Annotated in this window: 61 protein-coding genes and 1 pseudogene (1 of these 62 running past the window's edge); 32 read left to right on the top strand and 30 right to left on the bottom strand. The window is 60.9% G+C overall.

What is annotated here, in order from left to right:
• The 13 genes from recO to FHS94_RS13230 all read right to left on the bottom strand — a co-directional run.
• A protein-coding gene (gene recO / locus FHS94_RS13290; protein ID WP_184058662.1) for a DNA repair protein RecO crosses the window boundary here: on the bottom strand, positions 1-272 show its start. Its footprint begins 460 nt before the window's first position; only the first 272 of its 732 coding nucleotides appear in the window; its start codon is at positions 270-272; its stop codon lies beyond the left edge, outside the window.
• A 22-nt stretch (positions 273-294) separates the two neighbouring features.
• Positions 295-1,194, bottom strand: coding sequence for a GNAT family N-acetyltransferase (locus FHS94_RS13285; RefSeq protein WP_343055287.1), 900 nt, complete (start codon positions 1,192-1,194; stop codon positions 295-297).
• Positions 1,191-2,144 carry a polysaccharide deacetylase family protein gene (locus FHS94_RS13280; RefSeq protein WP_184058659.1) on the bottom strand — a complete coding sequence of 318 codons (954 nt, stop codon included), beginning with the start codon at positions 2,142-2,144 and terminating at the stop codon, positions 1,191-1,193. The genes FHS94_RS13285 and FHS94_RS13280 overlap by 4 nt, the downstream gene beginning before the upstream one ends.
• Before the next feature lie 84 nt (positions 2,145-2,228).
• Positions 2,229-4,151, bottom strand: a complete 1,923-nt coding sequence (gene uvrC / locus FHS94_RS13275; RefSeq protein ID WP_184058657.1) for an excinuclease ABC subunit UvrC — start codon at positions 4,149-4,151, stop codon at positions 2,229-2,231.
• A gap of 40 nt (positions 4,152-4,191) precedes the next feature.
• Entirely contained in the window at positions 4,192-4,683 is a 492-nt protein-coding gene (locus FHS94_RS13270; protein ID WP_246348615.1) for a hypothetical protein, read from the bottom strand.
• Between the two features lie 136 nt (positions 4,684-4,819).
• A complete protein-coding gene (locus tag FHS94_RS13265) occupies positions 4,820-5,473 on the bottom strand; it encodes a F0F1 ATP synthase subunit B family protein (RefSeq protein ID WP_184058655.1) in 654 nt (217 codons plus the stop codon).
• A complete protein-coding gene (locus tag FHS94_RS13260) occupies positions 5,466-5,960 on the bottom strand; it encodes a F0F1 ATP synthase subunit B family protein (RefSeq protein ID WP_184058653.1) in 495 nt (164 codons plus the stop codon). Before FHS94_RS13260 ends, FHS94_RS13265 begins: the two co-directional genes overlap by 8 nt.
• Positions 5,961-6,027: 67 nt before the next feature.
• A complete protein-coding gene (locus FHS94_RS13255) occupies positions 6,028-6,255 on the bottom strand; it encodes a F0F1 ATP synthase subunit C (protein ID WP_184058651.1) in 228 nt (75 codons plus the stop codon).
• Positions 6,256-6,294: 39 nt separating this feature from the next.
• Positions 6,295-7,086 (bottom strand): F0F1 ATP synthase subunit A, encoded by a 792-nt coding sequence (locus FHS94_RS13250; protein WP_184058648.1) that lies wholly within the window; start codon positions 7,084-7,086, stop codon positions 6,295-6,297.
• A gap of 32 nt (positions 7,087-7,118) precedes the next feature.
• Positions 7,119-7,436: an AtpZ/AtpI family protein gene (locus FHS94_RS13245; RefSeq protein WP_184058646.1), complete on the bottom strand. Its 318-nt coding sequence runs from the start codon at positions 7,434-7,436 to the stop codon at positions 7,119-7,121.
• Between the two features lie 163 nt (positions 7,437-7,599).
• Positions 7,600-7,974, bottom strand: coding sequence for a YdbL family probable chaperone protein (locus FHS94_RS13240; RefSeq protein WP_184058644.1), 375 nt, complete (start codon positions 7,972-7,974; stop codon positions 7,600-7,602).
• 2 nt (positions 7,975-7,976) lie between these two features.
• A complete protein-coding gene (locus FHS94_RS13235; protein ID WP_425506186.1) occupies positions 7,977-8,150 on the bottom strand; it encodes a YnbE family lipoprotein in 174 nt (57 codons plus the stop codon).
• Between the two features lie 14 nt (positions 8,151-8,164).
• Positions 8,165-11,311, bottom strand: coding sequence for an intermembrane phospholipid transport YdbH family protein (locus tag FHS94_RS13230; RefSeq protein WP_184058642.1), 3,147 nt, complete (start codon positions 11,309-11,311; stop codon positions 8,165-8,167).
• Between the two features lie 67 nt (positions 11,312-11,378).
• Here FHS94_RS13230 and radC point away from each other — a divergent pair, with 67 nt between their 5' ends.
• Positions 11,379-12,107: a RadC family protein gene (gene radC / locus FHS94_RS13225; RefSeq protein ID WP_184058640.1), complete on the top strand. Its 729-nt coding sequence runs from the start codon at positions 11,379-11,381 to the stop codon at positions 12,105-12,107.
• 61 nt (positions 12,108-12,168) lie between these two features.
• Here radC and FHS94_RS13220 read toward each other — a convergent pair whose 3' ends face one another.
• Entirely contained in the window at positions 12,169-12,633 is a 465-nt protein-coding gene (locus FHS94_RS13220) for an EF-hand domain-containing protein (RefSeq protein ID WP_184058638.1), read from the bottom strand.
• Positions 12,634-12,831: 198 nt separating this feature from the next.
• On the opposite strand from FHS94_RS13220, the gene purB reads away from it, so the two are divergent.
• Entirely contained in the window at positions 12,832-14,148 is a 1,317-nt protein-coding gene (gene purB / locus FHS94_RS13215; protein WP_184058636.1) for an adenylosuccinate lyase, read from the top strand.
• 247 nt (positions 14,149-14,395) lie between these two features.
• Here purB and FHS94_RS13210 read toward each other — a convergent pair whose 3' ends face one another.
• From FHS94_RS13210 to dnaK, 5 genes are all read right to left on the bottom strand, one after another.
• Positions 14,396-15,592: a dicarboxylate/amino acid:cation symporter gene (locus FHS94_RS13210; protein WP_221234775.1), complete on the bottom strand. Its 1,197-nt coding sequence runs from the start codon at positions 15,590-15,592 to the stop codon at positions 14,396-14,398.
• A 98-nt stretch (positions 15,593-15,690) separates the two neighbouring features.
• Positions 15,691-16,002, bottom strand: coding sequence for a transcriptional regulator (locus FHS94_RS19690; protein ID WP_184058632.1), 312 nt, complete (start codon positions 16,000-16,002; stop codon positions 15,691-15,693).
• On the bottom strand, positions 15,999-16,451 hold the full coding sequence (locus tag FHS94_RS13200) for a hypothetical protein (protein ID WP_184058630.1): 453 nt from the start codon (positions 16,449-16,451) through the stop codon (positions 15,999-16,001). The genes FHS94_RS19690 and FHS94_RS13200 overlap by 4 nt, the downstream gene beginning before the upstream one ends.
• A gap of 87 nt (positions 16,452-16,538) precedes the next feature.
• A complete protein-coding gene (dnaJ, locus tag FHS94_RS13195; RefSeq protein WP_184058629.1) occupies positions 16,539-17,657 on the bottom strand; it encodes a molecular chaperone DnaJ in 1,119 nt (372 codons plus the stop codon).
• A 151-nt stretch (positions 17,658-17,808) separates the two neighbouring features.
• On the bottom strand, positions 17,809-19,713 hold the full coding sequence (gene dnaK, locus FHS94_RS13190) for a molecular chaperone DnaK (protein WP_184058627.1): 1,905 nt from the start codon (positions 19,711-19,713) through the stop codon (positions 17,809-17,811).
• A 167-nt stretch (positions 19,714-19,880) separates the two neighbouring features.
• Here dnaK and FHS94_RS13185 point away from each other — a divergent pair, with 167 nt between their 5' ends.
• The 3 genes from FHS94_RS13185 to FHS94_RS13175 are packed head-to-tail and all read left to right on the top strand — an operon-like array spanning position 19,881 to position 22,340.
• Positions 19,881-20,318, top strand: a complete 438-nt coding sequence (locus FHS94_RS13185; RefSeq protein WP_184058625.1) for a copper chaperone PCu(A)C — start codon at positions 19,881-19,883, stop codon at positions 20,316-20,318.
• Positions 20,315-20,623, top strand: a complete 309-nt coding sequence (locus FHS94_RS13180) for a hypothetical protein (protein ID WP_184058623.1) — start codon at positions 20,315-20,317, stop codon at positions 20,621-20,623. Before FHS94_RS13185 ends, FHS94_RS13180 begins: the two co-directional genes overlap by 4 nt.
• Positions 20,598-22,340 (top strand): recombinase family protein, encoded by a 1,743-nt coding sequence (locus FHS94_RS13175; protein ID WP_184058621.1) that lies wholly within the window; start codon positions 20,598-20,600, stop codon positions 22,338-22,340. Before FHS94_RS13180 ends, FHS94_RS13175 begins: the two co-directional genes overlap by 26 nt.
• A 63-nt stretch (positions 22,341-22,403) precedes the next feature.
• Here the strand turns inward: FHS94_RS13175 and FHS94_RS13170 are convergent, their stop codons facing one another.
• Positions 22,404-22,592, bottom strand: a complete 189-nt coding sequence (locus FHS94_RS13170; RefSeq protein WP_184058619.1) for a hypothetical protein — start codon at positions 22,590-22,592, stop codon at positions 22,404-22,406.
• Positions 22,593-22,771: 179 nt separating this feature from the next.
• Here FHS94_RS13170 and FHS94_RS13165 point away from each other — a divergent pair, with 179 nt between their 5' ends.
• On the top strand, positions 22,772-23,128 hold the full coding sequence (locus FHS94_RS13165) for a DUF2958 domain-containing protein (protein WP_184058617.1): 357 nt from the start codon (positions 22,772-22,774) through the stop codon (positions 23,126-23,128).
• 133 nt (positions 23,129-23,261) lie between these two features.
• Here FHS94_RS13165 and FHS94_RS13160 read toward each other — a convergent pair whose 3' ends face one another.
• Positions 23,262-23,651 carry a hypothetical protein gene (locus FHS94_RS13160; RefSeq protein WP_221234773.1) on the bottom strand — a complete coding sequence of 130 codons (390 nt, stop codon included), beginning with the start codon at positions 23,649-23,651 and terminating at the stop codon, positions 23,262-23,264.
• A 322-nt stretch (positions 23,652-23,973) separates the two neighbouring features.
• Between FHS94_RS13160 and FHS94_RS19180 the strand changes: the two genes are divergently transcribed.
• The gene (locus FHS94_RS19180) at positions 23,974-25,218 is read left to right on the top strand and encodes a PEP-CTERM sorting domain-containing protein (protein WP_221234772.1); all 1,245 of its coding nucleotides are present in this window, start codon (positions 23,974-23,976) and stop codon (positions 25,216-25,218) included.
• A 36-nt stretch (positions 25,219-25,254) separates the two neighbouring features.
• Here the strand turns inward: FHS94_RS19180 and FHS94_RS19435 are convergent, their stop codons facing one another.
• Complete coding sequence (locus FHS94_RS19435) at positions 25,255-26,019, bottom strand: PEPxxWA-CTERM sorting domain-containing protein (protein WP_184058928.1); 765 nt, start codon at positions 26,017-26,019, stop codon at positions 25,255-25,257.
• A 155-nt stretch (positions 26,020-26,174) separates the two neighbouring features.
• On the opposite strand from FHS94_RS19435, the gene FHS94_RS19925 reads away from it, so the two are divergent.
• Complete coding sequence (locus FHS94_RS19925) at positions 26,175-26,471, top strand: HNH endonuclease (RefSeq protein WP_184058613.1); 297 nt, start codon at positions 26,175-26,177, stop codon at positions 26,469-26,471.
• Between the two features lie 82 nt (positions 26,472-26,553).
• On the top strand, positions 26,554-27,069 hold the full coding sequence (locus FHS94_RS13140) for a Ros/MucR family transcriptional regulator (protein ID WP_184058611.1): 516 nt from the start codon (positions 26,554-26,556) through the stop codon (positions 27,067-27,069).
• Positions 27,070-27,138: 69 nt separating this feature from the next.
• Here the strand turns inward: FHS94_RS13140 and FHS94_RS13135 are convergent, their stop codons facing one another.
• A complete protein-coding gene (locus tag FHS94_RS13135) occupies positions 27,139-27,828 on the bottom strand; it encodes a DUF4230 domain-containing protein (RefSeq protein WP_184058609.1) in 690 nt (229 codons plus the stop codon).
• 417 nt (positions 27,829-28,245) lie between these two features.
• On the opposite strand from FHS94_RS13135, the gene FHS94_RS13130 reads away from it, so the two are divergent.
• From FHS94_RS13130 to FHS94_RS13065, 14 genes are all read left to right on the top strand, one after another.
• Positions 28,246-28,818, top strand: coding sequence for a hypothetical protein (locus tag FHS94_RS13130; RefSeq protein ID WP_184058607.1), 573 nt, complete (start codon positions 28,246-28,248; stop codon positions 28,816-28,818).
• A gap of 280 nt (positions 28,819-29,098) precedes the next feature.
• On the top strand, positions 29,099-29,398 hold the full coding sequence (locus tag FHS94_RS13125; protein WP_184058605.1) for a hypothetical protein: 300 nt from the start codon (positions 29,099-29,101) through the stop codon (positions 29,396-29,398).
• A gap of 2 nt (positions 29,399-29,400) precedes the next feature.
• On the top strand, positions 29,401-31,074 hold the full coding sequence (locus FHS94_RS13120) for a terminase large subunit (protein ID WP_184058603.1): 1,674 nt from the start codon (positions 29,401-29,403) through the stop codon (positions 31,072-31,074).
• A 30-nt stretch (positions 31,075-31,104) separates the two neighbouring features.
• Positions 31,105-32,403 carry a phage portal protein gene (locus tag FHS94_RS13115; RefSeq protein WP_184058601.1) on the top strand — a complete coding sequence of 433 codons (1,299 nt, stop codon included), beginning with the start codon at positions 31,105-31,107 and terminating at the stop codon, positions 32,401-32,403.
• The gene (locus tag FHS94_RS13110) at positions 32,400-33,068 is read left to right on the top strand and encodes an HK97 family phage prohead protease (protein ID WP_221234771.1); all 669 of its coding nucleotides are present in this window, start codon (positions 32,400-32,402) and stop codon (positions 33,066-33,068) included. The genes FHS94_RS13115 and FHS94_RS13110 overlap by 4 nt, the downstream gene beginning before the upstream one ends.
• A gap of 88 nt (positions 33,069-33,156) precedes the next feature.
• Positions 33,157-34,350: a phage major capsid protein gene (locus tag FHS94_RS13105; RefSeq protein WP_184058599.1), complete on the top strand. Its 1,194-nt coding sequence runs from the start codon at positions 33,157-33,159 to the stop codon at positions 34,348-34,350.
• A 65-nt stretch (positions 34,351-34,415) separates the two neighbouring features.
• A complete protein-coding gene (locus FHS94_RS13100) occupies positions 34,416-34,691 on the top strand; it encodes a head-tail connector protein (protein WP_184058597.1) in 276 nt (91 codons plus the stop codon).
• Positions 34,692-34,705: 14 nt separating this feature from the next.
• A complete protein-coding gene (locus FHS94_RS13095) occupies positions 34,706-35,002 on the top strand; it encodes a phage head closure protein (protein WP_221234770.1) in 297 nt (98 codons plus the stop codon).
• Positions 35,002-35,463, top strand: a complete 462-nt coding sequence (locus tag FHS94_RS13090; RefSeq protein ID WP_184058593.1) for an HK97-gp10 family putative phage morphogenesis protein — start codon at positions 35,002-35,004, stop codon at positions 35,461-35,463. The genes FHS94_RS13095 and FHS94_RS13090 overlap by 1 nt, the downstream gene beginning before the upstream one ends.
• Positions 35,460-35,819 carry a tail completion protein gp17 gene (gene gp17 / locus FHS94_RS13085; protein ID WP_184058592.1) on the top strand — a complete coding sequence of 120 codons (360 nt, stop codon included), beginning with the start codon at positions 35,460-35,462 and terminating at the stop codon, positions 35,817-35,819. The genes FHS94_RS13090 and gp17 overlap by 4 nt, the downstream gene beginning before the upstream one ends.
• Before the next feature lie 67 nt (positions 35,820-35,886).
• Positions 35,887-36,309 carry a phage tail tube protein gene (locus FHS94_RS13080; protein WP_184058590.1) on the top strand — a complete coding sequence of 141 codons (423 nt, stop codon included), beginning with the start codon at positions 35,887-35,889 and terminating at the stop codon, positions 36,307-36,309.
• Positions 36,310-36,313: 4 nt separating this feature from the next.
• Positions 36,314-36,739 carry a hypothetical protein gene (locus FHS94_RS13075; RefSeq protein WP_184058588.1) on the top strand — a complete coding sequence of 142 codons (426 nt, stop codon included), beginning with the start codon at positions 36,314-36,316 and terminating at the stop codon, positions 36,737-36,739.
• A 26-nt stretch (positions 36,740-36,765) separates the two neighbouring features.
• Positions 36,766-37,173: a phage tail assembly protein T gene (locus tag FHS94_RS13070; protein WP_184058586.1), complete on the top strand. Its 408-nt coding sequence runs from the start codon at positions 36,766-36,768 to the stop codon at positions 37,171-37,173.
• A 23-nt stretch (positions 37,174-37,196) separates the two neighbouring features.
• On the top strand, positions 37,197-39,896 hold the full coding sequence (locus FHS94_RS13065) for a tape measure protein (RefSeq protein ID WP_184058584.1): 2,700 nt from the start codon (positions 37,197-37,199) through the stop codon (positions 39,894-39,896).
• Here FHS94_RS13065 and FHS94_RS13060 read toward each other — a convergent pair whose 3' ends face one another.
• Positions 39,897-40,130 (bottom strand): hypothetical protein, encoded by a 234-nt coding sequence (locus FHS94_RS13060; RefSeq protein WP_184058582.1) that lies wholly within the window; start codon positions 40,128-40,130, stop codon positions 39,897-39,899.
• Between the two features lie 47 nt (positions 40,131-40,177).
• On the opposite strand from FHS94_RS13060, the gene FHS94_RS13055 reads away from it, so the two are divergent.
• Together FHS94_RS13055 and FHS94_RS13050 are read left to right on the top strand one after the other, a co-directional pair.
• Positions 40,178-40,780, top strand: coding sequence for a hypothetical protein (locus tag FHS94_RS13055; protein WP_184058580.1), 603 nt, complete (start codon positions 40,178-40,180; stop codon positions 40,778-40,780).
• Positions 40,780-41,454, top strand: coding sequence for a hypothetical protein (locus FHS94_RS13050; protein WP_221234769.1), 675 nt, complete (start codon positions 40,780-40,782; stop codon positions 41,452-41,454). Before FHS94_RS13055 ends, FHS94_RS13050 begins: the two co-directional genes overlap by 1 nt.
• A gap of 12 nt (positions 41,455-41,466) precedes the next feature.
• Here FHS94_RS13050 and FHS94_RS13045 read toward each other — a convergent pair whose 3' ends face one another.
• Positions 41,467-42,324: a DUF4145 domain-containing protein gene (locus FHS94_RS13045; RefSeq protein WP_221234768.1), complete on the bottom strand. Its 858-nt coding sequence runs from the start codon at positions 42,322-42,324 to the stop codon at positions 41,467-41,469.
• Between the two features lie 39 nt (positions 42,325-42,363).
• Here FHS94_RS13045 and FHS94_RS13040 point away from each other — a divergent pair, with 39 nt between their 5' ends.
• The 7 genes from FHS94_RS13040 to FHS94_RS13010 all read left to right on the top strand — a co-directional run bounded on the left by FHS94_RS13040 (position 42,364) and on the right by FHS94_RS13010 (position 49,765).
• Positions 42,364-42,828 (top strand): DUF6950 family protein, encoded by a 465-nt coding sequence (locus FHS94_RS13040; protein ID WP_184058577.1) that lies wholly within the window; start codon positions 42,364-42,366, stop codon positions 42,826-42,828.
• On the top strand, positions 42,828-46,385 hold the full coding sequence (locus tag FHS94_RS13035; protein WP_184058575.1) for a phage tail protein: 3,558 nt from the start codon (positions 42,828-42,830) through the stop codon (positions 46,383-46,385). Before FHS94_RS13040 ends, FHS94_RS13035 begins: the two co-directional genes overlap by 1 nt.
• A gap of 92 nt (positions 46,386-46,477) precedes the next feature.
• The gene (locus FHS94_RS13030) at positions 46,478-47,365 is read left to right on the top strand and encodes a hypothetical protein (protein WP_184058574.1); all 888 of its coding nucleotides are present in this window, start codon (positions 46,478-46,480) and stop codon (positions 47,363-47,365) included.
• A gap of 72 nt (positions 47,366-47,437) precedes the next feature.
• Positions 47,438-47,656 carry a hypothetical protein gene (locus FHS94_RS13025; protein WP_184058572.1) on the top strand — a complete coding sequence of 73 codons (219 nt, stop codon included), beginning with the start codon at positions 47,438-47,440 and terminating at the stop codon, positions 47,654-47,656.
• A 20-nt stretch (positions 47,657-47,676) separates the two neighbouring features.
• Positions 47,677-48,090 (top strand): hypothetical protein, encoded by a 414-nt coding sequence (locus tag FHS94_RS13020; RefSeq protein ID WP_184058570.1) that lies wholly within the window; start codon positions 47,677-47,679, stop codon positions 48,088-48,090.
• A gap of 95 nt (positions 48,091-48,185) precedes the next feature.
• Positions 48,186-48,950, top strand: coding sequence for an SHOCT domain-containing protein (locus tag FHS94_RS13015; RefSeq protein ID WP_184058569.1), 765 nt, complete (start codon positions 48,186-48,188; stop codon positions 48,948-48,950).
• Between the two features lie 32 nt (positions 48,951-48,982).
• The gene (locus FHS94_RS13010) at positions 48,983-49,765 is read left to right on the top strand and encodes a hypothetical protein (protein WP_184058567.1); all 783 of its coding nucleotides are present in this window, start codon (positions 48,983-48,985) and stop codon (positions 49,763-49,765) included.
• A 40-nt stretch (positions 49,766-49,805) separates the two neighbouring features.
• Here FHS94_RS13010 and FHS94_RS13005 read toward each other — a convergent pair whose 3' ends face one another.
• The 5 genes and pseudogenes from FHS94_RS13005 to FHS94_RS12985 form a co-directional block, all read right to left on the bottom strand.
• Positions 49,806-52,121 (bottom strand): DEAD/DEAH box helicase family protein, encoded by a 2,316-nt coding sequence (locus tag FHS94_RS13005; RefSeq protein WP_184058565.1) that lies wholly within the window; start codon positions 52,119-52,121, stop codon positions 49,806-49,808.
• Positions 52,122-52,680: 559 nt separating this feature from the next.
• On the bottom strand, positions 52,681-53,052 hold the full coding sequence (locus FHS94_RS13000) for a hypothetical protein (protein WP_184058563.1): 372 nt from the start codon (positions 53,050-53,052) through the stop codon (positions 52,681-52,683).
• Positions 53,049-53,294: a hypothetical protein gene (locus FHS94_RS12995; RefSeq protein ID WP_184058561.1), complete on the bottom strand. Its 246-nt coding sequence runs from the start codon at positions 53,292-53,294 to the stop codon at positions 53,049-53,051. Before FHS94_RS12995 ends, FHS94_RS13000 begins: the two co-directional genes overlap by 4 nt.
• A gap of 119 nt (positions 53,295-53,413) precedes the next feature.
• Positions 53,414-54,151 (bottom strand): hypothetical protein, encoded by a 738-nt coding sequence (locus FHS94_RS12990; RefSeq protein ID WP_184058559.1) that lies wholly within the window; start codon positions 54,149-54,151, stop codon positions 53,414-53,416.
• A 942-nt stretch (positions 54,152-55,093) separates the two neighbouring features.
• A pseudogene (locus tag FHS94_RS12985) lies at positions 55,094-55,610 on the bottom strand (IS5 family transposase); the annotation flags it as partial.

Genomic DNA, 55,610 nt, shown 5'->3' with positions numbered 1-55,610 from the left:
TCCAGTGCCGCTGCGGCCAGCGGTTCGACGTGAAGCGCCGCGCGGCTCTCGACCAACTCCACCGTCAGCGCCGCCAGCTGTTCGCCCGTTCGTGCTCGCCATTCGCCCATCATCTCGTTCGCTGGCTGCAGCACCGGGCGCAGCCGGCGAGAGCGCCCGCCCCGAACATAGCCGGGCTGCACGCCGTGATTGCGCGTCAGGGCACGCACCACCGCACCATGCTCGCCATGGGCTCGTACGGACAGGATCAGGGCAGGCGCGACGATGTGCACGCACCCATGTAGGCACCCTTCGCTAGCGGCGCACCTGTCGCGAAAGGCGGGCGAGAGTCGGATGCGCCGCGGCGCGCTTCGCTACGGCCACCGCGCTGTCGAAGCCGCCGAGCGCACGGAGCGCGACCCGATTGACGAGCGTTGCACGCAGCAACAACACGTCCATGCACGCCACCCCGCCGGTCGCCAGGCTCCGCTTGTGCTGCCCCTCGCCTTCGGTGAAGTCGAACCAGCGGAAACGTCCTTCCTTCATCAGGTCGCGCAGCGCTTCCGCCTGCAGCACGACTCCGGGCGACAGCGACGCGATGGCAGGATCGTGACCGACGTAATCATAGCGGATCGTGTCACCGTCCGCCGTGCAGCAGAGATAGGCGACGGGGCGCTCCTCCAGGAACAACAGCCACGCCCGCACCCGATCTGCCGCAGCGAGGCGAAGCAGTTCACCGGCATCGCTCGGCAGTCCGGCATCCAGCAACCGCTCCTGATAGGTCAGCGCCGATACGGCGCGTGCGAGCGGGTGAAAGGTCGCGATCTCGTCGGCGGAGACGTAGCGGCGCACGTCGAGCGTTCCACCTGAAGCCGCCACCAGCTTCTTGGCCTTGCGCTTCAACCCCGACCTGGTCGCGCCAGAAAGCGCGGCCTCCCAGCCCGCCATACCTGTCGACAGGTCTACATAGTAGCGCATGTAGCGCTGCCGCACATGCCGCAACAGCCCGGCAGTTCCGACGCGTTCCAGCTGGCTCTCGGGCATCGACGTCACCAAGAAGCCGTCACTGCTTGGGGTCGGTTGGCCGATCGCCGTTACGTGTCCGGCAAGTACTGTTTGCAAGGAGTACGACACACGCACCAGCCGCCGGGGGATCGACGCGAGCGTACGCGCGCCGACCTGAAAGCGCAGCGGCAGGACGGCCACGTCATTCACGCCGCGCGCTCCTCGACCCAATTCGACCAGAGCTGCTCCGCTTGCCTCCAGCGTGTCCGCAGCAAGTCGGGGGCGAGCGGCCGATCGTCCTGCCCCAATGCCAGCGCAGGCCTGTCGGCGAAGTGCGTCGTGGGCAACAGGTCGCGCCGTTCCGCCAGCATCGTGCACAGCGCTTCAAAGCGGCGCACATGTACTGCGTTGGGCCGGTTGCGTCTCCGGTTCGCCAGTTCAAAGCTATGGCTGACGATCGTCACGGCGGCATGTTTTTCGACCACTGCATGGTCCAGCGCTCCGCGTGCTTCTGCTACCGAGAGGGCACAAACCTGAAAGGGCCGCAGATGTCCCGGCCGATCCTCGATCAAGGTCACGGGAACTTCGACCACGCCGCGGCGGATCGGCGCGATTTGCCGGGCGGATAACGTGATTCCGACGTCGTCGAGCGGCTCGGCGCCGTTATGGCTGCTGTCATAAATGAAGCCGAGCGCCTCGAGTGCAGCAAGCGTCGCATCGTCGGCAGCATAGCCCCCCGCCCGAAAGGCGATCGGACGCGGTGCACCGGCTGCAATCAGCAATTCGGTTGCCGCAATCAGAAGGTCCTGCTGTTTGGCCGCATCATATTGGTTCAGGTAGAATCGCGCATGCGCCATGCCGCGGTCCCCGGACTTGGCTCCGGCCCAATTAGGGTGGCAGTGCAGTTGCACCTCCTGTCCCGCCGCCAGGATCGCGTCGACCATCCGCTGGACCGGCGACAGGCCATACGGCACCGCCGGCATCGGATCGACGAAGAAGCACGCCTTCAGATCATGCGCCGCGAGCCGGTCGAGGTGGAAGGACAGGCCGACCCCCGCCGACTCGATCGATCGACTATAAATCGCAGCGAGGGGCAACCCCACGCGGTGATCGCCCCAGGCGAACTCTGTGTCGACGGTCAGGAAAACGGGCGTTGGCATCGGGCCGACTTATCGCCCGCAGGTGAAGAAACATTGACCCTGGCCCAGAAGCGCGCGCCGCCCGCCGCCCGGCTATGCCACCGCTCACCGTGCGTGGTAGAAGTCGTAAACCTGCTGGGCGACCCCGGCCGATACGCCCGGCGCCCTTTTCAGGTCCTCCAGGCTCGCGTTTCGCACTGCGCGCCCGGTGCCGAAGTGCATCAAAAGTGCTTTCTTCCGCGCCGGACCGATACCGGGCACCTCGTCCAACGGTGACGCCCCGATCGCCTTCGCCCGCTTCTCCCGATGCGCGCCGATTGCGAAGCGGTGCACCTCATCGCGAAGTCGCTGCAGGTAAAACAGCACGGGCGAGTTCACCGGCAGCGTCAGTTCGCGCCCGTCCATCAGGTGGAACACCTCACGCCCCTCCCGGCCATGATGAGGTCCCTTGGCAACGCCGACCAGCGGCACGTCCTCGATGCCCAGATCCTCAAGCACCGCCTTGGCGGCATTGAGCTGCCCCCGTCCTCCGTCGAGCAGCACCAGGTCCGGCCAGGTATCTCCGTCACGATCCGGGTCTTCCGCCTGTGCGCGGGAAAAACGGCGCTGCAGCACCTCGCGCATCATCGCTAAATCGTCGCCGGGCACCGTATCCTTGTTGCGGAAGTTGAACTTGCGATACTGGCCCTTGCGGAAACCTTCCGGTCCCGCGACCACCATCGCGCCCAGCGCATTGGTGCCCTGTATGTGGCTGTTGTCATAGACCTCGATGCGGTTGGGGGGTTCGGCCAGCTCGAACAGGTCGGCAACCTCGCGCAGCAGCCTTGCCTGGGTAGTCGACTCCGCCAGCCGACGCTCCAGCGCTTCCACCGCGTTGCGCTTCGCCTGATCCATCAGCCGCCGGCGATCACCCCGCTGCGGGACCGACAGCGCAACCTTGTACCCGGCCCGCTCACCCAAGGCATCTGCCAGCAGCTCGCTATCCTCGAACCCGCGATCGACCAGGATCGTGCGCGGGGGCGGCACCTCCTCATAGAATTGCGACAGGAAACTCAGCAGCACCTCGTCCTCGGGCACGTCAGCGACATGCGATGGGAAGAAGCTACGGTGACCCCAGTTCTGCCCGCCGCGGATGAAGAAGGCCTGGATGCCAATCACACCCTCCAGGCACGCTAGGGCAAACACGTCGGCGTCTCCGACGCCCTCTGCGTTGATCGCCTGCGTCCCCTGGATGAACGTCAGCGCCTTCAGCCGGTCGCGCAGCACGGCCGCGAGTTCGAAGTCCATGCCTTCAGCCGCGGCCTGCATCTGAGCCGCCAGCTTCGCCTGCACATCGGTCGCCTTGCCCGCCAGGAAGCGCTTGGCGTCATCGACCATCTCGGCATAGCTGTCCTTGTCGATCCGGCCGACACACGGGGCCGAACAGCGCTTTATCTGGTACAGCAGGCACGGCCGGTCGCGAGTCTTGAAGAAGCCGTCGGTACAGCTCCGGAGCAAGAACAGCTTCTGCAACGCGTTCAGGGTGTTGTTGACCGACCCGGCGCTCGCGAACGGTCCATAATAGTTGCCGACCGCCCGTCGCGCGCCCCGGTGCTTCTGCACCCTCGGAAAATCGGTATCCGCGCGCAGGAGAATGAACGGGAAGCTCTTATCGTCGCGTAGCAACACATTGTACGCCGGGCGGAAGCTCTTGATCAGCTGCGCTTCGAGCAGCAGCGCCTCGGCCTCGTTGTTGGTCGTGACGATCGTCATGGACCGGGTCTGCGACACCATGCGCCGCAGCCGTTGCGTCAGCTGCTTGACCTGCGTGTAGTTCGCCACGCGCTGCTTAAGCGAACGCGCCTTGCCTACGTACAGCACGTCGCCTTTCGCGTCCTGCATCCGATAAACGCCAGATCGATTCGGTAGCGTTTGCAGAACGTTGCGGATCGCCGCTACGCCGGCGTCCAGGTCCGGCGTGTCGCTCCCCCGGACGGTAAAGGCGGCTTTTTCCTCGTTGAAACGGTCGGGTGGGCCATAGCTTGCCATCACCCGGCATGTAGGAGTCGGCGACTTGCTCGGCTAGCCCTTAGCGGCTGGCATTGCGGCCTTTTCCAGGCGCCGACGGCTCGATCGCGGCCAGGTCTGCGGCCGTCCGTGACAGCAGGTCGTCCGACAGTTGCCCGCCTGTCAGCGGCTGGAAGCGGCGCAGGCTGAGAGCCTGGAACTTGGGCAGGCTCTCGTCTGTGCTGAGGCCGGGCAGGTCCTTGTCGAGCACTGCACGCGCTTGAGGACTGGCGATCAACTGCGCAATCGGCGTGTCGAGATCGAACAGCGCTGGCGGCGTAAGAGGCACCGACGCACCGGCCGTCGTGGGTGCCCCAACCGGCTCTGAAGGCTGCAGAGCCGTCGCGGCCGGATCGACAGTCGGGACGTTCGCCGGAGCCGTCACGCGGTCGTCCTGCGGCACGCCGCCAAGGTCCAGCGAGAATTGCTTGGAGGATTCGGCAGCAGAGCTACCGGCGGGCATCTGTGCCTGGCTGACGCCAACGATGGCGAGCATCACGGCGACCGCAATCATCGCAGTGCACCTGCCACGGCAGCGTTCTTACAGAACATGGACCCGCGGCTCCTACCCGTCCGCCGACGCAGCGGACCGCGCGATCCTTGTTAGCGGAACAGGCAGCGGGCGGGAAGGTCGCGCCCGCTGCTGCCAATCAGCTCGGGCGACCGATCCGCCCGATCGCATGGTCGATCATGTTGCGATCAGCGTCGGCACCGTGCTGCTCGGCGATCAGCAGTGCCGCGGCGCGCGCAGCAGCATCGGCCGCTCGTGCCCGTACCTCAGCGATCGCACTATGTTCGGCGGCTGCGATGCGGTCTTCCGCCATCCGGACACGCCGCTCCATCAGTTCGGCGGCATCCGTCTTCGCCTTGGCGATGATCGCATTGGCTTCCTGCCCGGCATGCTGCCGCATGGAAGCAGCGTCCGCCTCGGCAGAACGGGCGCGCGCCTCATACTCGGCGCGCAGAGCCTCAGCCTCGGAACGGAGCCGCTTGGCTTCGTCCAGTTCGCTACGAACGGCGGCTATGCGCTTGTCGAGCATGGCACCCACGGTCCGCGGCACCTTCCACACGATCATGAGCAGAATCACGACCAGCGCCGCGATCCCGACCCAACCCGTCGAATTGAGGCCCAGCGCGGTTGGATCCGCCACGTGTTCGGGCCCGCCCTCGGCAGTGGTGCCGCTCTGGGTTCCCTCCAGGCCACTGCCGTTGCGGATGTCGGCAGGCTTCAACGCCTGCGATGATGCCGCATCGGCCAGGTTCTCGGCCACGGCCGTGTTGGGATGAGTGGCAGGATTAGCCATGAACGCTGGTCCTTCTCACCGCCTCGGAAGCGGCCTCTTCACTGACGTTCAGGCCGGCGACCTTGGCCACCAGGCTCTGGGTCGCGTCGGCTGCGATGTCCTGGACATTGGCCATCGCGTCGGCCTTGGCGTTGGCGATCGCTACCTCATGATGCGCCAGTCGTTCGGACAGGTCAGCATCAGCATGGGCAAGCTGGGTCTCGGTGGTGCGAGCCGCTTGTGCCTTGGCCGCGGCAATCTCAGCCTGCGCTGCGGCACGGGCCGCGTCGGCAGCCTGTCGCCAGGCTTCTTCGGTCTTGTCGGCCTGTGCACGGGCAGCTTCTGCCGCGGACAGGTCCGCCGCAATCTGAGCTTCACGCGCGTCCACCGTCGCGACGATGCGCGGCACCATTCCCCGGCCTACCACGAAGTAGAGCAGGCCGAATGTCACCAGCAGCCAGAAGATCTGGGACGCGTAGGTGGCAGCGATTTGGGAAATCTGGGGCATCGTTACCCTTTGAAACAAGCCGTTCGCAGGCGACCAGGATCACGCCCGGCCGCCTGCAAAAGGATCATCAGGCGACGAACACCAGGATGATCATCGTCACGAATGCGAGCAGACCGAGAAGCTCGGCGGCCGCGAAGCCGATGAACAGACGGCCCTGCTGGCTGTCCGCCGCACCGGGATTGCGCAGCGCGCCTTCAAGGAACTTGGCAAAAACATTGCCCACGCCCAGCGCGGCGAGGCCCATGCCAATCGCGGCCAGACCGGCACCGATCATCTTGGCGGCTTCTGCGTCCATGTCGTAAACTCCAGTGGTAAGTGGTTCAGGTTGAAAGGATCAATGCAGGTTGACGGCGTCGTTCAGGTACACGCTCGTCAGCAGCGCAAAAACATAGGCCTGGATTGCGGCGACCAGCAGCTCAAGCAGCGTGATGCCGATCATCAACGCGAAGCTCGGCAGCGTCACGATAGCGGCATAACCGACGCCGAGGTTCAAACCATTGATGACGAACCCGGCCAGCACCTTCAGCAGGATGTGCCCCGCGGTCATCGCCACGAATAGTCGCAGCCCCAGGCTGAACGGCCGCACCAGGAAGCTCATCAGCTCCACGACGAAAATCAGCGGAATCATCAACACGGGCGTGCCATGTGGCACGAACAGGCTGAAGAAGTGGAAGCCATGCCGGCCGAAGCCGACGATCAGCACGATCGCGAAGGAAATGATGGCCAGCACACCGGTAACGGTGATGTGGCTCGTGACGGTGAAGGGGTGCCAGCCCGGCACGACGCCGAACGGCAGCAATCCCAGCACGTTGGCGAACAGGATGAACATGAATAGGGAGAAGACATAGGGCACAAAGCGCTTGCCCTCTGGCCCTATGTTCGAGGTCAGCATATTCTGGACGAAACCAGTGAAGCCCTCGGCCGCCGCCTGCCAGCGACCGGGCACCAGCTCACGCCTCATGCCGCCCGCCATGAATACGGCAAGGCTCAGCACCGTGATAACCATCCACAGCGCCGAATTGGTAAAGGACAGGTCGTACCCGTTCACGATCCAGTGCCGACCGAACAAAGGTTCGATCAGGAACTGGTGCATGGGATCGATCTTGCCGCCCGATTCTGCCGCCACGTGCCTATTCCCAAATGCGACAAACGCCCGGTTTAGCCCGGGCGTCCGCCTGCGATCCGAAGTATCTGTCTGAACGCCACCGCAATTCCGAGGAACAGCGACACGATCAGGCCCCAGGGGCTGACGCCAAACCAGCGGTCGATACACCAGCCGATCAGCGCGCTGCCAACAAGGCTTCCGATCAGCGCGGCGAGAACCCGGTTCCCGAGCGAGTAGCCCGCGTCTTCCGCCGGCTTCACATGCCCGGACCGTAGTGCCTCATGGTGCCGGGCCTCCTTCAACCGCTCATCGAGCGAGGAAAGCCGCGGATCCTCCGCACCCCGAAAATCCTGCCCGGAACCATCCGCCACGCGCTTGCCCTCGCCTGAAACTGATCCCGGACGAAGAAAGCGCGCAAGTCGGCGAGCGATCCCGCCAAGGCAGGCCGGCGTTTAGGTGTGGTGTCCGGGCGTGTCAACCGTGGGTCGGCCTGCCGGCTTCCTCCTGGGAACGCGGCGGACCGGCCCGATCAGGTCAGACGCAACGGCTGTCGCGGACGGGCGCTGCGGCCGTGCGGGTATGCCATACGCCGTCGGGGCCCTTGTACTTCTCCCCACCAGACGTCTGGCCGATCAGATTACAGCCGCTGGTAAAGGCCATTTGCTCCACGGTGGCGCCGGACGCCTGCGCCTTCGCCGTATAGGCGGCCTTGCGCTGGATGTTGATATTGCTGACCAGCGCGCGAAGATTCGCATCGGCGGCGCCGACGATGCCGAGATAGCCGTCGGGCTGTTCCCCGACCTGCCCCGCGGCGCGCGCGGCAGCATAGGCCGGGTCACGCTGCGCCACCGCCGGCGCGGACAGGACGAGAGCGGCGGACAGAAGCGACAGGGTCAGGGCCTTGGTCATGGTCAAAAAATTCCCGGGTTCTGCTGGATCAGCGACTTTGCCTCGTTGTCGAGGCGGTACACCACTTCCTGCGTCACACTGATGTTGAGGTTGATCTCGATCGGCTTGTCGGGTGCGGAGATGTTGACGCACCCCCCGCTTCCCAATGCCAGCCCGACCGTGATCATCCCCGTCATCCATTTCCTGTATATCATCGCTTAGGCTCGCTTGCAGGGGGCTGAACGGGACGACCCGGCGCATTCTGCTGCTGCAGCAGGGCGGGCAGGTTTCGGTCGATCAGCCGCTTTGGGTCGTAGAAGCTTTGTGCCGAATCGATCAGCCCCCGGAAAGGCGCCCTGATCCGTACGTTAAAGACGAAGGGCAGCCGCTGGAGGCGTCGGATCAGGATGTTGCTGGTCGCCCCCTGCCCCTGCGTGACGCCGCTGAATCGCACATCGGTCACCATCTCGCCCGCCAAGGGCCCGTTCATGCTGATGCCCAGGTCCCGATAGCGCAGCGACCGCAATGCGCCGAAAGCAAGGTTTCCCCAGAACCCCAGGTTCTTGCGGCTGATATCGCCCAAATAGGCAAGCGTTCCGCCGCCGGGCCGTACCGTCAGCCGCCCGCCCTCGATCCGCCCACCGGCCGCATCGAACACCATCGGCAACGCGCCGTCGAACGTGCCCGTCGCCTGAAGATTGTCGAAGTCGAACTGCCGAAGAAAGCGATCGGCCGCGACGCCGTCGACGGTGAAGGTCATCAGCCGCTCACCCGCCCCGCCGAAGTCGAGCAGCGTCGGCGCGAGGCTCAGCTTGCCGCCCGCGAACGGCCAGCGCGCTCCCTCTACCTGCACCCGCGAATCAGGGAGCGTCTGGTATCGCACAACGCCGTCGGTGACAGGGATGCCCGGGTTGATGGATGCCACGGTCGCCACCTGCCCCGGCGCGCTTTGAAGGGCGAGCAGGTCGGTGAACCGGATCTCCGTTGCCAGCCCGCTTACTGGGCCGAACGCTGCCGCCAGATCGGTACCCGCCGTCCGAAACACGCCGGTGCTCGAAACGCCTTCGGGCCCCCAGACAATCCGCCCATCTCCGCTGACCGTCCCGCGAACGTCGGCGATGACGCCAAAGGTCAGCCGGGTCAGCCGGTCGGGCTGGAAGTCGCGGGTGAAGGACAGGCTGGGCACCCCCACGGTCGCGACACCGCGCCCGCTCGCAAGCTCATGATCGACCATGACGGTACCGACACGGGTGCCCGTTTCCGGCTCAATTAACGTGCCCGTCGCACCAATGGCGCTGTTCACCAGCCGCAGTTGCACGTCCTTGGCGGCAAGAGGACGAAAGCGTGGGGTCGCAACCTGCGTGTCCGCAACCTTAAGATTACCTGCGAGCACCAAATTGCCACCGGCCAGCCGCCACGTGCCCACGGCATCGGACAGCAGCAGCGGCACCGCCCCGATCTGACCACTTGCTCCCAGGAAACGGCCACCGACGCCGCCCGCATCTGCCCGCGCGTCGAGCCGGGCCGCATCGATCCGAACCGGGCGCGCGGGATCGCCGATCCGCACGCCGACGTCGCTCGCCACCAGCGTGCGGGCCCCAAGCGCAAAGGTTGCCCCGCCGAGCCGCAGGTCCAATGCGCTGCTCCCCAGCCTTCCAGTCAGGCGGATCGCCGCAATGCGCGCCCCGCCCCGGACTTGCCCGCCATCGAAGCTGACCAGCGCGCCCTCAGTGGCGCACAGCGGCACCGTTGCGGGGTCAAGCACAAGCCCGCCTGCCGCGACCCGCCGCCACCCGAGCCGCGTGCAACCGCTGTCCAGCCGCCAGGCGCCGCTTCTCGACCGCTGAACGGACAGGGGCACCCTGACATCGTCCACGCGACCGTCGGCTAGCGGTCCGGACAAGGTTGCCACCGTTTGCACCCGCGCGCTGCCGTCGTTTGCGATCCCGAAGCTCACAGGCGCCAGCGCCAGCCGCGCCCCGCCGGCAGCATAGGGCATCAGCGTCGCGGTTCCGCTGATCGCGCCGGCACGGGTGCGGGTAATCGCAGCCCGCACCGTCGGCGCGCCGCCGCCGCCAAGATCGAGCTGTCCATCGGCTGTCCAGCCGCCACCCTGCCCCTGCCAAGCAAGCCCGCGCCCACCGCCAAAGCTCGCCCGGAATCCGCTTGCTGCCGACAACGCCACGCGGTCGATAACCACAGTGCCAACATCGCCCGCGCGCTGGACCAAAAGGTCGACACCCCCGTCGAACCGCCGCCCCGCGTTCCTTACCGCCTCGGAAGCACGGGTGGCGAGCGGGCCGAGCGGCGTTGCTGAGCCAGCATACGCCCACCGCGTTGCAGCCGCCAATTGCGACGGCTCGATCCTTGCGCCCGCCACGGTCACCCTCCCCTGGAAGGCATTGACGGAGCCGATCTGGAAACGCCCGGCAATACGTGCCGCCTCAGTGACGCCATGGGCCTGCCAGGCGGCAGGACCCGCCACGGAGATGTTGCCGGTGGTCTCATCAGGCGCGCCGCGAAAATCGACCCTTGCGGCCAGCCGCGCCTGGGCACCTGCCCCCAACACGCCGCTGGACAGCTTGGCCGTGCCGGACCAGCCGTCGAGCGCCGCGGCCAGCGTCACGTTCACATCGGCGCGCGGTGACAGGAGCCGGGCAGTACCGCAATCGGCTCTGGCCGAGCTTATCGGCCCGGTCAGCCTCGGCCGCCCCCCGCTCAGCACGGCAACCGCCAGATCAGCGTGCAGGGTATTTGCCCGGCACGGCCCCGCATTAACTCTGTCGCCGGCCACGGCCCGCACGCGGCCATGAAACCCGCCGTCGAGCCTTCCCTTGCCATTCAGGCCGATCATCACCGGTGCAGCCGGGGTGACGAGCGCCAGCCGGGCATCGGCCACCTCCAGGTCGAGCGCAGGCAAGGCAAACGGCTTCCCGCTCGGCGCAGGCAGTAAACGGTCCAGGGTGCCAAGCGACACGCGGCCACCAGCCCATCGTCCCCGCACCAACACGTTCCCGGCGCGCACTCGCTTGAGGTGCGCTCCAGACAGGCCGACCGCCGTATCGGTCTCGATCCAGTCAGCGGTCAGGTCAGGCCGCGCCGGGTCACCAATCTCCACGTTGGTCAGCCGCTGCCTGCCGAATCCCAGGTCAACCACCGTGTAACGAGCCGGCACGCCGCGCCGCGCGAGTTCCCTGTCGATGAAGTGTTCTGCCAGCGGCCGTCGCGCCACCCAGACCCCGCTCAGGGCTGCTACCAAGGTCAGCGCGGAGGCCGCGGCATAGCGCTGACGCCGCCGCCAGCCCATGTGGGCAGTGGCGGGCGTGGCTGTCGCATCGTCGGCCCCATCCCCGGTCATTGCCGACCGCTGTAGTCGCGGGGCTGCTTGCGATGCAAACCGGTCACGTTACTCTTGGCGGCCTATCATGGCCGACATCGACTCCACTCCCAGCCTCTTCAGCCCCGACAACGCCGGCACGGCCCCGGCGGCGTCGGACAACCAGGGCCACCGCGCCCGCCTGCGCGAACGACTGCTGACCGGTGGCGGATTGCTGGACCACGAACTGATCGAATACCTGCTCGCGCTCGCGATACCCCGGCGCGACACAAAGCCGCTCGCCAAGGCCTTGCTGCGAGAGTTCGGCGGGATCGGCGGGGTTCTCACCGCCGATGCTGAGGCGCTCGGTCGGGTCGCAGGCATGGGCGAAACGGCCACCGCCGCCGTCAAGATCGCCCATGCCGCAGCGATCCGCCTGCTTCAGGCCGGGGTGGCGGAACGCCCGGTACTGGCGAACTGGCAGGCGCTGCTCGACTATCTTCGTGCTGACATGGCTCACCATGCGATTGAGCGCTTTCGTGTGCTTCACCTCAACAGCAAGAACATGCTCATCCGCGACGAGGTTATGAGTGAAGGCTCGATCGACCAGGCGGCGGTGCACGTGCGTGAGGTCATCCGCCGCGCGATCGACCTGGGATCGGCGGCGATCATCCTGGTGCACAATCATCCCTCTGGCGACCCTTCTCCCAGCCGCGCCGACATCGACGTTACCCGCGCCATAGCGGACGTTGGCAAGCGGCTGGGCATCATAGTCCACGATCACATCATCATGGGCACGGGCGGCCATGTGTCGCTGCGCGCGCAAGGGCTGATCTAGCGCGTACGCAACAAGGGCCGCCGGATCGCTCCGACGGCCCTTGTTGCGCTTACTGAAAGGCTTAGCCCTTGCTGGCCGCCGCCAGGAAGCCGACCACTTCCGTCTTGGTCAGGGTCTGGCTCTTGTTCTTGTCAGCCTGGGCGAAGGCGGCGCCGACCCATTGCTTTGTCGTGGCGTTGTCCGCCTTCGTCGTGGGGTCGCTCTGGCTTTTCAATGCGACCATCCAGTCGCCAAACTCGGTCTTGCTCAGCGTCCCGTTGCCGTCCTTGTCATAGGACGCGAACTGCTGGTCCACGGCCTGCGCAACCGCATCGCCGCTGGCGGGCTGTGCCGCCGCAGCGCCGGCACTGGCCGCTGCATCGGGAGTCGCCTGCGTTGAAGCCGGCGCGGAAGAAGCGGTACCGACAGTTTGATCCTGGGTCGACTGATTTGAAGTCTGCGGAGCGGCCTGATCAGTTGTGGCGACCTGTGCAAAAGCAGGTGCACTGATCATCATCGCTCCGGCGAGCATAGCATATTTCAGCATTTCGTCTTTCCTTTGCTTCAACTCAGCGATGAACCGTGCTGTATGCCGGATCATCTGTATCTCATGCCGACCGAGTCGATCGATCACTTGTCCAGATAGCCCTTTCATCCACAGTTTGAAGCCCCGCGGATGCGCTGCTAGGAGCACCAGGAGGGCACGCCAAGACGGGCCGTGCCGCCCCCGCGACAAGGTACTTACATGGTCCCCCGCTACTCCCGCCCTGCCATGACCGCGATCTGGTCCCCCGAAACCCGCTTTCGCATCTGGTTCGAAATCGAGGCGCACGCGACCGACGCGCTTGCCGACCTGGGTGTCGTCCCCAAGAGCGCGGCCGAGGCGTTGTGGCGTTGGTGGGCCACCAATCCAGCCATCGACGTCGACGCTATCGACGCGATCGAGGCGGTCACCAAGCATGATGTGATCGCGTTCCTGACGTGGGTCGCCGAACAAGTTGGTGATGAAGCCCGCTTCATGCACCAGGGCATGACCTCGTCAGACGTGCTCGATACCTGTCTGGCCGTCCAGCTCGCCCGCGCGTCCGACCTGCTACTGGCCGACCTCGACGCGCTGCTCGACGTGCTGCGTCGCCGCGCCTTTGAGCACAAGCTTACTCCAACGATCGGCCGCAGCCACGGCATCCACGCCGAACCGACTACCTTCGGCCTGAAGCTCGCCCAGGCCTATGCCGAGTTCGCCCGCTGCCGCGATCGGCTGGTTCATGCGCGGGCAGACATTGCCACCTGCGCCATCTCGGGCGCTGTCGGCACCTTTGCCAACATCGATCCACGCGTTGAGGAGCATGTCGCGGCCAAGCTCGGCCTGTCGGTCGAGCCCGTGTCTACCCAGGTCATCCCGCGCGACCGTCACGCCATGTTCTTCGCCACGCTTGGCGTGGTGGCGAGCTCGATCGAGCGCCTCGCGACCGAAGTGCGCCATCTCCAGCGCACCGAAGTGCTGGAAGCCGAGGAATATTTCTCGCCGGGCCAGAAGGGTTCGTCGGCCATGCCGCATAAGCGCAACCCCGTGCTGACCGAGAACCTGACCGGCCTCGCCCGCATGGTTCGCGGTTATGTCACGCCCGCCCTGGAGAACGTCGCGCTATGGCATGAGCGGGACATCAGCCATTCGTCGGTGGAGCGCTACATCGGCCCCGACGCCACGATCACGCTCGACTTCGCGCTTGCCCGCCTTACCGGCGTCATGGACAAGCTGGTGATCTACCCGGAGCGGATGCAGGCCAATCTCGACCGCATGGGTGGGCTGGTCCACTCTCAGCGTGTGCTGCTGGCGTTGACCCAGGCCGGTGTCAGCCGCGAGGACGCCTATCGCCTCGTCCAGCGCAACGCGATGCAGGTGTGGCAGTCGGACGGAAAGCTGTCGCTGCTCGAATTGCTCCAGGCGGACCAGGAAGTGACCGCAGCACTGTCGCGGGACCAGATCGCGGAGCGCTTCGACCTGGGCTATCACTTTGCCCAGGTAGATACGATCTTCGAACGAGTGTTCGGGCGGCCCTGATGATTGCGTCAGGCGCAATCGCGGCTGCAAGCAACAATGTTGCGGCGGTCTGCAACTAACGCCATATCGCCGTTGCCGGTTATTGCACTGGCTTCGGAGACCTTACCATGCGCATGTTTGAGACCGTGACCAGCTCGGTGCTGGCGATCGCGGCCCAGGCGCTGGTGGTCGGCGTGGTTCTCACCACGCTTTGACCCATCGGCCCCCGCCTCCTCATTGAGAGGGGGCGGCACGGGCCGGGTCGAGTTTACTTGTCCCGCGCGACCATCAGCGTCGCGGCGAGATCGGCGGTCACGTTCGCGACCGTCCGCACCATGTCGGGCAGCATGTCCACCGCCAGCATCACCGGCAACAGCTCCAGCGGTGCGCCCAGCACCATCGCAGCGGGTGAAGTTGCAGCGACAAAGCTGACCGCGCCCGGCATACCCAGCACGGCAAAGGTCGATACGATCGCCAGCGGGACAGCCAGAACTATCTGCGTCGGCGCGACGGGCACCCCTGCCATCCACGCCATGGCGAGACCGACCAGCAGCGCGTTCGATGGCGCGGTGATCTTGAACACGGCCACGGCCAGCGGCAGCACGACTCCTGCTTCCGCTTCCGGCACCCCCAATCTCGCCGTGCCCGCCAGCATCGCCGGAAGCGTCGCCAATGACGATTGCGTACTGGCGGCCACAGCTTGGGCCGGCGCTGCCGCTCGTGCGAAGCTCCACAATGGCGCCCCTCCCCAGATGCGGGCCACCGCGTAGCAGGCAGCGGCCAGCACGATCGCCACGACCCACTGAACCAGGATATAGTGCCCCAGCATCGCGATCGCGCCGGTCCCAGCACTGGCGCCGATCGTGAAAGCGAGTGCCGCAATCCCGACCGGAGCGACCCGCAACACCGCGCCGACGATCACCACCATGGCGTCGGCCAGCCCCTGTAGCGGCGCGAGTGTCGCCGCAGCTCGCATCGGCTCAATCCGACCTAGCGCCCAACCCAGAACCAGCGCGAAGATGACCAGCGGCACCATTGCCCCCGCTGCGGCAGAGGCCACGATGTTGACCGGCACCAGCGCACGCACCGCTTCGGTCGCGCTCGGCACCGACACGGAAGCGGGCGGAAACGCGCCACGGAGCGCGTCCGTCACCGTCGGTGAAATGGGTGACATCGCCAGCAATGGCGGCACCAGCAGGGCTGCAACTACTGCCGACAATAGAAGCAATGCCGCCAGCACCACCAACATACGTCCGCCTAGCCGGCCCGCCTCCGATCGCAAACCTGCAACCCCGGTCACCACCAGCGCGAACACCAGCGGCACCACGGTCATACGAAGCATGTCGAGCCACAAGCCGCCGATCAGCCCTGCGGCCGCGACCACTCCCGAGCTTGCCTGCCCCAGCACCACGCCAGCCGCGAAACCCAGCAGCAGCGCCAGGATCATCCAACCCGGCGCTGGCACTTTGCGGCCAAGTGCACGTAACCCTGCAATCATCGGCCACCATTCCCCACCACGTGCGCCGGTGTCGTCGCACCGACGCCCGGTGGCAAGCCCGCGCTCTACTCGGCCGCGATACGCTCGACCGATGCCGCCGCGTCCGCCAGCCGCCTCAATTCGGCAACATGGCCCTTGAACGCAGCGCGGCCCGCCCTGGTGATCGACGCCCAGGTTCGTACGCGCCCGTCGACGCTTGCCTTGCGCAGCTTGACGTAATCGGCCTCCCCCAGCGCAGAAAGGTGTTTGGACAGCACGGAGTCACTGACGCTCGTCGTTTGCCTCAACAGCGCGAACTCCGCCTCCCGCACCTCAGCCAGCACCGCCATGATCTGAAGGCGCGCGGGCGGATGGACTATCGGGTCAAGACCGCTCACGCGACACTGCCCAGCATCTCGCGACGGAATACATCGCACCACCACACGCTGCCCACATAGGCCACGACCGTCGCCACGACGGCCAGCGGCGCAGCTGCCCAATTGGTGTGCCTTTCCACGACCAGCCAATAGCTCAGGGCATAAAGCGCCTCGATTACCACCAACACTGGCAGCGCGACCCAGCGCGTCCGCCCGGCGCGATACCCGTTGATGAACATGCCCATGCGACGCCGGTCCCAGCGGACGATCAGCGCAACGCCAACCAGAGGAATCAGAAGTGCGACGAAGCGCCATTCCAGCGGAAGCACGGGCGATGCGAACAGCAGCGCGATCAGTCCCGCAAAGGCCAGGTGGCGCGACACCGGCGTTTCCGACGCCGCGGCCAGCTTCGCCCGTGATTGATCAATAAAGGCCAGCGCTTCCGCTGCGCTTGGGGCTTCGGTGTTCATGACGGCTGCTCCTCTTTCCAATGTGGAAAGAGGTAGCCGTGACTTTCCGGAGTGGCAAGTCGTTTCTTTCCGACTTGGAAAGAGAACCTAGCCCCCGATCGCCTGTTTCAACTTGGCGAAAAAGCCCTGGCTGTCGGGGCACTCGTCGCCCGTCTCGGTTTCCCTGAAAGCCTGCAACAGTTCCTTCTGCCGCGGGCTCAGCTTGGTCGGCGTTTCCACCTCGATCTGCACGACGAGGTCGCCTGAGCCGCGCCCCTGCAACACGGGCATACCCGCCCCGCGTTGACGCAGCTGCTTGCCCGACTGGATACCTGCCGGAATACGGATCTCGTGCGCCCGCCCATCCAGGCCCGGGATGGTCAGCGACCCGCCAAGCGCAGCGGTGGTGAAGCTGATCGGCGCGCGCGCGAACAGCGTGGTGCCTTCACGTTCGAACAGCGAATGCCGTGCGACGTGGAGGAAGATGTACAGGTCGCCTGCCGGCGCGCCACGCGGTCCTGCCTCGCCCTCGCCGGACAAACGCACGCGGGTGCCCTCGTCAACGCCAGCCGGCACGTTGACCGTCAAAGTCTTTGTTTTCTCGACCCGCCCGTCGCCTCGGCAGTCGCTGCACGGGTCGGCGATGACCTGGCCAGAGCCCTGGCACACCGGGCAGGCGCGCTCGACCACGAAGAAGCCCTGCTGCGCACGCACTTTTCCGTGTCCGGCACAGGTCTGGCAGGTCCGCACACTGGTGCCGGGCTTTGCGCCCGACCCTTCGCAGGTATCGCACTGCGCCGAAACGTCGACGGTGATTTCCGTCGATTTGCCGTGAAACGCGTCTTCCAGCGTGATTTCCATGTCGTAGCGCAGGTCCGCGCCACGCCGGGGCTGTGCCCGACCGCGACCACCGCCGCCGCCCATGAACTCGCCGAATACGCTTTCAAAGATGTCGGAAAAGCCGCTGAAGTCCTGCGGCCCACCACCGCCGCCCTGCCCCTGGAACGCGGCATGGCCATAGCGATCATAGGCGGCGCGCTTTTGCGGGTCCTTCAGGACGTCATAAGCCTCGGACACGGCCTTGAACTTGGCTTCGGAGTCCTTGCACCCGGAATTGCGGTCCGGATGATACTTCATCGCCAGCTTGCGATACGACGACTTGATCGTCGCGTCGTCCGCCCCGCGCTCGCACTCGAGCAGTTCGTAATAATCGATCGTGGTGGTCATCGTGCCCCCGCTACGCTTGGCCCCTCGAAACGTCCCTTCGACCGGCTGTGCGTCCCCTCAGGACGAGCGGAGGACAAAGGTCCTGCCGCTCGTCCCCATAAGGACCAAAGCCCTGTCGAAGTCCCGTCTCGAAGGACCTCGCGCATCGCCTTTACGCCTTGTGGCTGTCGTCGACTTCGGAGAACTCGGCGTCGACCACGTCCTCGCCACCGGCCTGCTGCTCGCCGGCCTGGGGCGACGCATCAGCCTGCGCCTGCTTTTCGTAGATCGCCTGACCCAGCTTCATGGCGACCTGAGCGAGGGCTTGCGCCTTCTCGTTCATCTGGTCGGGGTCGCCACCCTCGACGGCCTTCTTGGCTTCGTCGATCGCAGCCTGGATCTCGCCCTTCAGCGTGTCGTCCACCTTGTCGCCATTGTCGGCCAGTTGGCGCTCGGTGGTGTGGATCAGTGATTCGGCGTTGTTCTTCGCCTCCGCACCAGCGCGGCGCTTCTTGTCCTCCTCGGCGAAACGCTCGGCGTCGCGAACCATCTGGTCGATGTCGTTGTCGCTGAGGCCGCCCGAGGCCTGGATGCGGATCTGCTGCTCCTTGCCGGTTCCCTTGTCCTTGGCGGACACGTTGACTAGCCCGTTCGCGTCGATGTCGAACGTGACCTCGATCTGCGGCACGCCGCGCGGCGCCGGGGGGATTCCGACCAGGTCGAACTGACCCAGCAGCTTATTGTCCGCCGCCATCTCACGCTCGCCCTGGAACACCCGGATCGTCACCGCGCCCTGATTGTCGTCGGCGGTGGAGTAAACCTGCGCCTTCTTGGTCGGGATGGTGGTGTTGCGATCGATCATGCGGGTGAACACGCCACCCAGCGTCTCGATGCCCAGGCTCAGCGGCGTCACGTCGAGCAGCAGCACGTCCTTGACGTCGCCCTGCAATACGCCCGCCTGAATAGCCGCGCCCATCGCCACGACCTCGTCCGGGTTGACGCCGGTGTGGGGCTCCTTGCCGAAAAACTGCTTAACCACCTCACGCACGCGCGGCATGCGGGTCATGCCGCCCACCAGCACCACTTCGCTGATGTCGCCCGACGAGGTGCCGGCGTCGGCCAGCGCCTTCTTGCAGGGCTCAAGCGTCCGCTTGATCAGGTCCTCGACCAGCCGCTCCAGGTCGGCGCGGGTGATCGTCTTCACCAGGTGCTTTGGACCATTCTGGTCGGCGGTGATGAAGGGCAGGTTGACCTCGGTCGACTGCGCGCTCGACAGCTCGATCTTCGCCTTTTCAGCCGCTTCCTTCAGCCGCTGCAGCGCCAGCTTGTCCTTGGTGAGGTCGATGCCCTCATCCTTCTGGAAACCCTGCGCCAGAAAATCGACGATCTTGTTGTCGAAATCTTCACCGCCGAGGAAGGTGTCGCCGTTGGTGGCCTTCACCTCGAACACGCCGTCACCGATCTCCAGGATCGACACGTCGAAGGTGCCGCCGCCCAAATCGTACACGGCAATCGTCTTGCCGTCCTGCTTCTCCAGGCCATAGGCGAGAGCGGCCGCGGTCGGCTCGTTGATGATGCGCAGCACCTCAAGCCCCGCGATCTGGCCGGCGTCCTTGGTCGCCTGGCGCTGCGCGTCGTTGAAATAGGCCGGCACCGTGATCACCGCCTGCGTAACGGTTTCGCCCAGATACGCTTCGGCGGTTTCCTTCATCTTCTGCAAGGTGAAGGCGCTTATCTGCGACGGGCTGTAATCCTTGCCGCCCGCATTCACCCAAGCGTCGCCATTGCCGCCACGTACGATCTTGTACGGGACCAGCTCGGTGTCCTTCTTGGTCACGGGATCGTCAAAGCGGCGGCCGATCAGGCGCTTCACCGCAAAAATCGTGTTGTCCCCGTTGGTCACCGCCTGGCGCTTCGCCGGCTGGCCGACCAACCGCTCGCCATCCTTGGCGAACGCAACAATGGACGGCGTGGTACGCGCGCCCTCGGTATTCTCGATCACCTTGGGCTTGCCGCCCTCCATGACAGACACGCAGCTGTTGGTGGTGCCAAGGTCGATCCCGATAACTTTAGCCATCTGTGCTCTTCAGCCCCTCACGTAACATACGACAACGTGGTGGAAGCGTCCCGTTACGGCAACGCAACCTCCTGTTCAGGCCCGGATATAGGTGGAGCAACGCTTGCCGCAAGAACCCGTGGAACCTAACGACGCGACCTGTTTTCCCGATGTGGGAGGAGGTGTGGATGCGCGCGTTGTTGTTGGGGATGGTTCTGATCACCGTGGGGTGCAGCCGACCGGACCAGTTAAGCGCCGACAAGGCGTGGATTCGCCTGCCTGCCGCGGCGGACCGGCCGGCCGGCGCGTACTTCACCCTTTATGGTGGGCCCAAGGACGCCCAGTTGATCGCGGTCAGTTCCGACGTCACCGTGCGGGGGGAGTTGCACGAAACCGCGACCGGCCCCGGCGGCATGATGACAATGCGCGCTCTCGACCGCATCCCCGTGCCCGCCGGCGGTGAAGTCGTTTTCCGGCCAGGCGGCAAGCACGTCATGCTTTATGGCGTGCCAAGCGCCCTGAAGCCGCACGGCCGGTCGGTCCTGCTGACCTTCACCTTTGCCGACGGCACGCGGGTGCAGCGCCGGGCAGAGGTGTACGCGGCCGGTGAGGCGGCGCCCGAATGACCGATCGCCGACCACTCACCGTCGATGAAACGGTGCTGGCGCGCTCCGTCTTCGGCGACGCGGTAGACTATGCGGCCGTACGCCTGAGCCGCACGAAATGGGCCTTTTTCCAGCCGCGCGACCGGGTGATGGCACCGTCCGGCTGCATCCATTTTCATCCCAAGAGCAACATCTGGTACGACGACTTCGCGCACGCGCCGCTCGCAATCCAGGGGCTCTTCATTCACGAAATGGTTATGTGTTTGCCCAAAAGCAGAAGCGGCGCTACGCGGGTCTCACATGGGCAAGGCACTTATCTACATTAGGTTCAGCACCCGCGTTCAGGAGCGGGGCGACAGCAGGCGCAGGCAGCTAGAGGATTGTGAGGACTACTGCCGAAAGCGTAACCTGGAGGTAGAAGAGGTCATCGAAGACCTCGGGCGCAGCGCCTACAAGGGCGAACACCTCAGTATGGGCAATTTGGGCAAGCTGACCCAGCGCATTGTTCGAGGGGAGATCGAGCCCGGCACAACACTAGTGGTTGAAAAGCTGGACAGGCTTAGCCGCCAGAAGCCACGCATCATCCGACGCTGGATCGAGGATGCCTGTGATCGAGGTTTGAGGATTGCGCGGGTAACAGGTGGGCCAGTCATTGACGCCACGTACTTGGACGATGGTGCCAACATGGCCGCGATGATCGAGATGGCTTATCAAAGCAACGCAGGCCACGAGTACAGCCAGAACATCAGCCAGCGCCTTACCAGCGCTTGGAAGGAAAAGCGCAAGCGCACTGGTGAGGGCAAAGGTCTACTGACCGCTTCAGCCCCGCGTTGGTTGACTACTACTGGTGATTGGGAGGGCAAAAACGCCACCGACCGCCGAAGCTGGACGATCATACCCGAGCGCGGGGCGACGGTTGTCAAAGTCTACGAACTAGCCGCCGATGGTGTGGGCACCTGGGGCATCGCCAAATATCTAAATGAGAACGGTGTCGCGCCCTGGGGCAAGCGAAGCGAGAGTTCTACGCGAGAGGGCTGGAACCACACCAGCGTCCTCAACGTGCTACAAAGCCCAGCAGTTGAGGGGCTCCACTTCCCAACCTCAACAGCCAGCGGCAAGCGGGAGCGAACCGGCGAGGTCTATCGCGACTACTACCCAATCATCGAGGGCATGAACGCCGACCTTATTGCTAGGGCACGTGCGCAGCTACAGAAGCGGGCTGGAGGTGGACCAAAGAGCAACGTGGGCAAGAACCTACTGGCCAGTTTGGCGAGGTGTGGTTCCTGTGGTGGCTTTATGATCCTGCGCAACCGCAGCGGCAAGGAGGCTGCTTACGCCTACCTACAGTGCGACAACGCCAGCAAGAGCAAGGGCTGCGAAGCCAAGGGCATGTTCAACTACCGACTGCTTGAACCGGCCATACTGGACGCTGTTCTACATCACACACTCGACAACAGCTTCTTCAGCGCTGCCGACAAGACCGCGGAACTGAGGATCGCGCTAGCGGAGCAAGAGAAGCGCCTAGGCGACAGGCGCGAGGAGCGGGACAATACGCGCGCCCTACTCCGCCGCTTTCCCGGCGACGACCAGCTTGCGGGCGACTGGCAGCGGCTTAGCGAAGACGTTCGAGCACTGGAACAGGAGCGGGTCAGCCTGTCCGCCGCCCTCGCCGAAGCATCGGGCGCGATCAGCGACGTGGAGCACCTACGTAAGGTCCACAACTTCCGACAAGCTCTGGACGATGAGGACGAGGAAGTCAGGCGCACTGCCCGCCTGAGGGTTCGAGACGCATTTCGCGCGGTCATCACGCATCTTGTCTGTAAGCAGGACGGCGAGGAGAAGCTGGTACAGCTTGCGTTAGCTAATGGGCTCGTGACGTGTGTGTTCGACAATAAGGGCAAGCTGCTACCCTACAGCCAGAACTTCACTACGAGTGACGATCACGTCCACGGGCTTACATCGGGTGTTATGAGCGACAACGCTCCACTAGTGGACAGCGTTTTGCGCCGCACTGCCCAGAGAACGTCTGTGAGGGCGACATAGGTTGAGGGTGCCCAGGTTAGCACCCTGGACCTATCCGGGCTAAACGCCCCTTGTAGGCCCCGTTTAGGGGCGCGAGAATGTGATCCTCTCACCCTCGTACTCTAGGGTGATTTCGTCGTTGGTCTTGAAGAACTCGACCACCCTGCCCCACCACGTGAAGCAGCCCACGTCCTGATCGAAGAACCTGGGGTCTAGGTCCAAGAAGGTTCGGCAGTCCTCAATCAGCTGCTCTTGCGTGGGATAGTAGGGCATTGCGTCCTCCTAGTTGATAAGAGGACTCTGGCATCGCTAACCAGACTTGCTACCAAAGACTTGACCAGGCTTTAACGGCTCGTCGCTCTTCAGCTCTTCTTCCAAGTTAATCACGTCTTTGCTTGCCCAAAGTCCAGAACGGCGCTTGATGTCCTGGTGGGACAAGAGGAGTTGCCCACATGAAGGACTGGAAAGCGCTGCTAAGGCCCGAAAGCCTCGCGCAGCTTCAAGCCAACTATCGCCAGCAGTTGCCGCTCAAGGGTTCTAGGCGGGAAGTCGATTTTGAGCCTGTCTCGAAATTGTTCAACGCGACAGGGGGTGGATGCTGGTTGATCACCGAAGTTGATGAAGACGGACTAGCCTTCGGTTTAGCCGATTTAGGCTATCCAGAACTTGGCTATATAAGCCTGCCTGAACTTGCTGAGTTTCGCGGCTTGGCCGACCTTGGGATCGAGGAAGATCGGTTCTTCAAGGCTCGCCTCACACTGTCGGGCTACGCCGACGATGCCAGGAAGCGAGGGTACATTCATGCCTGATTAGCGCATAGTAGGAAGCGACAAGGCCAGCGCGGGACACCCACTGCGCTGGCCTTTCCATGACCCTACAAGCGGTGAGCAGCAGACGCAGGAAGGCCCGCCGAAGCGGGCCTAGGTTTAGTCTCTAAAGTCTTCAGGCGGGCTTTGCTGCCTTCTTCTCGGCCCTGGTGTTACGCAGCTTCGCGGTACGCTGCTCCTTCTTGCCATCCAGGGCTGCGAACTGCGCCGAATACTCGTCCGCCTTGATACGATCAGCATAGTAGGAAAGCGCATCTAGGAACGCGACGGTCGGGCAGGTCATCTCGCGAACTTCGACTTCGGTGTCCTTGACCTTGACGCGCTCCAGCACGAGCGCAGTGTTCGCCACTCGGATGGAGAACTGAACCCTCTCTCCGTCGGTGTGCTTGAAGTTGCGTTTGCCCTCGGAAGCAAGGCCAGCCTCAAATTGCTCCTTCATCTTGTTGATTGCCGCAAGTGCGATGTCTTTGCTGGAGCGCTTCGCCGACGCTTCGTTGACGAGCACTGCGGGAATGAGCATCGCGGGATTGAACTTAGGCATAGTTGACTCCGATCTATGCCGGAGCCTGTTGCCCCGACATCAATCGTAAAGCGCCTTCCACCTCGCGATGCGACCAGAGATCGTCGGCGAGACGGGCTTTGGTACGACTTTTTGCCAGAACGTCGAGGTTCGCGCCCGAAACCGCACGTTTGTTATACCCCTGATGTAGTACTTCCCAGGCCCTATTGCGGCACAGGATGCGGCAGGCTCTTGTTGTGCGCACACGGTATTGCCGGTGGTGTAGTCATCGACACGCAGGAAGCTGCGTGCCCTGCGGAGGCCTGATATGAAGAAGCTTGCGAGCGGGATTGGACTGCTGGCGTGTCTTATGGCCACTGCGGCGTCGGCTCAGGGCTACAACTACTCATACGGTCTGACGTCCCCTGGAACTGTCGTGGCCGGGCGGCAAGCAACGTCTACCCTCACCTTCAACCTTGATACGACCAAACCGCCCGCTGGCTTCCTCTACGACACTGGAACCGTCAGCGGCCAGATCAGCCTCGGAAACGGCAAAATCTCAGGCTACAATTTCAGTGTGTTTAGCGCGGCGGGCAGTTCCACCTCAGTCTCCCGAGCGTTCACCACCACTTATAAGATCCCCGGCACTTACTATGCCGGGGGAGACTTCAGGTTCGTCCAGCAAGCCGTCTTCGAAGGCGGAACGTCGGGTGCGAACGACTTTTTTCGTCTTTCCAATAACCCGATCAACGTTATCAAAGATCCTGCGGAAGTGGCCAGACACAGACAGCGCGCCAACGATGCGAAGCTCAGTCTGGCTACGCTGGACCTGTTCAATGCGCTTTCGGGGTTTGGTGCGAGCATCAAGGAAGCAGCTGGTAGTCTGGTCGGGCAGTGGATTGGGTCAAAGAACAACAGCGCGGGTGACCTCCTTTCCACTCTCGTCGGGCTAGGATTGGGAGTTGCGTCCGGCAGCCCCGTTGGATTCGCGATAGCTTCCACTTATGCCTTGATGACCACATACTATCAGGTGGTGGTCGCCACGGAGACACGCCTGGCGAACGATCCACCCGACCCGAACTACCAAGAAGTGTACGCCTATACGAACTCCTCATCGAATGTGGTGACGGGGCTTGGCTCGGGACAGGACATGTTCCTGAACGCAGGGATCACCGACATTGCCCGCCTGCTTGAAGCGAAGCGCGGTCAACTGGCTTCTCTGGAGAGAGGACAAGCCGCCCTGCTAGCCGGCGACTTCACAGCTCTCCAGCTTCAGTCCGATGCGCTGGATAAGTTCACAGCCGACGAACTGCGACTTCGGACTCCTGCCGGAGAGTTCATATCTCAGTTGCCCGGTTTCTTGGACGCGAACGGCGGAACGGGACCCGGTTCCGGAGAACTCAAGGTAGCATTCGCGGAAACCGGGGATCAACTGATCACCGCGCCCGTGCCGGAGCCCAGCACCTACCTGATGATGGGCTTTGGGCTTCTCGCAGCGGGCGCGGTTGCTCGCAGAAAGCGCTCAAGAAAGGCGCTCGTTGCGCGCCCAGACGGTTACGCCTTCTCGGTCTGATGGCATAGACCGCGTCCTGAACCGAGGGCACCGATCTTAGCAAACGGATCCTGAGCGGCTGAGGCGCTTCTTACGCCTGCGCACAGCGACCCCGGCTAGACCGAGGCCCGCAGTCATACTCGCCCACGTAGCCGGTTCGGGAACGGGCGCCATGACGGGCGCGCTATAGAAGTGATCCACGCGAAAGGCGACGCTGCCACCCTTTTGATCATCGCAGGAGTCGCCGCCGCCGTTCTCGTCATTATGAGTGTTACAGGTCATGAAGCTGACCGAGCCTAGCTGTCCGTTGAAATCGGTTGCTAAGTTCCCGACGTTTGCTGAGGCGTCGTAGTCGTGGCCGTCGAACACTGGCTTCCCAGGAACAAGCACCAAGCTCATGTTCTGTTCGTGTCTGATCCCGTCGTATTCGAAGTGTCCCGGCCACCTAGGGTCGGAAGGATAGATGCTTAGATCTTCCTCCTGAACGTAACCTACACTCCAGTAGATCCCGTTCTTCGAGATCCAAGACTGGATCGAGGCATTGCCTGTGGCGAAATGTACATTGTCTCCGACAGTCACCGACAGTGTCGTGCCCGCCGAGCCAGTATTGATGAACGAGTACTGATCGTACTCCCAACCGCCCGAGTAGTCGTGCTTCATCTCGCTATCAAAGGTGAAAACGACCTTGATCTTTTGACCAAACACATCCGGCCCGACACCGAAGAAATTGTCGCCATCGTACGACTCGGGGCTGATCGTGCCTAAGATGACATGCTTCATCGGCTTAGCTGTTGCGGGCGTGGCAAGCGCAGCAAGCGACATGGCAGCAAGACCCAAGGCCAAACGAAAAGACATCAATACCCCCAAGTCGCCCCCGCGACACTGCTGGGCTACCTAGCAACCACTCGGGGAACACTCAAGCTGCTCTGGTTTAAGAGCCGTGCCATAACGGCATGGTGCTACTCTCTAAATACTGAATGCCTAAGAGAACACCGCGCTTCAGCATCCAACCGATCACACCTGTGGTGAAGGTCAATCTCACAGGTGGGTACAACGCCGAATGGAAGAAGCTGCGCGACAGGCGACTAGATGCGGAACCACTCTGCCGACGCTGCTCAGCACGAGGCCACGTAACGGCAGCTGAGGAAGTTGATCATATTAAGCCTAAAGCGTTGGGCGGCAAAGACGAATGGGATAACACTCAGTCGTTATGTCGGCCCTGTCATGTGGAAAAGACCAGGGAAGACGTAAAAAGAATTCGTCGCGGGTGGTAATACGCCGGGTAGATCAGCATATGGACCCTACCCGTCAGCAACGTATGCGGCGGGTCCCCTTTTCTGATTACTAGGAATTACTATGAGCACCGACAGCAACAGCGTCGAGCTAGCAACGGAACTGACCATCGCTTGGCTGGGCAATCCCAACACTCGCACGTCGAACGAGGATGTACCCACGTTCCTTCAGTCCATGTTCCAGGCAGTGAATAAGCTGAACGAACCAGCGGCCCCGGAAGCACCTGAGCAGCCAGCGCAGGAGTACACGCCAGCGGTGAGCGTCCGTAAGAGCCTCGCGTCCAAGGATCACATCATCAGCATGATTGACGGCAAGCCCTACAAGACCTTGCGTCGTCACCTGTCCAGCAATGGCCTGACCCCTGACGAGTACCGCGCTCGCTACAACCTCCGGTCCGACTACCCCATAGTGGCTGAAAACTACAGCGATGCGCGTCGGGATATGGCCAAGCGTATCGGCCTGGGCCGCAAGCCCAAAGAAGCCGTCGCGGAGGTAGCCGAGACAGTTACTAAGCCGGTCCGCAAAAGCGGCAAGGCAGCACTGGATGCGGCTAAGAAGGCGCTCGGTTCAGACGAGTAAGGCAGCTGGGGAGGCAAAGCCTCCCCACAAGCTGATCTCGCACCATGACCGCCTGACCACGAGTGCTACTCAGCTGTTCTGGGAGCCGAGCACCTCTAAGAGCGGCCGAGTTTCATCCCATCGCTCGCCTTGAACAGCTTTGGGAGTTTCGCCCGCCAGCAGTACCGCAACGCGCACATTGCTCATGCCGGCCCCATTCAGAACCCCATTGGCAAGCCTTGTGATTGCCTCGCGCGCCGATGATCGTGCGCGCTCCATGTTTTCTTCTTTCTCTGCGGTTGAGGTTGCTCGTGCCGCTAGAGCTTTTGCCGCCTTACGGGCCAGCACCAAGCCGCACTCGCGCGAGATGTACGAGCCGCGTTGACGAACCACCTGCCGAGAGATGTCGACGTTTGGCGATCCGATCCGCACGTCAGGGATCGTGATGGTTAGCCGCCGCTGACTGTTGCTCCAGCTGTATGCTGACGCACCAATCTTTCGAAGTGGCACCGAGTAGTCGACCGTTACTGGGGCCTTGGTTGTTTGTTCCGGGTGGAAGATCGTGCCCTGACAATCGCTCTTTGCCACGACGTCGCCAGACAAGGTCTCGACGACAAGGTCACTTTTCTGCTGAAAACTGACGTTTATCATCTTTGATGCTGCGAGACCCAGCTCAAGCTCTGCCTTTTCACGCTTCGCTTGCTCGTCACTGACTTTCCAGTAAGCGAACGCCCCGATAAGCAGTACCAAAGCTAAAACGGCCGCGCCCCATCTCGCCATAGTCAGATCCCCTCCTGCTCCCGCTTACACTCCAGTGGCTTAGCAGAGCAAACCCCGTACTGCCCCTATGGAGCGTTCTGCGGGCCAATCCGGTTTGGGAAGCATCCTGTTTCCCCTCAGAGTTCCAGGCCCTCACAGGGCGTCTCTGAGGGCCAGCGGGCAACGGGGCAGTCAAAATCTGAGGATCACGCCCCGCTAGCCACACCCACCCCCTCAAAAAGGCGCCAGGGTGAATTAAATTACCTGAGGGCGGCGGGCTGGAACTGTTTGGAGGTCAACATGGGCTTGTTTGGTGGACGTGGTTTGTGGCCTAAGGTGAAGTCGGGACCGAACTATGGGAAAGATCGGACTCGAACGCAGTCGGGGAGGATCAGGGCCAAGCGCTCTGACGCAGGCAAGCCGCGCAAATAGGTTAGAATGGGGGTTGTTAGGGTTTTGGTTCGGACGTTTCTCTGGATTGCGCTACCGATAGCGACGATCCCTTCAGCTGCGCTAAGCGCCGAAAGCAGCCCCAGCCCCCATTACTACGGCGAGATCGCGGGATGGCAGGTGTTTAAAGAGTCTGAGTACGATGCCTGCTCAGCCGCATCAGGCTATGAGAAGGGCAAACTGATCTTTCAGTGGCGACCCCGAGAGAACGCTGGGGGCCTTGCTGTTTACTTCCCTGACTTCAAAGCCATCAAGGACGACCAGGATTATAGGATCAAGGTCGCCTTCCTGAAACGTGGTCGGGTAGACGATGGATGGCCAGAGTTGACCGCCAAAGGAACCTCGAGCACCGACGGGTCCAAGGGGTTGATAATGAAATTCGGAGGCGATGTTTTCCTTGCCGACATGAGAGACAGTCAGGGTGTCTCATTCGAGTACAAGGGCAACTACATTGGCGGCTTCAAATTAGACGGCTCTGGGCAGGCTGTGGCCATGCTTCAACGATGTGCCGCCGAGATACTGAAGGCTCATCCTGCTGATCCGTTCGAGTCTGATAAGTAGAACGAAGGGCAAGCTACGTTGCTTCATAGAGGGTCGTTGGTCACGATCCTGGTAACGCCTATCCTGCTCGCAGATGTGCGCCGCCCATAGTCATTAGGTTAAGCATCGAAGCAATGAGTAAACGCTCCGCAACGTAAGCTGTGGCAAATTGGAGCGAAGGATAGGAACAACCAGGGCGGCGAGCAATCGCCGCCTTTTCTCGTTTTGCGCTAAGTAGCTTGTGAAAAGAGGACCTAAGCCAGCACAAGCGCTCAATACGGGACCGGCAAGCAAGCCGATGATGCCCGACTACCTTACCGCCTCCGCCCAGGATGTGTGGTTTGAGGTGATCGAGCACGTAATAGCAAACGGCATCAACGCCAGTCATTCCAGCACGTTCGCGACCTACTGCTCTCTGGAGGCTGTCTGCCGCGAGACATTTGCCAAGGGCGATGTGCCACGCGGAGCGTACCTGACCGAGAAGCGCAAGCTGGCCGAGTTGCTTGGCATCAGCGGCCTAAGTTCACGCACCACTACTGGCACCAACGCCAATCCTCTATCGGCAGAAGCTAACCCCTACGGCGCTCTGCCGGATGCCTGACCATGCGCAAGGGCAAAGGGCACTTCGCGGACGTAGCGCTTCGCTACGCCAAGCAAGTCGTTGCCGGTGAGATCGCGGCCTGCTGGCAGATCAAGGCAAGCTGCGAGCAGTTCCTGGAAGCCGTCGAAGGCGACAGGTGGACGTTTGACGCCGCCAAGGTCGAGCGTGTCTGCCTATTTGCTCAGACGTTCCCGTACCTTGAAGGCACCCTTGCGGCCAAGAAGCTGCGCCTGCGCCTTGAGCCCTGGCAGGTGTGGATACTGGCCGCGCTGTTTGGCGTCGTGGACCAACATGGCCATCGCAAACACCGCGAAGCCTTCATCGAGATCCCTAGAAAGAACGGCAAGAGCACCTTCGCCGCCGTGATCGCGCTCTACATGCTGGTGGCCGACTACGAGGCCCGAGCCCAGGTCTACATTGGCGCAACTGCTCTCAAGCAGGCGGATTTCTGCTTTCAGCCCTGCCGCGAGATGGGCACTCGCTCACCCGGCTTCGTCACCCACTACGGCGTGCGCGTCACCAAGAAGAAGATCGAGACGCGAGACGGCAGCTTCCTGGAGCCCATGATCGGCGATCCGCCTGACGGATCAAACCCGCACCTCGCAATTCTGGATGAGGCGCACGAGAACCACAACTTCGCTCGCCAGCGACAGACGATGCTCACGGGCATGGGTGCCCGTACTCAGCCCCTGCTGATCACGATCACCACGGCAGGCTTCAACGAGGCCGGTGATTGCCGACTGCTTCAAGCGCAGTGCGAGCAGGTTCTCGCGGGCGAGATGACGGACGAGCGCCGCTTCAGCGCTATCTACACAATCGACAAGGGCGACGACTGGCGGGACTTCGAGGTCTGGAAAAAGGCCAACCCCAATGTGGGCGTCAGCTTCACCGAAGCACGACTGCGCGAACTGTATCAGACGGCCATGAACGTGCCGAGCGAGAAGCCCGGCCTGCTGACCAAGCACCTCAATGTCTGGCAGTCCAGCAACGAAGCCTGGGTCAACATGAAGGATTGGGACGGCAACGCAGACGCGATTCCGTTCGAAGAGTTAGCGGATGGCAGCAAGGCGTGGATGGGCGTGGACATTTCGCGCGTGGTGGACACGACCGCAATCGGCCTACTGGTGGAAGGACCAGAGCCGGAGCCTGTCCTACACTTCTACCCCTTCCTGTTCCTCCCCGAGATGGCCATCGAGCGACAGCCCAAGAACGCCACCGCGTATCGCGAATGGTCGGACAGCAAAGACCTGACGCTTACCTCGGACAATGAGACTGATTTCGCGGCCCTCGAAGCGCAGCTTCGTACGCTCTGCGAGCGGTTCAACGTCCAGGGAATAGCATTCGACCAATGGCAAGCAGCGATGATGGCGCAGCGCTTGGGAGAGAGCGGCCTGCCGGTCCGAACCTACCCACAGAACTTCCAGAACCTACACACACCGATGAGCCGGTTCGAAAAGCTGATCGCGCTCGGCAGGCTCAAGCACAATGGCAACCGCATGATGCGCTGGATGACTGGGAATGTCGTCGCCAGACAGCGTGGAGAGTTCATCAAGCCTGAGAAGCCGCCTCGCCGTGACGAGGCAAAGATCGACGGCTTTGTAGCAATGATGATGGCCCTTGGTCTTGCTTCAGTTGAAGAGCCTACAGCTATCGAAGTCTGGATGGACGTCCTCTAACCGCTTTCTGCCCTTTCTGCTAAATATCGGATGGCAGGCTTACTACAGTTCATCTTTGGCGCACCAGAGCGCAAGAGCGATCCAGCACCGCTGGAAATCCCAGTCGCCTCCGAGAACGACATTCGTCGCGATCTAGCGGCATCACACGACACCGCCGGAGAGCCGGTCAATCGACATACGGCCATGGAGGTTTCAGCCGTCATGGCCTGCGCACGAGTGATCAGCGAAGGCTTAGCGCAGGTCCCGTGCCGTGTGTTCCGCGAAGATGACAAGGGTTCGCCAGTACCAGCGCAAGATCATGCGCTTTACGACTTACTGAACCGCAAACCAAACGACTGGCAGACTTCCTTCGAGTTCAGGGAGCAGATCGGACTTCACCTGACCTTCGACAACAATGCCTTCGTCTACATCAATCGCGTAGGGAAGGTCGTCAAAGAGCTTTATGCTTTCACGCCCGAAAGCGTCACAGTCACCCAGAATTCCAGCATGGAACTGGCCTATCGTGTTCAAGGCACGAATTCGACTGCCATTGACGTACCGGCAGAGGACATGTGGCATATCCGAGGCCCTAGCTGGAACGGCTATCGCGGACTGAATGCTGTTCACCTCGCAAAGCGCAGCATCGGCCTTTCACTTGCTACAGAGAAGTACGGAGCCAAGCTGTTTGAGAACGGAGCACGCCCCGGCGGAATCCTGACTACAAGGTCTGGTACACAAGCCCTGAACAACGAGCAGCGCGCCGCTCTCAAGGCAATGTGGCAGGAGCAGCATCAGGGCACCGCTAACGCCCACAAGACGGTGCTGATGCCGTTTGAGATGGAGTTCACGGCCATTGGCGGAACCGCCAATGATGCGCAGTGGATCGAGAGTCGGCGCTTCCTGATCGAAGAGATTTGCCGCTTCTTCCGTGTGCTGCCGATCATGGTAAACCAGAGCGACAACAGCACCAGCTACGCATCGGTCGAGCAGCTATTCCAGGCGCATCTCACCCACACTTTGATGCCATGGTACGAGCGTTTTGAGCAGAGTGCCGACGCGCATCTGCTCACCGCTGACGAGCGCAGCAAGGGGTACTGCGTCAAGCTGAACAGCAATGCTCTCCTACGCGGCAGCACTGCTGAGCGAAGTCAGTACTACCAGACGATGATCACGCTCGGCGTGATGACCCCCAACGAGGTGCGCAGCAAGGAGGACATGCCGCGCAGCGATGACCCACAAGCCGACAAGCTGAACGGGGCCGCAAACCTATTCGGTGGCGCGAACAAGATGCCAAACCAGCCCGCACCGGGCTCTTCCCAGAGTAACGATACAAACGAGGTAGATCAGTGAACCCCATCGAGCAGAAGGCGGTAACACGCCTCGAATGTAAGTTCGCGACCACCGACGTGGACACCGACACAAAGGTATTCAGTGGGTACGGCGCGGTATTCGGTAATGTGGACAGCTATGGCGACGTGATTGCGCCTGGAGCGTTTGCGAAGAGCCTAGCAGCACACAAATCCGCCGGCACTTCGCCGCTCATGTTTCTAAACCATGACGCTTTCGGCAGTCTGCCTATCGGTCGCTGGACTGAGATGAGCGAAGATGGTTACGGCCTGAAAGTGTCGGGCGAGTTGCTCGATACCAGCATGGGACGCGACACCTACGTGGCGCTCAAAGCAGGCGCGATTACTGGCCTGAGCATCGGCTTTCGTCCCGTTGCCTTCGACATGCGCAGCAAGCCCGAAGATCCCCGCAGGACACTGAAGGAAGTTGATCTTGTAGAGGTGAGCGTAGTCACATTGCCAGCGAACCAGAAGGCGCGTGTTCAAGCTGTGAAAAGCATGGGCGAGGACATGAGTGTCCGTGACCTAGAGCAGCTCTTACGTGAATGCGGCTTATCGAAAAGCGAGGCAATCGCAGTTGCGAGCCAGTTCGAGAGCAAGAACGAAATTGCCGCAACGGCAGAAATGAATGCGGCTCTCACCAAACTACAGTCAGCAATGCGTTTCTAACCGCCTGGACTAAGTAAAAGGCAAGCCAAGCACGGAGGGATTCTGGAGTCGAGGTTGCGAGACAACAACCACGATGAAGGAGCCCATAATGGCCGACATCAATGACATTAATGCCCTCGGCAGCGGTTTTGAGCAGTTCAAGTCTGCTATCAATGACCGTCTGAACGAGATTCAGAAGAAGGGCAGCGTTGATCCGCTGACCGAGCAGAAGATCACCAACATGGCAGGCGACCTCGTCGCCCTCCAGAGCACTGTCACCGACCTCGCCAAGAAGTCCAATCGCGTTGGCGCTTCGGAAGCAAACGCGGACGTTGATGCGCATCGCGAAGCCTTCCTGAAGTTCGCTCGTAAGGGCATCGAGGGCAACCTCGCTGACCTAGAAGCCAAAGCAATGAGCGTCGGCAGCGACACCGACGGCGGCTACTCGGTTCCTGAAACCCTGAGCACCGCAATCATCGAGAAGGTCGTTCAGATCAACCCACTCCGCGCGCTTTGCGACGTTGTGACCAGCACCAGCGAGAACGTGAAGTTCCTCTACAACAAGAAGGGCACCACGTCGGCTTGGGTCGGTGAAACCGATGCTCGCACAGCGACCAATACCTCGCAGTTGGTTGAGATCACCCCTTCGTTCGGCGAAGTCTACGCGAACCCTATGGTCACGCAGAAGCTGCTCGACGATGCGGGCTTCGACGTAGAGGCGTTTATCGCAGCGGAAGTTGCGCAGGAGTTTGCTCGCGCGGAAGCAAAAGCATTCCTGAGCGGCGATGGCGTGAACAAGCCCAAGGGTATGCTGGCTGGCGCAACCGCACTGACTGGCGATGCGACCCGTCCTTACGGCACCATCCAGCACGTAGTGAGCGGTCAGGCAGCAGCACTGCCCACCGATCTCGCGGCGTTCTATCAGCTGAAGTACTCGCTCAAGGGCGAATACCGCTCCGGCGCAGGCTTTCTCGCCAACAGCACCACGCTGGCCAGTCTCATGAGCAAGGCAGACAGCCAGGGCCGTCCGCTCTGGCAGCCTAGCCTGATCATCGGTCAGCCATCGACCTTCCTTGGCGACCCTATCTGGGAATGTCAGGACATGGACGACGTTGCTGCCGGAAAGCTGCCCCTAGCTTATGGCAACTACAAGTCGGCATACATGATCGCCGACCGCATCGGCATTCGCATCCTGCGTGATCCGTTCACCAACAAGCCTTACGTTGGTTTTTATACCACGAAGCGCGTTGGTGGCGTCCTAAAGGACAGCGAAGCAGTGAAGGTGCTGAAGATCAGCGCCTAATCGCACAGACAGTTAGAGGAGAGCCGGGCGGAAACGTTCGGCTCTTCCTTTCTGATAAGTAGTTGATGGTTAATCCCGTTATCTTTCCGCAGCAGGTACGAGAGTGGTGCCGTATCGACGACACTGCCGAAGATGCTTTGCTCGAAACGCTGATCGCCACTGCTCAGGAGCAGGCAGAAGCGTACACTGGCAAGGTATTCTTGCCCATGGAATGTCCAGTAAGCGTCAAGCAGGCAATCGCCATATTTGTCGCTGACCTATACACCAATCGCGAGGGCAAGACGGTTGGCGAAGCGACCTTCTACCGCATCCTGAGCCCATACCGCGTGAGCGTTCTATGATTGCGGCCGGATCAATGGACCGCCGAGTGACGATCTACGCGGCAGGCGTGGAGCGCTCACCTACGGGTGTCGAAAAGCCAAGCTGGAACACAATCGCGACGGTCTGGGCAGCGCGCGAAAGGCTATCACTCACAGAAGTAAACCGCATGGCAGGCAAGGCTGAAGCAGCCGAGGCCCGCTTCGTCGTGCGCTACCGCAGCGACGTAACGACAGCCAACCAGATCGAGTGCGACGGACAGCGGTTCTGCGTCGTCGGCGTGGATGAGATCGGCCGACGCGAGGCGCTCGCCCTGATCGTGAGGGCCGTCTGATGCCCACGCGAAGCAGCTTCAAGCTAGATGGAGCCAAAGAGCTAAATGCTGCCCTGAAGGCGCTTGGCCCCGAGGTGGCAACCAAGGCTGGTGCGTCAGGAACGCGCAAAGCCGCGAACGTGATGCGCGATGCGGTCAAAGATGCCGCACCTCGCGGCACTGAGCCGACCAAAAAGACGTGGCGTAACAAGGACGGCACTCAGAACAGCGCCGATTACGGGCGACTTCACGAGAATATCAAGACGCGGAAGGTCAAGTCGCGGAAGCGGCAGACGATTGCCTTCGTTGTGACCACCGGCAGCGCTTTCTGGGGCCGCTTCAGCGAGTTTGGCACCGAGCATGAGGGCGCGAAGCCATGGTTTCGTCCAGCACTCGACCGGGTAGCTGGCGAGGTGGTCGATGCGCTCTCCCAGGAACTCAAAAAGGCGATTGATCGTGCCGCCAGAAAGGCACGAAAGTGATCGAAGCGACCCTAACCGCGCTGCTCAGCAGCGTTTGTCCACAGAGTTATCCCGTAGTTGTCCCCAAGGGCAAAAGTGCGCCGTTCCTGACTTACACGCGCGTCAGCACCCCTAGGTTGCGCGACTTCGACGGCCCGATTGGTACTGCGAAGCCCAGGTTCCAGGTCGATGTGTATGCCGCCGATTTCGACGCTGCTCGCACCCTGGCAACCAGCATTCGCGCGCTGCTTGACGGCTATCGAGATGAGGAAATCCAGGATTGCGCGCTGATCAACGAACAAGACATGAGCGACCTGACCAGCAATCCCGATCTGTCGCGCATCATGCTGGAGTTTCGCATCACGCACCGCGAGTGAGCCAACCAGATAAGTAATGGCGAGACCCGCTTATTGGGGTCGCGCCCAATAAAAGGAGAAGCCAACAATGGCCCAGGGAATCAATACTGCGGGCACCAAGCTCGAAATCGGCACCGGCGCAGGCGGTGCTACTTACATTCAGGTCAAGGGTTTTACCGACTTCAGCGGTCTAGGTGGCGGCTCTGCTGCCGTGATCGACAACACGGACTTCGACAGCGTTGCCAAGGAAAAGAGCATGGGTCTGCCTGACGAGGGTCAGCTTTCCGTCACCTTGATCTTCCTGCCCAAGGACGCAGGACAGCTTGCGCTTCGCGCAGCGCGCGGCACTCGCGCAGCAACCAAGTTCCGCCTTACCCTAAGCGATGGCACCAAGTACGAGATGACCTCATTCGTGCTCACCTTCGAGCGCAGCGGCGGCCAGGACGAGAACGTGAAGGCTACTGCCACGCTGGAAATCACCGGCGCAGTGACCGAAACGGCGGCGGCATAAGCCAATGACGAAGCTGTTCTCTCGCGCTGACTTTCTGGCGGCTAAACTACCAAGCGTTGACGTGCTCGTCCCAGAACTTGGCGAGGGCGCTTTGGCGCGCATTCAGCAGCTAAGCGTTCAGGGTAGGATTTCCTACCTTGAACGTATTCGAAGGTATCGCGAGGCTGTAAATGCCTACGAGGACGACCAGGACGCACCTGTTGAGGAGCGCAAGAACCTACAAGAGCCCGAGTTCTTGGACGTTTCGCTGCTGGCGCTTGTTTACAGCATTGTTGATGAGAACGGCGATCTGCTCTTCACTGAGGCAGACTTCCCCGAGATGAACAGGTGGGCGCATGCCGCCGTCGAGCGCATGTATTCGGAAATGATCAACTTGAACGAGATCAGGCGCTCCGTTCCTGCTGCCGTTGAGGCCGAAAAAAAAGGCTGAGGGAGAACTATGAGCTTCGGTTCGCAATGCGGCTGGCGCTCAAGTTGGGGAAAACGCTCTCCGAGTTAGAGACAATGCCTCGCGACGAGTTCGTCCGCTGGATTGCCTACTACCAGCTTGAGCCCTGGGGCTGTGAAGCTGAGGATCATCGGACTGAACTCGGTCTTCAGGTCCTCTGCTCCATCAATGGCGTGGCGAGTTCCAAAATACCGCGGTTCATCGACCGTGACCCCGAGGACAATTACAAGCCCGATCCAACTCCCGAAGAGTTGGACGAGAAGGTACGAGACTTCTTCATCGGCCGAACCGCCAAAGCGGAAGCGGAAACGCCTCCTCCAAAGAAGCCGCGCAAACCGCGCAAAGACAAGGGCACCAAGCGAGACTCTGCGGCAAAGGCCAGTACACCCGAGAAAATCAGTCCTCCCGCTAAGTAGTTAAAAGAACGGCGGAGGGCCGCATGGCACAACAAATTGGCGCATTGACCGCGTCCCTGGAACTACAAAGCGCCAACTTCATCAATGGCCTGGAGCGCGCGAGCAAAGCCACGACGCGCAACACGGAAGCGATCAACAGAGCAATGGATCGCACGGCAACAGCCGTGAAGGGCTTTGCCGCCGCGCTGGTGTTCGACAAGGCAATCGAGGGCGCTCGCAAGTACCTTGAACTAGCCGACGCCAACAAGAAGATGGAGGCGCAGCTCAGGCTTTCCACTGCGCAGATGGGCAATCAGGGCATCGCGATGCGCGATGTCGAAGACATCGCCAAGGAGACCCGATCAGAAGTCTCAGGCATCAGCGACCTGTATGCCAAGTTCATGCCCACCTCCAAGGAACTGGGCAGAAGCCAAGCAGACAACGCCCGTGCTACCGAGACATTCACCAAGGCGCTGAAGATCAGCGGCGCTTCCACCCAGGAGCAGCAGTCCGCTCAGCTTCAGATGGGACAGGCTCTTTCAAGCACAAGCGTCCAGTGGGAAGAACTTGGGCAGATCATGGAGGCTTCTCCTCGCATCACCAGAATCCTCACCGACAGCCTGGGCAAGACCAAGTCCGAACTCAAGCAGATGGCGAGCGAGGGCAAGCTGACCTCGAAGATGCTCTACGATGCGTTCGTGGACACAAAGATCACTGCGCAGATCGACTCCGAGTTTCAGGAACTGCCAGCGACTTTCGATCAGGCCAAAACGCTGATGGAAAATAGCCTCATGGAACTGGTTGGTGCTTTCGACCAAGGGAGCGGCATCAGCGACAGTATCGTTGACGGCATGAGCCACGGTAGCGAAGCCATGGACAATATCGTTGCCGCTGCCGAGGAAGCGGGCGCTGACATACGTGCCAACTTCGAGGGTCTGGACAACGTCTTCAATCCGCTGGGCGAGAACGCCAGCAACGTCATGGAGTGGATCAGAAGGGACGCCAACTACACCCGCGAGACAATCGGCAACCTGCTGCGCTTTATCGACAAGGCTCACAACGCCTACGCCTGGGCAGACAATCTGGGCACTCGCGCGGAGAACGGGACCAAGCGCGTGCTCAATCGCATGATCGACCGCTCCGGCGGCGGTCAGCACTTCGTCGAGACTCCGCTTATTGAGCGCTGGCACATGGGCGACGACTACGATGCTGGCTGGCAGCGATCTCGCGTTCAGTCAGCTCGAAACAAGGTCATCCGCAACATCAGAACCTATGGCGGCAAGGACTACCGCAACTTCTCAGGCAAGGGTCTCACAGATGCGCAGCTATCTGAGACTGCCCGCAGGGTAACTGCCGACATTCGCGCAGGGCGCACGGTGGATCACGGGACGGGCAGAACGCCTCCTCCAACACCTCCCAGGAACAAGGGCGGGCATAGCGCCGCCGACAAGGCCGAGCGGGAAGCCGAAAAGGCCCGTCGCGAACAGGAGCGTGCTGTCGAGAAATCCCGTCGTGACCTGGAAGCGTTCACGGCAGACAAGAACCGCGCGGACGGCGAAGAGCTAGACAGCAGGGCTGCGCTGGCAACGGTTGGCCATGAGCGGTTTGAGTTTGAGCAGCAGGCTCTCGATCAGGACCGCAAGAACCGCATGGACCAGATCGATAAGGACGGTCCCCAGGGTAGCAAGCGCTATACCGAGGCACAGGTCGCGGAACTGAAGAGCATCGAAGAACGCATTACGGCCAACAAGAAGCAGGCTCTCACTTACAAGGAGTCCGAGTTCAATGCGCAGGAGGAGTTGAAGCTGAAGAGCGGCTCACTCCAAAACGCCGAAGACATTGCCCAGCTTCAGAGCAGCATGGCGAAAACGGCGAAGGACCGCCGTGCCGCAGAGTTGCGCTTGCTCGATCTTCAGATCGAGCAGGAGAAGCTAGCGCTGGATGCGATACTTGCTACCCGGGACGCCACCGATGCGGAGAAGGAGGTCGCCAAGCGTCGTCTGGCCATGCTGCCGCAGCTTCGTGCCGCGCAGGGCAAGCAGGTTGAACAGCAAACCATGGGACCGCTGGCGCAGTACCTGGATGCTATTCCCAAGACAGCCGACGAGATCAACGAGGCGCTTCAGAACGTAGAAGTAGACGGACTTGAGGGGCTTCAGAGCGGCTTGCTTGATTGCATCAAGGGCGCAGGCAATCTGGGCGATGCGTTCACGAAGATGGCAGACACCGTTGTCGATGGCCTGCTTAAAATCGCGCTCCAGCAACTGCTCGTCAAGCCGCTTGGCTCCCTGCTGTTTGGCGGTGAGAGCAGCGGCGGCGGGGGTCTGCTGGGCGGCTTGATCAAGGGCATTGCGGGTCTTGGTGGCGCGGCAGCTGGCGGCTCATTGGCGAGTGTGGGCTCGTCGGCAGGAGCAATCGGTTCCGTAGGCTCAAACGGGCTGCTGAACTTCTCGGGCTTCAGGGCCAATGGTGGTCTTACTCGACCGGGCCGGTACGTGGTGGGCGAGCGTGGCGCAGAGTTGGTGGATATTGGACAGAATGCCAATGTGATCCCGCATCACAAGCTGGATGCTGTACGCGGTAACGGTGGCAACAACGTGAACGTGACATTCGGCTCAATCACGAGCAACGATCCCGAGGCCGTCAAGGCTATGGCCGTTCAGGCAATAATCGAGATGTCGCCAATGCTGACGCAGAACGCCATGAACGCGACCATGGCCAAGCTACAGCGGCCACACATGTGATCAGCGACGTTTAGAGCCTTCGATAAACAGGCCAATCACTGCCCAAACCGCTTCGAAGAGCAGGACGGCGACAAAGAGAACGCCGGCGAGCACAGCCTTTCCGATGTCAGCGGCCGCACTGGTGTGAGCGCCGCGACTCGTGCCGCCTCCTGACCACTCACCAGGAATGATGCCGTCCGGTCGGCCTCTTCGTCCCGTAAGAGTATCAAGTGCTGATTGATCGTCCCGATCCATTCCGCGCTCCCCAAATGCTTGTCGGGGCATAGTCTGCTAAGTATTCGATGGCCACCTATCCCATCGCATTCCCACCGCAATCACCTGCCCAAGAAAGCCTCCGCGTCGCCTTTCAACAGGCCGTCATGGAGAGCCCGCACACCTTTGCGCAGCAGACAGTCAGCAACGCCGACCATTGGGTCCTGGAGTTTGTTTGGCCCCGCATGTCGCATGGTGATGCCGACCGTGTCGCGGCATGGCTCGACAGCCTCAAAGGGCAGATTGGTACGTTCACCTACACACCCAGGAACGCTTATCGCTCTGCCCTTACCGGCCGCACCCTGGCGTTAGCTGCTTACAGCTACTCGGACACGGTGAGCGTGGGAGGCTGGGCCAGCAACTCACCCTCGGACCTGTTCCTCGGACAGTATTGCCAGATCGGCGAGCGGCTTCACCGCATTACGTCAGCACCGGCCAATGCGGACGCGAGTGGGCGTTGCTTGATCGAAGTCGTCCCGCAGGTCCGTAAGACGCAGAACGCAGGTACGGCGGTCGAGTTCGTGAAGCCTAAGGGCACATTCCGCCTGACCACAGCAGACAGCTACGCTTATACGCTCGATACCGATCGCCAGCCCAGCTTCCCGACCATCAACGCAAAGGAGGCTCTCTAATGCGCGTAGGTATGAACGCAGAGGTGCTTGCTGCTCTCGCAGCCAAAGGCATCACCACCGCAATCATGGGCAGGCTCGATTTCAAAAGCGAGACGGTTTGTATCTGGACGGGCGCAGAGGCACTGACTGTTCAGGGCAGCACCGACAGCCTGCTCAACAATCAGACTTTTGATCCGCTCGTACACGGCGTTGTTCTCGACATTGGCGAAAACAACATGTCGATGGCCGGGAGCGATGCTCTCAAGATCACGTTAGGCATCCCCTCCGATCCCAGCGCAGCAATCACGGCAGCGATTGTCTATCCCGACGAGTATCAGGCTCGCCCTGCGACGCTCTGGCGCGCGATCATGATCCAGAGCCCAATTCCGGGTGCGCCAGCCACTTGGGCATTCCGTCGAATTCGGACCGGCCGCATGGATACGCTGGAAGTCTCCAATGACGGCAGTACGCAGAAGTTCGTTCTCGGCATCGAGGGCCACGCCGGTCTGATCAGCAACGCCACTAATTCAACTTACATGAGCCAGAAGTCCCTTGATCCCGCTGACACGAGTCAGGACTATGTTTTGGCCTGCGCCAATGGTGACCCAGCGCCAACCAAGGCAGCTGGCACGGGTCTGGTCCGTGCTGGTCAGATCATCCAGCAGAACCAAGGGTTAGATCGGTCATTCCGGTGATGGATGGGCCGCCTAACTCCCGTCCCGCTTTTCGATCGCAGCCCTGGCTTGCTCTGGCAGACTGCTAAACATCGCGTCTACATGCTTCGGCTCACTAATCATCTTTTCTGCTATGAGGTTGACGAGATTAAAGAGCTGATTAGCGGTTGAACGATCGTCTCTTAGATCGATCTGGCCGGGGTGTACGGCATTGTTGCCGACCACCCTCACGATATCCAGTGCCTGCTGTATACGGCGGTCCAGGCCCTTTTCCACCAAAGCTTTAATGTCTGCGTTGATGTTATGGCCAGCTTCGCCGAGATGCTCACACAACTTCTGTATTGCTAGTCGTAATAAAGCGGCTGCGCCGCGCGGCGACAATGCCACGATCTTGGCAGCCTCGACGAAGTCCCTGGCGACGTGCTCGGGGAGATCTGGATTTGGTTCGATCGCTGTCACCACCACCGGCCAGACTACCTTGTCGTAAACCCAGATGCTGAACTGGTGACAATTGTAGCAGCGGCTTACGCTGGCGTTATGAAGAGCCCGGCCATAAGACGTCTGCTCTTTATAATCGACAAAAGGTAACCCCGATATCATTTTGGCGACGAAGGCCTTCATTCCGTCAGCATCGCGCATGTCCTCCCAAAGGACCTTATGATCTTCCAGCTCACCAGCAAGATAGACTGGCGGTTTGTCGTCGGTCGTTCCGGATACGACCACATTAAACCAATGCTGGGACGTAAGGACGCTACAATGCGGGCAGTTGAATGCCCTCAAATCGATGGCCGGAGTAACAGTAGTCGGCATAAACCCTCTTCGTAAGCCTGCTTGCCTGACAATATCGGCACCACCGAACGCAGTAGCAGATCGTTCGAACATCGCGAGCATCTAGGTGCCACCTCAGCATGCCCTCCTGCTAAGTATTGGATGGAAGCCAACCCATCCACGATTGTACGCGCGCCCGATTGGGAAGAGCGCCTTGCCCTTTACCTCGACAGAGTAGCCGAAGAGCGGTTTGAATGGGGCGTCCACGACTGCGCACTCCACGCCGCAGCCGCCGTCAAAGCACAAACCGGCGTAGACCCGGCCGCAGCGTTCAGGGGCACGTACGACACCCGTACAGGGTCCGCTGAAGCCCTGCGCAAGCATGGCGCAGGTACGCTGCTCAGGACAGTAACGGCGTGGCTGGGCGAGCCCAAGCACGTTAGCCAGGCCAAGCGCGGCGATATCGTGATGAAGGACCGCACGACGCTGGGCGTCTGTGTTGGCCTCTACAGCTACTTCGTGGGCGAAGAACACGGCCAAGAGGGCCTTGTCCACGTCCCGACTGCTGACTGCTCACGCGCCTTCACGGTGCCCTTCATGGCTCCCTCCAGCGTGGAGGGCCGCTAATGTCGAAGGTCCTCAAAGTCGTCGCAATCGTAGCTATTGCGGTCGCCGTTATCGTCTTTGCTCCGCAGATCGCGGGCGTTCTGGCCAGTGTCGCTGGCTCGCTAGGTGTCACAGTCACGGCGGCGGCGGTCAGCACTTGGCTAATCGGTACGGCTATCAGCGTGGCGTTGACCGCATCGCTGAGCCTGTTTCGCAAGACGCCCAACATGTCGAACAGCATGGCGGACAGGCTTAATGCGTCCGTCAATCCCACGGCACCTCGCAAGATCGTCTTTGGCCGTACCGCAGCAGGTGCCGATGAACGCTACTTCGAGACTTACGGAAACAAGAAGGACCGCAACGCGCAGGTAATCGCGCTGGCCTCGCACAAGGTCAACGCGGTCACCGCCTACTACGCCGAGAACGACCTCGTATGGACCGGCGCTGGACTGCTCAGCCACGCTGACGGCATCGAGAGTATCCGAGCGGTAACGGAAGGGCGGCCGGGTAGCGGTTTCGCGGTTGGCTCAGGCGCTTATTGGAAGAGCACCGCCAGCTTCACGGGCTGCGCATACATCGCGATCACCTGGAAGCTGAGCAACGATGCCTGGCCCAGCGGCCTACCAAGCAGTACCCGCACAATCGTTGAGGGTTGCCCGGTTTACGATCCTCGCCTGGACGGCAGCATCGGCGGCTCGGGCTCGCATCGCTTCGACAATCAGAACAGCTGGACGTGGCGCAACGGCAGTGTGGAGATCGGGCGCAACCCTGCGCTCTGTCTGCTCACCTACCTGATCGGTTGGAAGATCAACGGCAAGATCGTCTGGGGTATGGGCATCCCATCCGCCAACATCGACTTCGACAGCTTCCGCACCTACGCCAACCTCTGTGAAGAACTTGTCGCCACACAGGCCGGTAGCACGGTCCAGCGTTATACCTGTGACGGCATCTACAGCACGTCTGATACCCACGAAACAGTCCTCAGCGGCATCACCGCCGCAATGGGCTCCTGTAAGCTCGTGGACGTTGGCGGGGCGTACACGATTGTTGGTGGCTACGACGACACTGCCGGTCCCAAAGTCGCGCTCACTACGGACGATCTAATTGGCGCAGCAGGCAGCGCGAGCCCTTACGTTTGGATGCCCGCTCCAGCCTCGCGCGAGCGCTTCAACATCATTCGTGGTCGCTTTGCCGATCCTTCCAACCTCTACCAGCTAAGCGAGTGGGGCGACCCAATCGAGCAGCCGGCGCTCGCGGATGACGTGCCCCGCACTATGACGCTCGATCTGGGCTGCGTCTCCAGGCCTGAAACATGCCAGCGCATCGCCAAGCAGTTTCTGCTTCGCGAGTATCTGACCCCCGGCAAGTTCAGCGCGACCTTCGGACCAAACGCCTTTGCGGTCACCGTGGGCAGCTTGGTCACACTCACCATTCCCAAGGAGGGCTGGAACGCCAAGCTGTTCCGCGTCGAGGAGCAGACCGAGACGCACGACATGTTCTACCAGATGACGCTGCGCGAAGAGAGCGCAGCCATCTACGCATGGGATCGCGAAGAGAAGCCCCTGCCACCAAACATCCGTCCAGCGGGCTACGATCCCAAGGACACCCTCTCGCCGGAGAACCTGACCGCCACGAGCGACAGCTACCCCGGCGCCAACAATTACCACGTCTCCGAGGTTCACGTCTCATGGACGCCCGAGGACAGCGGTCGCGTATCCGGCATTCAGATTGAGAGCCGACCAGCTGGCCGCGAGTCTTGGACCGTTCAGACCTCTTTGTTCGATCCCAAGGCTGGTAGCCTGATCTTCACCAGTAACGCGCCGGGCATCGACATTGAAATCCGTGCTCGCTTCCGCATGACCACCGCCGTCTACGGCCCCTGGGTGATGACCAGTGTCGCTACTGCGCCCGTCGATACAATCGACATGCCTGCGCGTGACGCGGCTGGTAACGCCCAGAACGCAGCCGACAACGCGCAAGACACAGCCGACACGGCAAACGGCAAAGCCGACAATGCTCTGGACGCTGTCACGGACGACAACGGCCATATCATTCGATCCAGTACGCTGGTGAAGTCCGTCACCGATCTGGAAGCCACCTACGGCAAGACCATCGACGCCGCCAAAAGTGCCGACGCGGCGGGCGTAGCAGCCACGAACGCGCAGACCGCAGCCAACCTCGCAGATACCTCAGCCGACGCGGCAAAGTCCTATTCGGAACTTGCGGTCCAGGCGCACAATGACGCGGCAGCAGAAGCAAGGGCCGCAGCTAGCAGCGCTTCGTCCGCAGCAGCCGCACAGGACGGGGCCAATCAGGCAGCTGGCGCAGCCGAGAGCAGCAAAACAGTAGCCCAGACCGCCGCAGGTCAGGCGAACACGTATCGCGATCAGGCTTCCACAAGTGCGCAGGATTCGGCAGGATCGGCCAACACTGCTTCCAGTCAGGCCAGTTTGTCAGCCACTTCGGCAAATCAGGCCGCACAGCTTGGATCGGGTAATCTCGTCCGCAAGCCTACTTTCACGGACGGTACTTCAACCGGCTGGTGGGCTGGAACTCCCTTCGTCAATATCGGCATGGATGGCGGCATACCTGCCAACCCCGGCTATCCGTGGCGCGCAATCGTCGCGGGTCGTGACAACCTGATCTACGAACCCGGCGATGGTATTCGTCGTGCGTGGGGCGGTCGCAAGTTACACGTCCGTGCTCTCGTCTCGTCCATCAACACCGATCATCCTGTTGGTGCTGGCTTCTTTGCCGATACAGCAGATGGCGGCCGCAACTACGTTATCAATCTAATCTCGCCGCGCGTGGGATGGACGTGGATCGACTACGTGACGGACGTGCCCGCAGGTGTGGTGCTGATCAACCCCTGGATACAGATCAGCAATTCGACCTCGACTATCGGTACAGCGGCAATCGCCTACTTCGAGATCACCGATGTTACGGAGAGCACATTAAGCAGGGACTACGCAACTGCCTCCAATACGAGCGCGAGCATTGCGAGCACCAAGGCCGATCAGTCGGGCACGAGTGCGCTGGCAGCAAGTCAGTCAGCGCAACAGGCACAGGGTTTTAGCGGCTCGGCGCAAACATCGGCCCAGGCGGCATCGACCTCGGCGGCAGCAGCCGATGGATCAGCGTCCGCAGCCGCATCCTCGGCCAGTTTGGTTACTACTTACAGGGACCAAGCGGTAAGCGCGGCGGCACAGGCCAAGTCCAGCGCAGAGAGTGTAAGTGGCGCGGCAGGATCACTGGCCACGCGCGTTGATAGTGTCGAGGCAACAGCAAACGGCGCAGCCGCGTCCGCAAGCATCTCTTCCACGGCAGTCAGCAACTTAAAAACTGAACTGGCCGGAGCGCGTCTCCAGCTAAGGACGACGTCACCGGGTGGCGACGCTTATGTTGATATCGTGTCCGACAGCCAAAACGGCGGCAGGCTGTTCTTTGGTGGCAACGCCACTTTCAACGGGGCCATCGAAGTCGTTGGCGCCGATGGAGGTGGAGGCACGAGCAAGATCACAAATAACGGGATCACGGCAACCAAGGGCGGCTGGCGAGTCGATATTGGTATCTACTAATGGGAGTAGGTATCAGACACACGACGCCCAGTGGCATCGTCTACCTGGACACATTCGACACCGGGTTCACTGCCATCTTGGGCAGGATCAACTTGGCCAAGAACAGCAGCTTTACCGACAGCAGGATTGCGGATCGTCCCGTTACATCGTTTTGGTATGGTCCGTCAGGCACTCCGTACGCCAGTGTCAGTGTATCGGGGAACACCCTGTACACCGATGGCTCGGGCAACGGTGGTACTCTGGTTTACGGCGTAAGTGGCGGTGGGCCCGCTATAACGAACAATGGCGACCGCGCGGGCTTCAGGCTGTCCAAGGATGGCCTGAACGTCATCGACGAGACGCTGTATGGCTGGCACCTCGTTGCCAAGGGCACAGTAGGAACAAGCACGGGTGATCCACCTGTCCTCGTCCCGCATCCGCCAGGACAAGCGCCTCTGATCGCGTTTGCTCCCAGCTACGGCAAGGCAGCAGTTATCGGCATGAGCACAACGAGCGGCGGCACGTCGATGAAGCTGACTGGTGCTCCTGGCACGGTCAAATGGTACGCCTTTGGTGAGTACAATCCAGCGAGCAATTACAGTCGCGGCCTGGGTGTGCGCTGGAGCAAAGATGGCGTGGTGCTGGGAGACACTAGCGTCCCGTCGCTGCGCATCGTGCGCGCCAATGTCCAGTTCAGCGCTGGCGGTTTCGCCAACGGCAACAACTCCGGCGATCAGGTGATCAACCTGGCAGCGCAGACCAACGGCAAGAAGTACGCCGTCATTATCAGCAACCCCGGCTTTCACTTCGACAGTTCGGGGCAGTTTGGTTCGGGTCAGACTACGACCAAATGTATCGGTGCGTATCTCGATCCAAATGGCATCGACATATACGGAACTGGCGTCGTGTACTCCACCAGCCCTGGTGGCAGTAATTCACCTACCCTGAACGTAGGCGGCACCTTTCAGGTCATCGACGTGACGGGCTTTGACGAGTTCTGAGGCCGCGGGGGCATTCGCCTAGCCGTGCGGGCCAACTGACGCTCAGCAGGGCTCTGAGGGGTAAATAGGACAATGAAGCGCTCAGTCCTCTCCCGCATCGGTTCCGTCGTGAAAGCGGCCAAGCCTCACATCAACTGGACCACGTTGGCGATTGCGTTGGCATTGGCCAGCACCTTCGGCCTAGTCGCACCCGACACGGCTACGAAGCTGCGCGATGTCGTGGCACTGTTGCCTAGCAGTACTGGTGATCTGGTCCGCGTCGCCGGTGTTACCAGCGACCCGGTGAAGTAATGCCTAGCACTCACGATCCGATGATTCCCAGTGACATGTGGCAGATGCTGATCCGAATTGAGACAGCTACGGCCCGCTCTGAGACCAAGATCGACGGGCTCTCTGAGAAGCTCGGCGTAATCGGCCGCGTAGACGATCACGAACGCAAGCTGGAGGAGATTGCGGCCAAGATGGCGCAACGCGAGCTTATGGTTGTCGAGTACCAGGGCGTTAAGGCGGACGTGGCAGAGTTGAAGGCTTGGCGCTCCACACAGGACGGCACCGTTCAAGGTCTTGGCCTGGGGTGGAAGCTGCTCGCGGCTGCGTTTGCCTTTCTCGGCGGCGCCGGAACTCTTTTTGGCGTTCAGAGCCTCGCGCATCCCAAGCAGGTCCTAGAAAGCAAGGCGACGGTTGAACGCAGCATCAGCGTGCCTGCGCAATCGGGCCCGCGCTAACTCAGTCGAGCCGCCGCAACTTACTACCGCCCGCCCGCGCAAATCGGGTTGATCTTGGAAAGATCCTAGATAACGTGGGGCAAACGGGGGATTTCATGTCGGCAGATGTTTGGGTCATCGTCTTCGGTGTCGTCATTTGGGCGATCAGCGTCGGCATAAAGCTGAGGAAGCAGCGCGACGCTGAAGATGCGACGTTCGCGGGTGAGCATCAGGGATGGGACATTTACAAATCCGCTTACAATCGCGGCGTTCTCGCGTTGGATCATGCCAATAGGCGCATCGCCATCGGTACAGTGTCCAACCATATCGAACGACCTTGGAGCGACATCTCGGCCGTTGAGGTCGAGAAGAACGGTCAGTCGATAATTCAGACGAACCGTGGTTCGCAAGTAATGGGAGCGGCCGTTGGAGCCGTCCTGCTAGGTCCGCTCGGCCTGCTGATGGGCGGCATGTCGGGCTCGAAGCGGCAGAGAGAGCGGATCAACGAACTCAGCCTGAAGGTGCTGATCGATGATCGCGCCGCGCCTGTACATCGGATCACCTTCTTCCGCATGGCCGGCGACGGTGTAGATGCTCAAAGTAGCACTCTGAAAGTCCCTGCTTCTCAGATGGAGCAATTTCAGGCGCTGCTCGCAAACGCGATCCGCTCGGACAACCGCAGTTTTGCCAAGCAGCCAATCGCAGCAGCAATCGCCGAGGCGTCCAACTCGGATCGTATCGCTAAACTGTGGGAGTTGAAGCAGGCGGGAGCACTGACGGCAGAGGAGTTTGAGTCTGAGAAGCGGGCTGTGCTGTCGGGCGGTTGGGCGCCTTCCGCGCAGGCAATAACCGCACGTGATGGGGCGGGGTCAGCCGCCTAGCGTTCGCCGCTTCACTCATAAAGGGGGGTGCCTTGAAAGCTACGAACGACGACGGCCTGTTCTATGCCCTTCTATGGTCTACCGCTGGCTTGCTCGTCGGGGGCGCAACGATCGCCTTGATTGATGGGTACCGCTGGAACGGGCTACTTGGACCATGGCTGTTCAGCGACGAAACAAGCAACTTCGCCACGCTTTTAGGTTACGTCCTAGTAGCGGCCAGCGGCCTCTTCGCTTACCAACGCTGGGGGCACGACCGCCGCATCAAACGGATAGAACTACTTATGGAGCGCTTAGGCAGCTTCAACGAGACGCCTGGTGCTCGCAATGCCGTTATGATGCTTTATAATCATGATCGGATGATCCCTCTTTGGGATCAAGACGAGCCGCCTGAGAAGAGATACGTGCGCGTAACCTGGGCAGAGGTGGAATTCGCTCTGATCCCACATCCAATCTATCCCGATCGGTTCGACCCGAAGCTAAGCGCAATTCGTGATTGCTTCGAGGACTACTTGAGTCGGATGGGGCAGATCTGGATCTATCTCGAGCTTGGTGTAATTACCTCTGAAGATGCGCGGAAGATACTCGCTCCTTGGCTGAGACGCTTTGGGCTCGTCGAGCAGCGTTCCAAAGTAGTCCGAAATCTGCGCCTTTATATTCGCTGGCGCAAACTAGAGCCAGTGGAGAGACTGTTTGCCACGTACGATGTGGATTTAACGGACACCGCGATTGCGGACTGGCAGGCGCTTGATGTCGAGGTTAATGGTGAGAAAACTACTGACGCCTACGCGGAACTGCGTATATTACGACCAGCGTGATGATCACTGATCATCGTATCGAGGCTGAGGCATGCTTGCGCTAGGTTGCGTACTTGGGTGATTGGATTGTGGTCAGCACGCCTTTGATGCGTCGGACCATCTTTGCTTCGCCTGCTGCCACGGTGCGGAGGTGCTGCTCTACTTCATGTCGGGCCAAACCAGCCCTCTGTAGCTTCAGCGCGAGGACGAAGAATGCGTTATTGCGCTTTCCAGTACCGGAACAGGTTGCCTGATACTCCCCAAGCGCATGATCGACGCGGGCTTGGCGGTTTCCGCCAACTGGACCAGCAACGACTACCTGCTTGGGCGTCTCGGGAGGCAGCAAGGCATCGAAGACCCGCATGTCCGTGCCCTGGACACCTTCCAGCATGGCTAGTGGGTTTAGGATCGGATCAGCGATGTCGTCGGGAAACCAATCGAGAAGCCATGTGTCACCGGCAGGATTGATACCTGGACGGATGAACAGCGAAGCCTCGTTCAGCTTGGAAGTATCGAAGCCACTGCCCGCAACGGGATGGCCAGCGTCCTCAAAGCGCTGGAGCAACAGCTTCCTCACAACCTGATCGGCTTGCGGCGTCATCGGCGTGGAAGTTGGAATGTAAACGCGATAGCGACCGCTACCCGTGAACGTGGGCGTCATAATCCAGCGCACATCGGACAGCACTTCCTTGAACACGTCGACGGTCACTGTACCGCCGTCATTGTCGAGAAAGATGCCACTGATTAGAAATGCGTTACTCTTGCCGCGCTTGGTCTTTTCGGCCTTGTCGGGATCAAACAGCGTGGGGCTTAGATGGACGTTCATTGCCTTGTCCAAACCCAAGGGTTCGCGCATCAGGCTCTTGTAAGCCTCTGCGATCAGAGCCACCGAACCATCGACGCATTCGCCAACCGCATGTAGCTTGGTTGGGAACGTACTAAGCCAAGCCGTCTCAGTCGCTACATCGTTCTGCTCTGCGATCAGCTTCTGCCTAACTTGCTCCACCTTACGACGCTGGTCCTTGTAGTCCCAAATAGCAGGACGGCCCAGCGTGGTTTTAACGCCAGCCGTGTCAGGGTTGGCCAATACCGTCGCACCAGGAAAGAACTGCGCTAGGTAGTCAGCTGCGCTGCGATCCATCACAACAATGTGCTTGGGGCTCTTGTCGTCAGGATTGCGCAAGCTGGTACGCATCACGGCCTGATAGACACTCTGATGGTAGCAGGCGTTGCGGATGGCTTCCTTGTCGCCAGCAGTGAACACAACCTGCCCCTGAAAGCGCTGCGTGTCGCTCGTTGGATTGAGCGCAGCAAGGAACGCGATCCTGTGCGTTCCCGAGTATGTGTTCAGGCCGTGACATACGCTGCTGATGTTCTGACCGGATAGCTTGCTGCTTGCTGCCTCTGCCTCGTCTAGGTTAGGCACGTACAAGTAGGGCTGACCACCAAGGCGCTGCTCAACAATGTCAAGTACCTGATCGTAAACCAACTGCTTGTTAATCGTCTTGTCCCGGAACGTCTTGCTCCAGTTACGTTCAAACAAGTACTCAATCGTGAGCAGATTGCCGTTGCCATGCGTCTGGTAGCGCAGGGCCTTGGTGATCCGCTTGTGGGGCGTCCATGTGACGCCTTGTTCCTTCCAGGCATGGTACAAGGCAGTGTCCTCAAACATAGCCGCAAGCACGGTCACGTTCCTGAAGCCGCCAAGCAGACTAGGCTTGAGCAGCGTACCAAACAGCAACCGAGGTGAGACGTTCTGGACGGTCTGATGCCAGGAGTTGCGATCCACAAATAAATCAACATGGGGATCGAACACGGCACGGAATACGCCATTCGCAATTGCTAGTGCGCCGTCCTCGTCCTTGTTGATCATTTGCGCCTGTGCCTGTCCATGAAAGCCATGGCGCACGGTCACAGGGAGATAGCTGTTTGATCCCAGTGCGATCACATCGAGGTAATCGGTGATGATTGCGTGCTTGGTCGTGAGACGTGGAACGGACATCTCGGTAGGCTGGAAGGTCTCATCGACGATCAGATGCCAGTCGCCTGCGCGCGGCCATTCAGCGGCCATCGTGAGTAGCGTCTTGTGAGTGATGATCAGCAGTTCACCCGTGCTCGTCGGGGTCGTGCGCAGATGGTTCATCAAAGCCGTCCAGGGCGCTGCCTGAGTGCTGCTGTCGATCAGGGTCACGTTCAAACTCAGGGCGACCGCATTGCGATGCCATTCGGCCGAAAGTGCGATGCTTGGAGTTGCGACTGCGACCTTCTTGCCGAGCGCGACCTGTTGCGCTGCGTGGCGAAGAGCAGAGTGAGTTTTACCCGTACCCGCTAGGGCGCTTACATAGTAGAAGGTCTGTGAAGTTGTGGTGCTCGTCATGTGGTGCCTCGAGTCGAAGAAGCCTGGGAGAAGGCACCACACTTTCCCCCAGGCTCTACAACGCCCGGTTCTGCCGGGATTTGTAAATCTCTTGATGCGCTTGATGTGGTGCCCTGCGCGTCTACTTGTATTTACTCGATCTACCCGTTTGGGGGCTCAAGCGGCTTGCCACACGATCAACATACATGAACGGCGCTGCTTGCGTCTATATATTTGAACAGCAATCGCCCTGGCGGCTCTGCCTTTATTCCGATTGTGAGTGAGTAACGAGGAGTGGGTGAAACCACGACCACAGGGACAGAAATCTCAGAGGTCTTCGTCAGCCATGTATTCTAGGGTTCACTCTGCGATTTCTGATCATTTTCTGCGCTTAATCCTCTAATAACTCTTATAGAGACTTTAGCGCAAAATCTGACGATATTTCGCAGACCTATCTTCTTCTCACATCAGCAATCACGAACTGGCAGAGCCGTCAGGGAGCGGTTGGGCCAGAAGGCTGGTTGTTCTCGGATAGAAAGGTACTACCAGTGCGATCTCTCACACCAGCAGTCCCTGATCCTCATCCGGCCTTCTTGAACGCCTTGCGGAAAGCTGCCTTGTCCTCGGTATTGTCGAAGATGACATACCAAGCACGAGGCTCGCTGCCCTTCATCGTGCCAGTCAGGAAGTCCGCGTTGTCTCGTGTGCCGTGTTTGCTGAAGGTATAATCCTGGCCCAGTATGCCCGCCTTCTGCCAAAGTGAACTCACTCCGGGATCACCCTGAACTCGGGTTGTGCGTATCAGCGAGACCATCCCCTTGTAGGTCATACAAGCCAGGATGTAGGGATGCTGGCACTTGGTATTCAGCCAATCGGCCATCTCCTTACGGTCGCCAGCCATGAAGTGGAGGTCTACTTTCAGCAGACGGTTGAACGTGCTCCTGTTGATCACTGGCCAACCTCCTGACGAGCAATCGCAATCTCGTGCGCCCGCTTCAGTGCCCGCCCATTGGGGCAGATACAGAACGCCAATCCGCCACATTCCACACCTGCCGCAGTGAATACCTTGCCGCGAGTGTCGATGCTTCCATTGCTGCCACAAAGCATACAGCCAACGCCTGTCATGCTTTTGTCCGCGCAGAACTCGTCCCACCAAAGGTCGAAAAACTGCGTCTTTGTGATTTTGCGCTTCAAACTAAGTCTCCAGTCCGAACCTGAATTGGTTCGATCTGATCGGCACTGGAGAGAGTGGCCCCGGTTCGCCGGGGCCATGGTAGTCACGGCTTGTCAGACGCCACGGTGAGGATCAGCCGTCACAAAGGATCGCTGCTCTCACCGGGCAGAGGCTCACAACCGTGCTGCTCGCGAAACTGCGGCGACTGACAGGATTTCCACCAAGCGCGAGCCTGGGCTTGACCTTCAGTCTTCGGGGAGTCGAGTTCACCTTCAGCTTTACCACTAAGCACCGCTTCAATTATTTCTTTGCTGCTAGGTTCAAACGGCCTCGACGCACGATGCCACATCCTCGCCTGATCCCATACGAGCGCCCTTGCCCACGGACGTGGAAGGCCTTGGAGGTGATTGCCCACGTTCGCGATGGTCGGGCCATAACCCTGGCCCCGAGTAAACCACACCATGGAACCGTAATTGTCGAAGGAGTCGAAGGTAAGACCTCTGAGCTGCCAGCTGTTCCCCAAATCTGATTCAGCGATGGCCATGTTGCCCCAGTACTCACCCGTCGGATCTTCACCCAAGACGGCTTCATCGGAGCCGCCGAAGCGCAGCTTGAAGAACATGGCTTGTCTGGCAGTCAGGCGGATAGCTGCGTCGAACCGCACAAATTGCCCATTCATCCGGAACAGGTTGTCGCGGCAGATTTTCCATGTACGCTTGTAGTTGGCTGGGTCTACTTTGCTCCCGACCATGCCTTCGACTTTGCGCTTCCAGGCTTGCCCACAAGCAAACAGGCCGATGTGGGTGTAATCAGCAGCCGTCGATGTAGCGGCGTCCATGATGGCTTGCCGGTCATCGGTTAACCAAAAATGCTTCACGTCTATTCTCCAGTCCGAACCTGAATTGGTTCGATCTGATCGGCACTGGAGAAAGGAGGTGGGGCCGGAGCCCCACCTGATTGTTATGCCGCTAACGCGCTGAATGCTTCCTGGGGCATGATAATCGCATCGACAACGATGCGAATATGCCTGACGGGCATCTTCCTACGTGGAGTGATTACTTGCTGAATTGAACAGTTTGCGCCGGTCAAATTCGCAAGGGTGCGCGCAGCGGCTTCATAATTGGCCATATCAAATATCCACAGATGTCAAAGACGCACGACGGGTCGTGCCGAAACTCGGCTTGAGGTTCGATCTGCGGCAAATGAGGCCATGGTCGAGACGCCAGTGCGCTCTCGATGAAAATGCCTATGTCAGAAAAATCCGGCGTTGGCTATTTCTTTTTTCCATGACGGATAGATGATACCAAGGTGTAGCTGTCCTGCCACAGTACAAATGATGTACACAATTTGTACTATAAGACGGCGAAGCCCCAGCTACCTGAGTAACCGGGGCCTAAACGCAAGCAAGACCTGAGCGGCCCTTGGTAAGCATTCCTGCCGTCGTTCCCTATATCTATATTCAGAGAGGAACGGGTCACCTTTTGGCCCTGTTTGACCCCCTTTTCGATCCGGCCGGGTAAGTATTGGCGGCACAAGGACGTGCCAGGATCGAAAGGAAGAGCCAAATGGCACAGATCGAGATTACCCGCTTCAAGTCTGGACGAAGCGGATACACCAAAGCGGACTCATCAAAGGTGCCGCTTGACAGAAACGACCGCGCAACAGCGGTGATTCAATACGTCGAGAACGCAATCTGCCAGTTACGACATGGGCAAGGAGAGCCACGCGGCATCAGCTTTGCTTCCTATACCGGCGTCGGCGGTAGGAACTTGGAGAGCAAGATCGAAGGGGTTTACGCCCTAGGGTCAGGACTCATTGGTTATAGCCAGAAGATGACGGTGGCCGCGAGCGCGACGGCAGAGAAGAAGACGGTTGGGCAGCGGTCGTAGCGAGTGGCGACGCGGCGCCAGTCTTTCAGCCTGCCGAACATGATTTCGATGCGGCTGCGGCGTCGGTAGCGACGCTTGTCGTATCTGACCGGCTCGTTGCGCGATCTGCGGCCCGGGATGCAGGGCTGGATGCCCTTGGCTTCCAGGGCGTCCCTGAACCAGTCGGCGTCATAACCACGGTCGCCAAGTAGCCACTGTGCGTTCGGCAGGTCGTCGAGCAGGGCTGCCGCGCCGGTGTAGTCGCTGACCGGCCCGGCGGTCATGAAGAAGCTCAAGGGCCGCCCGTCCGCATCGCTGACAGCGTGCAGTTTGGTGTTCATGCCGCCTTTCGTGCGGCCGATCAGGCGGCCGGGATCCCCTTTTTTACCCGCAGACTCGATGCCGTGCGGTGTGCCTTCAGGTAGGTCGCGTCGATCATGACCGTCTTCGGTACGGCTTCCGCTGCCG

Origin of the sequence: Sphingomonas aerophila (assembly GCF_014199305.1) — a bacterium.
GTDB classification, from domain to species: domain Bacteria; phylum Pseudomonadota; class Alphaproteobacteria; order Sphingomonadales; family Sphingomonadaceae; genus Sphingomonas; species Sphingomonas aerophila.
This window is presented reverse-complemented; position numbering and strand designations above follow the sequence as displayed.

Excerpts from the sequence above, each read along its gene's own strand:
- FHS94_RS13280 (WP_184058659.1), bottom strand. The coding sequence starts at position 2,144 with ATGCCAACGCCCGTTTTCCTGACCGTCGACACAGAGTTCGCCTGGGGC.
- uvrC (WP_184058657.1), bottom strand. The coding sequence starts at position 4,151 with ATGGCAAGCTATGGCCCACCCGACCGTTTCAACGAGGAAAAAGCCGCC.
- FHS94_RS13270 (WP_246348615.1), bottom strand. The coding sequence starts at position 4,683 with ATGATTGCGGTCGCCGTGATGCTCGCCATCGTTGGCGTCAGCCAGGCA.
- FHS94_RS13265 (WP_184058655.1), bottom strand. The coding sequence starts at position 5,473 with ATGGCTAATCCTGCCACTCATCCCAACACGGCCGTGGCCGAGAACCTG.
- FHS94_RS13260 (WP_184058653.1), bottom strand. The coding sequence starts at position 5,960 with ATGCCCCAGATTTCCCAAATCGCTGCCACCTACGCGTCCCAGATCTTC.
- FHS94_RS13255 (WP_184058651.1), bottom strand. The coding sequence starts at position 6,255 with ATGGACGCAGAAGCCGCCAAGATGATCGGTGCCGGTCTGGCCGCGATT.
- FHS94_RS13240 (WP_184058644.1), bottom strand. The coding sequence starts at position 7,974 with ATGACCAAGGCCCTGACCCTGTCGCTTCTGTCCGCCGCTCTCGTCCTG.
- FHS94_RS13235 (WP_425506186.1), bottom strand. The coding sequence starts at position 8,150 with ATGACGGGGATGATCACGGTCGGGCTGGCATTGGGAAGCGGGGGGTGC.
- FHS94_RS13230 (WP_184058642.1), bottom strand. The coding sequence starts at position 11,311 with ATGACCGGGGATGGGGCCGACGATGCGACAGCCACGCCCGCCACTGCC.
- radC (WP_184058640.1), top strand. The coding sequence starts at position 11,379 with ATGGCCGACATCGACTCCACTCCCAGCCTCTTCAGCCCCGACAACGCC.
- FHS94_RS13220 (WP_184058638.1), bottom strand. The coding sequence starts at position 12,633 with ATGCTGAAATATGCTATGCTCGCCGGAGCGATGATGATCAGTGCACCT.
- purB (WP_184058636.1), top strand. The coding sequence starts at position 12,832 with ATGGTCCCCCGCTACTCCCGCCCTGCCATGACCGCGATCTGGTCCCCC.
- FHS94_RS13200 (WP_184058630.1), bottom strand. The coding sequence starts at position 16,451 with ATGAACACCGAAGCCCCAAGCGCAGCGGAAGCGCTGGCCTTTATTGAT.
- dnaJ (WP_184058629.1), bottom strand. The coding sequence starts at position 17,657 with ATGACCACCACGATCGATTATTACGAACTGCTCGAGTGCGAGCGCGGG.
- dnaK (WP_184058627.1), bottom strand. The coding sequence starts at position 19,713 with ATGGCTAAAGTTATCGGGATCGACCTTGGCACCACCAACAGCTGCGTG.
- FHS94_RS13185 (WP_184058625.1), top strand. The coding sequence starts at position 19,881 with ATGCGCGCGTTGTTGTTGGGGATGGTTCTGATCACCGTGGGGTGCAGC.
- FHS94_RS13180 (WP_184058623.1), top strand. The coding sequence starts at position 20,315 with ATGACCGATCGCCGACCACTCACCGTCGATGAAACGGTGCTGGCGCGC.
- FHS94_RS13175 (WP_184058621.1), top strand. The coding sequence starts at position 20,598 with ATGGGCAAGGCACTTATCTACATTAGGTTCAGCACCCGCGTTCAGGAG.
- FHS94_RS13170 (WP_184058619.1), bottom strand. The coding sequence starts at position 22,592 with ATGCCCTACTATCCCACGCAAGAGCAGCTGATTGAGGACTGCCGAACC.
- FHS94_RS13165 (WP_184058617.1), top strand. The coding sequence starts at position 22,772 with ATGAAGGACTGGAAAGCGCTGCTAAGGCCCGAAAGCCTCGCGCAGCTT.
- FHS94_RS19180 (WP_221234772.1), top strand. The coding sequence starts at position 23,974 with ATGAAGAAGCTTGCGAGCGGGATTGGACTGCTGGCGTGTCTTATGGCC.
- FHS94_RS19435 (WP_184058928.1), bottom strand. The coding sequence starts at position 26,019 with ATGTCGCTTGCTGCGCTTGCCACGCCCGCAACAGCTAAGCCGATGAAG.
- FHS94_RS19925 (WP_184058613.1), top strand. The coding sequence starts at position 26,175 with ATGCCTAAGAGAACACCGCGCTTCAGCATCCAACCGATCACACCTGTG.
- FHS94_RS13140 (WP_184058611.1), top strand. The coding sequence starts at position 26,554 with ATGAGCACCGACAGCAACAGCGTCGAGCTAGCAACGGAACTGACCATC.
- FHS94_RS13135 (WP_184058609.1), bottom strand. The coding sequence starts at position 27,828 with ATGGCGAGATGGGGCGCGGCCGTTTTAGCTTTGGTACTGCTTATCGGG.
- FHS94_RS13130 (WP_184058607.1), top strand. The coding sequence starts at position 28,246 with ATGGGGGTTGTTAGGGTTTTGGTTCGGACGTTTCTCTGGATTGCGCTA.
- FHS94_RS13125 (WP_184058605.1), top strand. The coding sequence starts at position 29,099 with ATGCCCGACTACCTTACCGCCTCCGCCCAGGATGTGTGGTTTGAGGTG.
- FHS94_RS13120 (WP_184058603.1), top strand. The coding sequence starts at position 29,401 with ATGCGCAAGGGCAAAGGGCACTTCGCGGACGTAGCGCTTCGCTACGCC.
- FHS94_RS13115 (WP_184058601.1), top strand. The coding sequence starts at position 31,105 with ATGGCAGGCTTACTACAGTTCATCTTTGGCGCACCAGAGCGCAAGAGC.
- FHS94_RS13105 (WP_184058599.1), top strand. The coding sequence starts at position 33,157 with ATGGCCGACATCAATGACATTAATGCCCTCGGCAGCGGTTTTGAGCAG.
- FHS94_RS13100 (WP_184058597.1), top strand. The coding sequence starts at position 34,416 with ATGGTTAATCCCGTTATCTTTCCGCAGCAGGTACGAGAGTGGTGCCGT.
- FHS94_RS13095 (WP_221234770.1), top strand. The coding sequence starts at position 34,706 with ATGGACCGCCGAGTGACGATCTACGCGGCAGGCGTGGAGCGCTCACCT.
- FHS94_RS13090 (WP_184058593.1), top strand. The coding sequence starts at position 35,002 with ATGCCCACGCGAAGCAGCTTCAAGCTAGATGGAGCCAAAGAGCTAAAT.
- FHS94_RS13080 (WP_184058590.1), top strand. The coding sequence starts at position 35,887 with ATGGCCCAGGGAATCAATACTGCGGGCACCAAGCTCGAAATCGGCACC.
- FHS94_RS13075 (WP_184058588.1), top strand. The coding sequence starts at position 36,314 with ATGACGAAGCTGTTCTCTCGCGCTGACTTTCTGGCGGCTAAACTACCA.
- FHS94_RS13070 (WP_184058586.1), top strand. The coding sequence starts at position 36,766 with ATGCGGCTGGCGCTCAAGTTGGGGAAAACGCTCTCCGAGTTAGAGACA.
- FHS94_RS13065 (WP_184058584.1), top strand. The coding sequence starts at position 37,197 with ATGGCACAACAAATTGGCGCATTGACCGCGTCCCTGGAACTACAAAGC.
- FHS94_RS13060 (WP_184058582.1), bottom strand. The coding sequence starts at position 40,130 with ATGGATCGGGACGATCAATCAGCACTTGATACTCTTACGGGACGAAGA.
- FHS94_RS13055 (WP_184058580.1), top strand. The coding sequence starts at position 40,178 with ATGGCCACCTATCCCATCGCATTCCCACCGCAATCACCTGCCCAAGAA.
- FHS94_RS13050 (WP_221234769.1), top strand. The coding sequence starts at position 40,780 with ATGCGCGTAGGTATGAACGCAGAGGTGCTTGCTGCTCTCGCAGCCAAA.
- FHS94_RS13045 (WP_221234768.1), bottom strand. The coding sequence starts at position 42,324 with ATGCTCGCGATGTTCGAACGATCTGCTACTGCGTTCGGTGGTGCCGAT.
- FHS94_RS13040 (WP_184058577.1), top strand. The coding sequence starts at position 42,364 with ATGGAAGCCAACCCATCCACGATTGTACGCGCGCCCGATTGGGAAGAG.
- FHS94_RS13035 (WP_184058575.1), top strand. The coding sequence starts at position 42,828 with ATGTCGAAGGTCCTCAAAGTCGTCGCAATCGTAGCTATTGCGGTCGCC.
- FHS94_RS13025 (WP_184058572.1), top strand. The coding sequence starts at position 47,438 with ATGAAGCGCTCAGTCCTCTCCCGCATCGGTTCCGTCGTGAAAGCGGCC.
- FHS94_RS13020 (WP_184058570.1), top strand. The coding sequence starts at position 47,677 with ATGATTCCCAGTGACATGTGGCAGATGCTGATCCGAATTGAGACAGCT.
- FHS94_RS13015 (WP_184058569.1), top strand. The coding sequence starts at position 48,186 with ATGTCGGCAGATGTTTGGGTCATCGTCTTCGGTGTCGTCATTTGGGCG.
- FHS94_RS13005 (WP_184058565.1), bottom strand. The coding sequence starts at position 52,121 with ATGACGAGCACCACAACTTCACAGACCTTCTACTATGTAAGCGCCCTA.